This is a genomic window from Actinomadura sp. CNU-125 (assembly GCF_001942465.1).
GTDB lineage: Bacteria > Actinomycetota > Actinomycetes > Streptosporangiales > Streptosporangiaceae > Spirillospora.
Genome location: NZ_MKJY01000122.1, coordinates 1 through 54,483, shown reverse-complemented (window position 1 = coordinate 54,483; position 54,483 = coordinate 1). Strand labels below are relative to the sequence as shown.

Below are 54,483 nucleotides of genomic sequence, written 5' to 3'. Positions count from 1 at the left end.
TCTGGGAGATGCCCGGCGCGCCCGCCAAGCACGGCCGCGCCCAGATCGTCGCCGCCGGTGCCGGACGCCGCCTGGAATCGGTGGGCCACTACCGCGAAGCCTTCCGCTGCGGCCCGTCCGGCTGGCGCGTGGCCCATCGGCGCATCACCCTCGGCTGACGTCCGGAACCGGCCGGGCCGGGACCCCTCCCGCGCCCGGCCGGAAACAATGACGGCAACAAACGTCCGTTCCGTGCCGAAGGGACCAAATGGAAGAACCAACGCAGGCCGTGCCGGACGCGCCGCCGCCGCCTCGCAAGCACGATCGGCTCGCCGTCGCCGCCGCCAACGCATCACTGTTCAACGTCGGTTACCTGATGATGGGACGGCGCAGGCTCGCCGCCGCCACCGGACTGGTCACCCTCGTGCTCATCATCGTTCTCACCACCGCCGCCCGCTCGACGTGGTTCGAGATCGTGTTCCTCCTCTGGTGGCTGGGCCTCATCGGGCACGGGTGGCACCTCGCCCGGCCGCACGCCGCGCACGGCGGCTACCGCGTGGTGGCGCTCTGCGTCACGCTCCCGGTACTGGCCACCGTGGGCGTCCTGCGCGTCGACGCCGTCGCGATCGACGGCACCGCCGCGCAGGCCCGCCGCGACGGCGACTGCGCGAAGGCGCTGGACGCGCTGCGCGGGATCTGGTTCGGCCACCGCCTCACCGCCGCACCGCTCGCCGCCCGCGGCGACGACACCGTCCGGGCGTGCCGTCGGCTGGAGAAGGCCGCGGCCGAGCTCACCACCGCGCTGACCGGGGACACCACGGCGCTGAAGGCCGGCTTCGACGGCCTCGCCGCCGTCCTCGCCGACGTGCCCGGCCACGAGCGGATGGTCGGCGCGACCCTGGACCGCTTCCTCAAGGGCCTGCCCACCCAGGACGCCTGCGTGACGGCCCGGCTCACCGACTGGCTCCGCGCCAGGAAGCTGAGCAAGGACCTGCTCGCCCCCACCACCGCCGTCGTGGACCGCACCGCCCCGGCCGCGCTCGTCAAGTGCGGTGACGCCCTCATGTCCTCCGACTCCTGGAACTCGGCGCGCTCGCGTTACCAGCAGCTGGAACGCCTGTACCCGGGCAACGCGCTCATCACCGAGGCCAAGGCCGGGGCGAAGAAGGCGACCCTGGCCATCGAGCTCGCGAACGTCCGCGAGCTCCTGAAAACGGACGAGGGCTCACAACCGGAGTACTGCTCCAGCCCCGCGCAGTACAGCGGAGCCAAAGCCTACGGCGACGGCACCAACCGCGCGCTCTTCTACGGCGACGACGACTACGCGAGCCAGCTGCCGGGCAAGTGGCGCACCACCGACCCCACAGAAGCCGTCCTGGTCGTGTGCATGGACGAGCCGAAGTACGGCCCCGTCCAGCAGAGCTGCCCGTACAGCTACGACGGCGGCAAGCGCGTGACCGTGAAGTTCCACAGGATCGATATACCGCTGAAGGCGTACGAACTGCGGACCGGGAAGGTCGTGTCCGACACCAAGGTCCGGATCGGCGGCGGAAGCTGCCCCGCCGTCATCCCCTACACCACGTTCGGCGGCGTCGACACCGGCCCGCCCACGAAGGACTTCGTGGACCCGTCCGACTCGAACGTCCGCGCCGCCTTCGAGTCCCTGATCACCGGCGACTGACCCGGCACGAGCCCTCCTCCGCACCGCCTGAACGGCACGGGCGCCCACCCCGCCCGCCCGTGCCGCCCGTGGCGAACGGTCGGCCGCGCTGGCGACGTTCGTCGGGGCGGGCGGCGCGACGTTCCTGCAGGGACCGCCCGCCATGCACTCGGGCGCGCCCGGCCGAGCGCCCGTCCGGTCCGGTGCGCGTCGCGGTGACCGGGGCAGCGGACGTCCCGCCGGGTTTCGACGACCTGCGCGAGAAGCCGGGCGTCCGGACGGTGTTCATCACCGAGGCGGGCGGAGCGGGCACCATGACGCGGGAGGGCGGTCCCGTCGAGGCGGTGGCGCGCACGTCCTGCGTGCGGCTGCGCATCGCGGACGGGACGGGCGAGATCTTCGCGTGAGGACCCGGGCTCATGGCCGGATACCTGGACGATCCGGACGTCACCGCGACCGCGCTCCGCGACGGGTGGCTGCGCACCGGGGACGCGGCCGGCTGCGGGATCTCGTGGTCGTGGGCGGTCTCAACGTGTATCCGGCGGAGGTCGAGCGGGTGCCGTGCGAGCATCCGGGCGTGCGGGCCGCGGCGGTGATCGGGGTTCCGGACGAATCGCATGGGCGAGGTCCCGGCGGCGTTCGTCACCGGCGACGCGGTGCCGGACGACGGCGTACTGCAGGGAGCGCCTCGCGGGGTTCAAGGTGCCGCGCACGTTCCGCCGAAGCGCGGAGCTGCCGCTCAACGCGGCGGGAACGGTCGACAAGGCGGCGCCGCGGGACCGTTGATCGTCCACGCGGATCGAATCTAATATACGAAGCCGGAATCCAGGGAGGACAGCGTGGACATCGCGAAGAAGACGGCCGTCGTGGTGGGCGGGGGATCGGGCATGGGCCGCGCGACGGCCGAGCTGCTGGCCGAGCGCGGCGCCTCGGTCGCGGTCCTCGACCTGCCCACCGGCAAGGGCGAGCAGACGGTCGCCGAACTGGGCGGGGCCGCGACGTTCCACCCCTGCGACGTGACCGACGACGAGGGCGTCGAGCAGGCCCTCAAGGACGTGCTGGACGCGCACGGCGGCCTGCACATCGCCGTCAACACCGCGGGCGGCGGCGTCAGCAAGCGGACGATCGGCCGGGACGGCCCGCTCCCGCTCGCCGACTTCCGCCGCATCGTCGAGTGGAACCTCATCGGCACGTTCAACCTCAACCGCCTCCAGGCGTGGTGGATGAGCAAGAACGAACCGGACGACCAGGGCGAGCGCGGCGTCATCGTGAACACGTCGTCGATCGCCGCGTTCGAGGGGCAGATCGGGCAGGTCGGCTACACCGCCGCCAAGGCGGGCATCGCGGGCATGAGCCTGACGATGGCGCGCGACCTCGGCAGCCTCGGCATCCGGGTGATGGCGATCGCGCCGAGCCTCTTCGCGACGGGCCTGCTGGAGGGCGCCCCGGCGGACCTGGTCGCCGAGCTGACCAAGGACGCCGCGTTCCCGCGCCGCCCCGGGCAGCCGGTCGAGTACGCGTGGCTGGCCGAGTCGATCGTCCGGAACCCGATGCTGAACGGCCAGACGATCCGGCTCGACGGCGGCCAGCGCTTCGCCCCCAAGTGATCAGCCGAACAGTTCCCGTTCGGTGAACAGCGCGGCGGCGAGGTCGCCCTGCTCGCGCACCGCCGCCTCGTCGAGCGCCCCGATGAACGCGCCGCGATGGGGCCGGATCGTGACCCGGCCCTCGCGCTTCAGCGACAGCAGCGCCTCCCGGACGGGGATGCGGCTGACGCCGAGGGCGCGGGCGATATCGTCCTGCGGGACGCGGTCGCCCTGCCGCAACCCGCCGTCTAAGATCAGCCAGCGGATGTGAGGCGCCGCCCGCTCGCCTCAGCCGCGCCGCACGAGCGCGTCGTCCCCGCGTACATGTCGGCGAGCGGGACGCGCCGCCCGCTCGCCGCACGAGCGCGTCGTCCCCGCGTACATGTCGGCGAGCGGGACGCGCCGGTCCAGCAGCGCGTCCAGCGACCCGCACGTGCAGAAGACGAGCGGTGCGGTGGTCAGTACGATCACCCGTGCGCCGCCGTCCAGCGCCCGGCCGACGGCCGCCGCGAGCGCGTCGCTCAGCTCCTTGGACAGCGCGTTCCGGTGCGCCGGATCGTCGAGTCGGGGCACTGCGACGCCGTCGTCGATGGAGAACCGGACCGGTCCGTCCGCAGCGTGTCCACCGGATGCGTCGTGCCCGTTGCGGTCCTGTCCTGTGTGGCGAATATTATATACAAGTCGCCTGTGCCGAAGTGGCGGTGGTCGCCGTCCCGGGTCAGGCGACTGGAAGGCAGTGGTGTCTGAGCGGACGACGTCGAGCGCGCGCGGCGACGAGACGAGGGAACACGTCCTCGACGCCGCCGAGCGGCTGATTGCCGAGCGGGGCGTCACCGGGGTCTCCCTCAACGAGATCAACGGCGCGGCCGGGCAGCGGAACACCGCAGCCCTGCGCTACCACTTCGGCGGTCGCGACGGCCTGGTCCGCGCGATCATGCGGCGGTACGGCACCCGGCTGCGCGAGCGCCACGCCGTACCGTCGTTGAGCGTGGCGATCTCCCCGGCCGGCGGCTCGGCGAGGCCGCGTCGGGCGAGACCGGCGGCGGCCCGGCTCCGGAAGCCGTCCGCCACGAGCACCCGAGCGATGCGGACGTTCCGGATCGGGTCGGACACATGGCTGGCCGTCACCTGACCGACCTCCTGGGCATATACCTCGCGTAAGGGATCCCCTCGGGGAGCGGCCGGTGGAGTTCCGGCGGCGGCCGAGGTGCGGGGGAGCGCGGCGCGCGGCGTCCGGGCCGTCGCCTTCAGCGAACTGCCGCGTGCCTCGGCCTGCCGAGCCTGCGCTTTGCCCACGGCAACCCGATCCGGCTGCTCGGCCTCTCGACCTGCCGGACACGCCCTGACGGCTCCGGTCAAGAGGGTTCGGATAACGGCTATAGTATATTTCCGGCTGCCGAATGTGCCTGCCGACCGTCCGCCCGACGGCCGGGCCCCGCGGGGGCGGGGAGGGCCGCGGCATCGCCGCCAACAGCCGCCGCGGGGGCACGACGCCGCCGCCTCGACATAGGGGTGAGAACGATCCCGCCACGCCAGGAGCCCGTTCTGCGGGGGGCCGAGATCAAGGACTGGTCGGACGTCCTGCCGGGGGAGAACCTGTCCAGGATGACCAGCGGCGAGCAGGTGCGGCTCTACCTGCGCCGACTCATCTTCGACGGGGTGCTCCGGCAGGGGCAGAAGGTCCCCCAGGACGCGGTCGCCCGCACCCTCGGCGTGTCCCGGATCCCGGTGCGGGAGGCGCTGATCGCCCTCGAACGCGAGGGCTGGATGACGATCATCGCGCACCGCGGAGCGTTCGTGAACGCGCTCGACGAGGCGTCGGTCCGCGACCACTACGAGCTGTACGGGCTGTTCTACGGGTTCGCGGTCCGGCGCGCGGTCGAGCGGCAGGGCGCCGAGCTCGGCGCCCGCCTCGCACCGCTGCAGAAGGAGATCGCCCAGGTCGAGGACCCCGAGGAACTGCACGCGCTGACGCTGCGGTTCCACCGGCTCGTCGTGGACGCCGCCCAGTCGCCGCGGCTGCGCAGCATGCTCAAGCAGATGACCGGCATCGTGCCCGGCAACTTCTTCGAGCTGGTGCCGGGCACGAAGGCGGTCGAGCGGCGCGGCACCACCGCGATCGTCCGGGCGATCAAGAAGGCGGACGCCCAGGCCGCCGAGCACGAGTACGCCAAGATGCTGCGCGCCCAGGGCGACCTGGTGGTGAAGCTGTTCCGCACCCGCGGCATGTTCGAGGAGCCCGCCGAGGCGGACGCGGCGTCCCGCTGACCTCCGGTCGGGGTCGGGCCGTCGCCCGCTTCGGCGCGCAGCGCGCGGACGGTCGGGCCCTCCTTCGTGCGTCCGTTGACGAACGGGTCGCAGGATTACCGGCGCATCGCGTTCTCGAACGTGATCTTGTTGACGTCGGAGTCGGGGACGCCCCGGGGGACCGCGGCGAGTTCCTCGGCGGCTTGGGCCAGGACGAGTCGGAGTGCGGGTAGCTGCGCTCCCATGCGATGTTGTCGATGCCGATCCGGTGCCGCAGTTCGATGCCGACGGGGTCGGAGATGAAGTCGGTCAGGAAGTGCTCGCGGGACACTTCGCTCGGGAGTTCGCCGCCGAAGTCCTGGCCGGTCCACAGGTGGTGCATGCCGTAGGTGCGGTCGACGCGGTCCAGGGAGTAGGGGATCCAGCCGGTTCCGCCCTCCGACAGTGCGAACTTGATGTCGGGGTACTTCTTGATCACGCGTGACCACAGCGGGTCGGCGGCCTGGCAGACGTTCATCGACTGCGGGTAGATCTCGTCCTCGCCGGCGAAGAACCCGTAGACGGTGCCGACCGAGAACTCCGCCGACTCGGCGATCTCCCGGAGTTGCGCCCCGTGGAACCCGGCGCGGGCGAAGACGCGCTCCGCCGAGTCGAGGATCTGGTCCCGGTTCGGCGTCCGGCGCTGCTCACGCAGACTGCGCTCGGCCGGCGGCGGTCGAGTCCCCCTCGGACGGACCCGTAGATCGTAACCGTTGGCCCCGGCACCGCGGATCCGCGATGATCGACATCTGGGCGACCGAAACCGAAAGGCGTGACGGACATGTCAGCTGACACCAGTGTGCCGTATCCCGCACTCGCGGGCCGCGAACCCGAATCGCGAGAGCTCGCGGACGCCGTCCGCCGCCTCATCGCCGTGTGCACCTCGACGACGGCCCCCGCCGACACGACGCTGGCCGCGGCGCGCGAGCTGAACGCGGTCGCGGACCGGCTGGAACGCCACGTCCCGGACCCGCCGCACCCGATGACGATGCTGCTGGGGCCCGCGATCGACGCCGACGACGAGTCGCCCGACCTCGCGGCGCGGATGCCCTACGACGTCGTCGTCGGGCGGCACAGCCCGCTGGCGCTGCCCCTTTCCGTCTCCTTCGAACCGCCCAAGGCCCTCCTGCGCGGCACGTTCACCCGTCCGTACCAGGGCCCGCCCGGCTGCGTGCACGGCGCCGTGCTCGCCGCGTCCTTCGACCTGGTCTGCGCCGCCGCGAACGTCATCGCCGGACTGCCGGCCCGACCGCCCGGCTCGAGATCAAGTACCGCCGCCCCACCCTGCTGGACGTCCCGTGCCTGTTCGAGGGCGAGGTCGAGTCGCAGGAGGGCCGCCGGATCCGGACGGTCGGGCGGCTGCTCCAGGAGGACCGTGTGACGGTCGAGGCGACGGGCGACTTCGTCACGCTCGACCGCGCCGACATCGCCCGGATGAGCGGCCGTTCGTGATCACCGCGGCGGCTGCGCCGCGACGGCCTCGGCCGCCCGTCGTCGCAGCTCCGTCCGGTCGATCTCGTAGGTGGCGTTGACCGGCAGGTCGTCGGCCCGCACCACGATGTCGGGCGCCTCGTAGTCGGCGATCCGGCCCCGGCACCAGGCCCGCACGTCCGCGGTGGACGGGGCGGGCCCGCCGGGCGCCGGGACGGCGGACGCCACGCCGACCTCGCCGATCACCGGCGCCGGGGACCCGACGACCGCCGCCCGCTCGATCCCCGGATGCTCCAGCAGCACCCGCTCCACTTCGACGGCTGCACGTTGTACCCGCCGCGGATGTAGGCGTCGTCCGTCCGGCCGGTGATCGTGAGGTTGCCGGACGCGTCGAGCGAACCGTGGTCGCTCGTGGCGATCCACCCGTCCGGCGCCATCGTCCGCGCCGTCTGCTCCGGCCCGTCCCAGTAGCCCCGGCATCGACCCGCGCGACCGCACATGGACGCGTCCGGCCTCGCTCGTCGGGAACGGACGGACGCTCCGGCGCCGCGGTCATGGGTCGCCCCGGGAACCGGGGATCGTGGTTCAAATAAAGTATTCAAACTACAATCTACCCACACCCACCCGCGCGACAGCGAGACGCTCAAGGCGACCGGCATGTCCTGGCGGGCCGGGATCCACCCGGCCGCTGAGCACGCCCCCGTTGTGCGCCGGAGCGGGCCTCAGGAACCGGACGCCTCGGCGCGCAGCCGTCGGGCGGTACCGCCGTTGCGGCCCTGCCGGCGACGCGGCCCGCGTTCCTGCCCGCGCCGGTCGATGAGGATCCCGGCGGCCAGCAGCACGGCGCCGAGGACCGCCATGGCCAGCGGAACGATCGTCTCGACCAGCCGGACCCGCGCGGCGGCGTCGTTCGCGGTGTCGGCGGGCGAAGCCCCGGCGTCCGGCGCCATCCGCATCTCCAGATCGGCCACCACGAGGCTCCCGGGCCCGGACTTGGCCTTCAGCATCGAATGCACCTTCTGTCGCTGATCGACCGGCGCGCCCGTCCGGGGGTCGACCCAGATCACCGATTCCCCCTGGTAGTAGCGGTCGACGGGCACCGCCGCGTCGCCGTCCAGGCCCAGCAGTTTCGCGGGCACGTCCGGCGTCTCCACCGCGATCTTGGTCTGCGGGACGTGCACCTCGAACCGGTACGCCTCCACCCCGTGTACCTCTTCGACGCCCTTGAACTCGGCGGGCCACGCCCGGCGCGTCTGGACGTCGAACATCGGGTACGCGCGCCGCTCGACGTCCATCGGCCAGAACACACCGAGGCCCGACTGCCGCACCGACGTGTCGCCCTGGACGGCCGCGCCGCAGCAGTCGACGAGCTCGCCGGTCCGCCGGTCGAACGCGAGCCGCCGGGTCGCGATGTCGATCAGGTAGCCGCGGTCGAGGTCCTGGATCACCGTGGTCATGTCCCACACCGCGACGTCGTGGTCGCTCGCCGCCACGTCCCCGCGCACCGTCGCGGTCGCGGTGACGTTCGCGCCCGTCCGCACCTGCAGCTTCCCGGCGTCGAAGTACGAGGCGTTCTCGGCCCGCAGCCGCTGGACCTTGTAGATGTCGGTCGGCGCGCGGACCAGGGCCGGTGCCACGTACTCCCGCACGAGCACCCCCGTCACCAGCAGAAACACGCCGAATCCGGCCAGAATGACGACAGCCGCACTTCGCATCTCGGCCTCCTCGGCAGCCAGTGAGAAGCCTCGATTATGCGCTTCTCCTCTCCTGCGCACCAGCGTTTCGGGGCGGCACTGTGCCCGGCCACAGGCAAAGTGTGCTTCCGTGATGCCGGTGCCTTCCGGAACGTTCCTCTGGTCTACCGGCGGGCGATGAGCGCGAGGGCGACCACGGGAACGGACGGTGCGATCCGGCTTCATCGGTGCCGGGACGAGTAAAGCGGTGAAAGGCGAAAAGGGGATACTGGTCTTCTTGTGGCAGTGATGTAAGAACGTGCTCGGCTCGCGGGTTGTGAATATCTCGTCAGGGCCGCATCGGCGGCTTCGTGTGATGTCCGAAGGGCTCGTATGTCGGTCTGTCAAGATACGCGGCAGTGGAAATGTTTATACATAGCATTGCGTTAATGGTTAAAAGTGAAGACGTTGTGTTCGTTGGCCGATTTGTCTGTCCGTCGGCTCGCCCTTGTCTGGGGGCGGAACAGGCCGTGGTCTCGCTCGGTGTGCCGGTTGACCTCTGCCTTTGAGTTGCGCGGGCCGAGCCGGAGGCGGCCGTGGACCGGCCGGTCGATCGATTCTGCAGCGGCCCGAGCGGGTCGCCGCGGCGGCCGTCCAACGGTCCGGCAGACCCGTGTCCACCGTGTTCCGAGTGCGGGCGATGATGCGAAGTCCGCCGAACGGGCGTGGCCGGATTCGGCCATTGGACGGGGTTCCGCTCTCGTCGAGATGCTCCGGGGACGGTACGTGCACTGACGCGCCGTACCGGCGTTCGTCCGGCGGCGGGATCCGCTGCCGGTTCGGTTCCGCCCGCAACCCGAGCGTGCAATCGAGTGATCATCCAGTGTTCTGTCCGAGGCTGATCAGAAGATCGAAACCAGATCCCCAAACGTGGCTGACTTGTTCGGTAGGTGTCCATTGCCGAACGGTCATGCCGGACGTCTTTCCGTGCAGCCCGATCGTCGCCACAATCACTTCTCGTACCCGGCGAACGGGTGCGAGGTGCGGCGCCCGAAGAAGTGGGCGCCACGAAACCGACAGAATCGGGGTTCGCATGAACGGCTTCCGTGGAATCAACGACTACGCGCGGGCGGGACGGCGTACGGCGGCGGCCGCCGTCGGGCTCGCGCGGCGGTCGCGGCGGTGCGGCGGCGCCCGCCCACGCGGCCGGACCGGCGCGGAACGAGCCTCCGGTGACCGTAAAGCACGGCGCCGGCGGTGCCGTGACGATCACCGCGACGGGGGCGCCTGCCGCGGCGGGATCGACTGGAACCCCGTCTGGCGGGTCAGGCTGACCGCGGGCGGCTGCTGATCGCGGATGCCGCGGCTTCGCCGTCAGGGCCGCGCGGGGTCCTCCGGCTCCGGGCGGGTCACGCGGATCTTGGACTGGCCGTGGGGGAGCGCCTCCCAGTCGTCCATGAAGCGGGCGGTGAAGCCGTGGCGCTCCGCGAGCCGGGTCAGCGTCTCGGTCCGGTAGTAGAAGTCCTCGCGCAGGACGTGGTGTTCGGCGCCCTCGGTCCGGTCGAAGGTGAAGTCGAAGAAGCCGCCGGGCGCGAGGACGCGGCCGACGTTGGCCAGGCATTCGTCGATGACGCCGAGCGGGGAGTGGCTGAACACGCTGTGGGCGTGGACGACCGTGAAGTGCCCGGACGGGAGGAACCGCAGCTTCAGGTCCTCGACGAGGGCGAGGTGCGGCATCTTGTCCCGCAGCCCCTGGCGGACGAGCGTTTGCTGTGCGGCGAGCAGGATGTCGGGCGAGATGTCGATGCCGTAGTAGTTGCCGGTTTCGAGATGGTCGATGAAGCGCCAGCCGGCGCGCAGGTTGCCGCAGCCGATCTCGAGCATCCGGTCGTCCGGTTTGAGGCCGTGTTCGAGCAGGTAGTCGAACTGCATCCGGCCGAGGGCGAGCCAGCGTTCGTGGCTGCGGCTCCCGACGGCCGACTCCGGGTTCCGCGCGGTGTCGGACTTCATCACCGCCCGGTAGTAGGCGACGTGGTCCCGGCTGGCGACGCGGAACTTCAGGTCCCGCGACATCCTCGACAGGTGGGCCCGGATCTTGTCCGGGTTCTGCGCGGCGTACCGCAGCTTGTACGTCAGGCTCGCGCGGTTGCGGCGCGTCGGCGGCAGCGGATCGGTCATCGGCCTCGTCCTCGGTGCGTGGTTGCGGGAAGCCTGACCCGCCGGGGCACCGGCTAAACCCAGGGCCGCGCCGACCGCGGGCAAAGGCCGGACGGGCGGCGGCGTCAGTTCCCGAGCGCGGACTCGACCCGGCCCGCGGCGGCGGACAGGGCGCCGACCTGGCCGGGGAGCGCGTCGCGGTCGAAGCGGGCGGTGGGCAGCGCGATGGACAGGCCGGCCAGCGGCGTGCCGGTCCCGTCCTTGATCGGGACGCCGATGGCGGTGAGGCCCGTCTCGGTCTGCTGGTCGTTGATGGCGAATCCGCGGCGGCGGACGAGCGAGAGCTCGCGGCGCAGCCGGGGCAGATCGACGTCGGCGTCGTCGCCGTACAGGCCGGTCAGCTCGGCGGGGGAGAGGGCGGCGAGGATCGCCTTGCCGCCGGACGCCAGGTGCGCGGGGACGGTCCGGCCCTCGCGGTCGCCGACGCGCAGCACCCGATCGGATTCGACGGTCGCGATGAAGCGCACCTCGGTCCCCGCGCGGACGACGACGTTCGCCGTCTCCCGCGTCCGCTCGGTGAGCCACCGCAGGTGGGGTTCGCAGGTCGCGCGCAGGAGGGCGACCGGGGCGGGCGACGACTCGGCCGGGCGCAGCACCTTGCCGGGACGGTAGCGGCGGTCGGGCCCGCGCTCGGCGAAGTCCCGGTAGACCAGCATCGCCAGGAGCCGGTGGGCCGTGGACGCCGCCACGCCGAGCCGTTCGGCCGCGTCGGTCACCCGGAGCGGGCCCTCCTGCTGCAGCAGCGCCGCGAGCTGGAGGGCGTGGTCCACCGAGGTGATCGCGTAGGGCGGTTTGTTCTTCACAGCAGAAAAACCTTATCTGTTGTCCAGAACCATCGTCATCCTGAGCTTACGCGCCAGAACGAGGAGGGAGCCGTCATGACGGTGACGGATGGCTCGCCGGTGACGATCGTCGCCACCGATGCGCAGAACCAGCCCGCGCGGACGCCGGAGCTGGAGGGGCTGTACCGGGGGTTCGAATCGGAGCTGCTGGTCCCGCTGTGGACGGAGATCGGCGACCTGATGCCGCCGTCGCCGCGGTCGAAGGCCCTGCCGCACCTGTGGCGGTGGGGGAACCTGCTGCCGCTGGCCGAGCGGGCGGGCGAGCTCGTGCCGGTGGGCCGCGGCGGGGAGCGCCGCGCGATCGCGCTCGCCAACCCGGGGCTCGGCGGGCGGCCGTTCGCGACGCCGACGCTGTGGGCGGCGATCCAGTACCTGAACCCCGGTGAGGACGCGCCGGTCCACCGGCACACGCAGAACGCCTTCCGGTTCGTGGTGGAGGGCGAGGGCGTGTGGACGGTCGTGAACGGCGACCCCGTCGCGATGCGGCGCGGCGACTTCCTGCCGCAGGCGGGCTGGAACTGGCACGGCCACCACAACGTCACCGACCGGCCGATGGCCTGGATCGACGGGCTCGACATCCCGTTCCAGTACATGGCCGACTCGACGTTCTTCGAGTTCGGCCCGGACGAGGTCGAGACGCGCGAGGCGCCCGCGAAGTCCCGGTCCGAGCGGCTCTGGGGGCATCCGGGGCTGCGCCCGCTGACGCACCTGGAACCGGCCCCCGCGACGCCGCTGCTGGCCTACCGGTGGGAGCACACCGACCGGGCCCTCGCCGAGCAGCTCGCGCTGGAGGCCGAGGGGCACCGCGCGACGGTCGAGCCGGGGCACGCGGCCGTCCGGTACACCAACCCGACGACCGGCGGCGACATCATGCCGACGCTGCGCACCGAGTTCCACCGGCTCGCGCCGGGCACCGGGACGGCGCCGCGGCGGGAGGTCGGGTCGTCGGTCTTCCAGGTGTTCGAGGGCACCGGCCGGGTCACGGTGGCCGACTCCACCTGGACGGTCGAACGCGGCGACCTGTTCGCCGTCCCGTCCTGGCGGCCGCTGGCGCTGGGGACCGAGCACGGGCTGGACCTCTTCCGGTTCAGCGACACCCCCATTTTCGAGCGGCTGCACCAGCACCGCGTCCAGATCGAGGAGAACGCGTGAGACTTGCGACCATCCGCACCGAGGCGGGCACCCGCGCCGTCCGGCTGACCGACGGCGGCTACGTGGCGCTGGACGCCCCCGACGTCGGCGCGCTCCTGGCCGGTGCCGCCGACGCGTCCGCCGACGGCGACACGCGGCCCCTCGACGGCGTGGAGTTCGCGCCGGTCGTGCCGCGTCCGGGCAAGGTGCTGTGCGTCGGGCTGAACTACCGCAACCACATCCTCGAGATGGGCCGCGACCTGCCCGAGCACCCGACCCTGTTCGCGAAGTTCGCCGAGGCGCTCATCGGCCCGACCGACGACATCGCGCTCGCGCCCGAGTCGGACGCCGTCGACTGGGAGGCCGAGCTGGCGCTGGTGATCGGACGGACGGTCCGGCGCGCCTCCGCCGACGAGGCCGCCGCGGCCGTCGCCGGGTTCACGATCATGAACGACGTCACCATGCGCGACTGGCAGTTCCGCACCAAGGAGTGGCTGCAGGGCAAGACGTTCGAGGGCACGACGCCGCTCGGCCCGTCCCTGGTCACGCCGGACGAGCTGCCCGGCGGCGTCCGTCCCGCGCTGCCGATGACGTGCCGCGTGGACGGCGCGGTCGTGCAGAAGGCCGACACGTCCGACCTGGTCTTCGACCCGGTCGACCTGGTCCGCTACGCGTCGACGATCATGACGCTGCGGCCCGGCGACGTCATCGCGACCGGCACCCCCGGCGGCGTCGGGCACGCCCGCAAGCCGCCGCGCTACCTGGCCGACGGCATGACCGTGGTCACCGAGATCGACGGTATCGGCCGCCTGGAGAACACCGCGAGGACGGCGGCGTGAGCCCGCGTTCCTGGACCGAGACCGGCACGAAGCTGTTCCTCGGCGCCGTCGACGGGCTCTCCGACGCCGACCTCGACGCCCCGACCGCCCTCCCCGGCTGGACGCGGCGGCACCTCGTCGCGCACGTGCACGGCAACGCCGAGGCGCTGCGCAGGCTGCTGGGCTGGGCCGCGACCGGCGTCGAGGACCGCATGTACGCCGGTCCGGAGCAGCGCGCGGAGGAGATCGAGCGGTTCGCGAAGGTTCCGGCGGCCGAACTGCGGGAACTCGTCCATCGATCGGCGCGCGCGCTCGCCGGTGACATGGCCGCCCTGCCGGACGAGGCGTGGGCGAACCTCGTCGTCACCGCGCAGGGACGGACGGTCCCGGCCGAGGAGATCCCGTGGATGCGGGCCCGCGAGGTCAACGTCCACGCCGTCGACCTGGACGCCGGCGTCTCGTTCGCCGACCTGCCGGACGGCTTCAACGCCGCGCTCGCCGCCGACGCCGCCGCCCGGCACGCGGCGAAGGGGGCCGCCGCCGACCTCGCCGCCTGGCTGTCCGGCCGCACCGCGACCGCCCCGGCCCTCGGCCCCTGGCTCTGACCTGAAGACGACAAAGGACTGCAAGATGAACGCCGCACCAGGCTCAACCGACGTCGTGGTCGTCGGCGGGGGCATCGGGGGACTGGCCACCGCCTACGCGCTGGCCTCCTCGGGACACTCGGTCGCCGTGCTCGAACGCGCGCCCGAGTTCACCGAGGTCGGCGCGGGCCTGCAGATGGCCCCCAACGCCACCCGCATCCTCAAGGAGTGGGGCCTGCTCGACGAGGTCGTCCGGGCGGGCGTCACGCCCCGCCGCATGGTGTACCGGGACGCTCTCGACGGCAGCGAGCTCACCCACCTGGACCTCGACGACGGGTTCGTCCGGCGCTACGGCGCCCCGTACGTCGTGATGCACCGCAGCGACCTGCTGTCGATCCTCGCCCGCGCGTGCGAACGCGCCGGGGTGCGGATGGTGCCCGACTGCGAGGTCACCGACGTCGTGACCGACGGCGACGCCGCGATCGTGCGGAGCGCCCGCGGCGAATTCCGCGGGGGGCTCGCCGTCGGCGCGGACGGCCTGCGCTCGACGCTGCGCGGCAAGCTCAGCGACGACGAGCCGATCTGCTCCGGGTACGTCGCCTACCGGGGCGCGTTCCCCGTGGAGGAACTCGGCTCGCGCCTCGACAAGGCGGCCCTCGACGAGGTCGTCGCCTACATCGGCCCCGGCCGCCACCTGGTGCAGTACGCGCTGCGCGGCGGCGAGATGTTCAACACCGTCGCGGTCTTCAAGTCCCCCGCCTACGAGCGCGGCGAGCGGGACTGGGGCGGGCCGGACGAGCTGGACGCCGCGTTCGCCGGGTCCTGCGACGAGGTCCGGCAGGGCATCGGGTCGCTGTGGCGGGACCGCCGCTGGCCGATGTACGACCGGCTCCCGATCCCCGGCTGGACCGACGGACGGCTCGTCCTCACCGGCGACGCCGCCCATCCGATGCTGCAGTACCTCGCGCAGGGCGCCTGCCAGGCCATCGAGGACGCGCACGTCCTGGCGTCCGGGCTGGGCGGCGGCGAGACCGACTGGACGGGCGCGGTCGAGCGCTTCGAGGCCGAACGCACCGCCCGCACCGCCCGCGTGCAGAACACCGCCCGGGTCTGGGGCGACATCTGGCACGTCGACGAGGGCGCGGGCCGGATGATGCGCAACGAGCTGTTCCGGCTGCGCGACCCGCGCGACTACAAGTACGTCGACTGGCTCTACGCGAAGCGGGACGAGCCGCGGGTCTAGACGACGCGCCGCGCCGCGGGCATCGACGCCAGATCGGCCTCGATGCCCGCCGCCGCGTCCCGCAGCGGCGGCAGCAGGTCCCGCCGGACGGACGCGACGGGCGTGCGGCTCGCGTGCGTCGAGATGTTGATCGCCGCGACGACCCGCCCGTCCCGGTCGCGCAGCGGCGCCGCCACCGCGCGCAGCCCCTCCTCCAGCTCCTGGTCGACCATCGCCCAGCCGAGCCCGCGCACCCGCACGAGCTCGGCGCGCAGCTCGTCCCTCGACAGCAGCGTCCGCGGGGTGAGCGGCGCCGGATCCCACGCGTCCAGCAGCGCGTCGCGCTCCGCGTCGGGCAGGTGCGCCAGCAGCACCCGGCCCATTGAGGTGGCCGCCGCGGGGAACCGGGTGCCCACGTCGATGCCGACGGCCATGATCCGCGACACCGGGACGCGTGCCACGTAGACGACGTCGGCGCCGTCCAGCACCGACACCGACGTCGACTCGTGCACCCGCGCGGCGAGCCGCTCCAGGTGCGGCTGCGCGACCTCCGGCAGCGACACCCCGGACAGGAACGCGTACCCCAGCTCCAGCACCCGCGGGGTCAGCGAGAACAGCCGCCCGTCGGTGCGCACGTAGCCGAGGTCGGCCAGCGTCAGCAGGAACCGGCGGGCGGCCGCCCGGGTGAGGCCGGTGGCGCGCGCGACGTCGCTCAGCGTCAGCTCCGGCGCGTCCGCGCCGAACGCCCGGATCACGGCCAGGCCGCGCTCCAGCGACTGCACGAAGTGCGCGCCCCGCTCGTCATCGTCTCCGGTGGTCATCAGCGCCCCATTATGGCGGAGCCCGGGTCAGCCCGCCGCCTTCAGCGCGCGCAGCGCGTCCAGTTCCGCGTCCGTCGGCGCCTCGCCCGTCCGCAGGCCGGTCGAGATCCGCAGGTCCCAGCCGGTCGCGTCCTTCGCCTGCTCGACGGTCGACCCGGGGTGGAGCCGCGTCAGCGTCAGCTCGCACGTCTCCGGGTCGGGCTCCAGCACGCCGATGTCGGTGATGACGAACCTGGGCCCGGCTCCGCGCAGCCCGAACCGCTCCCGGTCGCCCGGACCCGAACCGAACCCGACCGATGTCACGAACTCGACGCGGTCCACGACGTCCGCGGCGACTGCCGGACGATCACGAACACCTCCCCGCAGTGCGCCGCGATCTCCGGGGCGCCCCCGGCTCCCGGCAGCCGCACCTTCGGGTCGTCGTAGCCGCCGATGACCGTGGTGTTGATGTTGCCGAACCGGTCGATCTGCGCGGCGCCGAGGAACCCGACGTCGATGCGTCCGGGCTGCACCCAGTAGTTGAACACCTCGGGGACGCTCACCACCGTGTCGGCCGTCTCCGCCAGCTCGCCGTCGCCGATCGACAGCGGCAGCCGCTGCGGCTTCGCGCCCAGCGTGCCCGACTCGTACACGAGGACCAGACCGGGCGCGTGCGTCCGGCGGGCCAGGTTCGCCGCCGTGCTCGGCAGCCCGATCCCCACGAAGCACGCGGTGCCGTCGCGCAGCTCGCGCGCGGCGGCGATCGTCATCATCTCGTCCGACGTGAAGTTCATGCGCGCACCCCGATCTCGGTCGTCAGCCAGGACTGGAACTTCTCCCGATCGCGCCCGATCGCGTCCCAGGCGCGGTACGCGTCGTTGTCGCGCTCGTAGTGGCCGTGCGCGTACGACGGGCGCGCCCCGCCGGGCGCCTCCGCCACCTTCGTGATCACCCACGACGGGATGGTGATCGCGCCGGGCCGCTCCGTCAGCTCGTCCACGACCTCCTCGACGGTCACCAGCGACCGCTTCGCGGCGAGCACGACCTCCTTCTGGATGCCGGGGATGCCCCACAGCTGGACGTTGCCGCGCCGATCCGCGCGCTGCGCGTGCACCACGCCGACGTCCGGGTTCAGCGCGGGCACGGCCGTGAGCTCCTCGCCGGTGAACGGGCACGTGATCGGCTTGATGTTCGGGGTGTGCGCGGGCAGGTCCGTGCCCCGGTAACCCCGCAGGACCGCGAACGGCAGCGCGGACGCGCCCGCGACGTACCGGTTCGCCATCCCCGCGTGGCTGTGCTCCTCGATCTCGAGCGGGACGGGCCACGCGTTCTGGACGGCGTCCCGGAACCGGTGCAGCGACCCGACGCCCGGGTTCCCGCCCCACGAGAACACCAGCTTGCGCGCGCACCCGGCGCCGATGAGCTGGTCGTACACGATGTCGGGGGTCATCCGGACGAGCGTCAGGCCGCGGCGCCCCTGCCGGATGATCTCGTGCCCGGCCGCCACCGGGATGAGGTGCGTGAACCCCTCCAGCGCGACCTCGTCCCCATCGTGGATCAGCTCCCCGACGGCCTCGTCCAACGAGACGATCTCCGCCATTCCGCCGCCCCTCCTGTCGCTCGATGTTCGCATTGCACACGCGTGTGCGCTATACGAACATATGACGCGCGCGTCGCCCAGTCAAGTCGGGACGAGAAGGACGCCTCGACCGTGCGGACGCGAAGAAGCGGGCGGCGCGGGCGCCGCGCGGCTTCGGCCACGAGGTCACCGTCGGCGAGGACCCGCAGCGCATCGTCGTGGCCGGGGACGGCGGGAGCGCCGGGACGGCGAGCCGCCTACGGGCGGCCGCCCATCTGGTCTTGCGGGGAGAGGTGTTCCACGGTGACGCCGGTGTCGGTGAACGTCCGGGTGACATGGCCCGACGTGTAAACCCAGAGAATTCGCAGCGGGGTGTCGCCGACGTTCCGGAACAGATGGGGAACGGGCGAAGGAATATAGGTCGTGTCGAAACGGCCGAGCCGGGTCGTCCCGCCTTCCACCCACACTTCCGCGTCGCCTTCTAGGACGGTGACGTGCTCGTCGCAGTTGTGCGAATGCATGGGGGCGCCCGTACCGACGGGGTAGACGCTCATCCCGCTGGTGATCCGGTTCTCGCCGGCCGCCGACGGCGTCGTGATCAGCGGGGTCGTGACGATCGCGCCGCCGCGGTCCAGCTTCGCGACCTCCGACGACTTGATGATCACTGTCATGGTGCCGGCCTCCAGAAAAGCTCGATGTGCTCCGAGAGTAGAGCCGGAAGGCAGCCCCGCACCTGCACGAGAAATGCACCCTTACCTTGCATCCGGCGATCTGTGGGGGTGCGGCGCCCGCGCTGTACGTTCTGGCGGCACAACCACGAGAGGCAAGGATTCGGTCGCTCATGAGACTTCCCGTCATCGCTCCGGAGGAGATGGACGAACGGCAGCGCGAGATCGGCGCGCGCATCGCCGGTCGCCGGGGCGCGGTCCGCGGGCCGTACCGGGTGTGGCTGCGGAGCCCGGAACTGTGCGAGCTCGTCGAGGCGCTCGGCGCCTACTGCCGGTTCGAGTCGAGCCTGCCGCTGCGGCTGCGCGAACTCTCCCTGCTGATGGCGGCCCGGCACCGCGACGCCCAGTACTCCTGGAACGCGCACGTCGACAAGGCCGTCGAGTCGGGGATCCCCCGCGCGGCGGTCGAGGCGATCGCCGCGCGCCGCGAGCCGGAGTTCGGCTCGGCGGCGGACGCGGCCTTCTACCGGTTCTGCCACGAGCTGCTGGAGGACCGCTTCGTCACCGAGGACACATTCCGGGCCGCGCTGGAGCACTTCGGGCCGCGGGGACTGGTGGACGCGGTGGGGGCGCTCGGCAACTTCACGATGCTCGGCATGCTGCTCAACGCATTCGAGGTCGATCTGCAGCCCGACCGGACGCCGCCCTTTCCGGACGTCCGCGGATACGGGCGCGTGGAGCCCGGCCGGGAGAACCCCGCCGAATCGGCCACCGAGGACGACGCCGGTGACGCACCGCAATACCGTCCGGACGAAACGTGAAGCCCTAAATCTTAAATCTGGACAGTTCGAAAACCCGGGTGAAGGATGGGAGCCCCCTTCACCCATTCCGCCCCGGAGGAGTCAATGGACCGCCTGCTCATCATGCGCAGCTTCGTCACGGTGGCCAAGGTCGGCAGCTTCAGCGGCGCCGCCAAGGTCCTGGGCTCCTCCGGGTCGCTCATCTCCCGCCATGTCGCCGACCTGGAGAAGCAGGTCGGCGTCCGGCTGGTCAACCGCACCGCGCGGTCGATCAGCCTCACCGAGCCGGGGCTGCGCTACAGCCGGTTCGCGCAGCGGATCCTGGACGAGATCGACGCCGAGGACGCGAGCATCGCCGATCTGCACGACCGTCCCGAGGGACCATTGTCGATCATCTGTCCGAAATGGATCGGCAGTCTCGATCTCGGGGACGCGATCTCGGCCTTCTCCGTCGCCCACCCGAAGATCAACGTGCGGTTCGAGCTGGGCGGCATGTCCGACCGGACGTACGATTTCCTGGACAGCGGATTCGACGTCGCGTTCCACACCCGCGACCTCCGCGACTCCAGCGTCCGGTTGAAGAAGATCGCGTCGCTGCCGTTCGTGCTGTGCGCGGCCGAGTCCTACATCGAGCGGCACGGCACGCTGAAGGACCCGAACGACATCGCGGTGCACCAGTGCCTCGTGCACGTCAACGACCCGGTGTGGCGGATCGGCCACGGCCACGAGAGCACCCTGCACAAGATCCGCAACGTGGCGTTCCAGTCGAACTCCTACATCGCGTTGCAGAAAGCCGCCGTGCACGGGCGCGGCATCGCCCTGCTCCCGTCCCGGCCGGCGTACGACGACCTGATGAGCGGCGCCCTGCGGGTGCTGCTGCCGGAGCTTCCGGTGCCCGCCCGGTCGCTGTACGCGATCTACGGGCCGTCCGCGCAGGCGCCCCGCAAGGTCGAGGTCTTCCTGGATTTCCTGACCACCTGGTTTTCGGAGAACCCCATCCCGGCGTTCGAGATCTGACCGCCCGGCCCTGACTCTCCCGGGGTCCGCTTTCTGCAACTAAGGCTTGCGGTATCCGCGCCGTTCGAGGTGTTGGGCGCGGGTTATCGGCTTTCTAGGATCAACGTGTGCCCGGAGGAACGGCGGCACGCGGCGGCGCATTAAGGAAGGTAATCCGGTGGGAATCCAGCGCATCGAGTCGGTCGTCTACGGCGTCGAGGATCTCGACGAGTGCGCCCGGTTCTTCGACGATTTCGGGCTGACGCCCGTGGCGCGCGACGAGACCCGCGCCGTGTTCGAGACGCTCGTCGGGCAGACCGTCGTCCTCGACACCGCCGCCGATCCCGGACTGCCGCCGCCCCCGGAGCCGGGACCGACCGTCCGCGAGGTCGTCTGGGGCGTCGACACCCCCGCGGAGCTGGACCGGCTGGTCGCCGCGGCCGGGGCCGACCGGGACGTGCGCCGCACCGCCGACGGCGTCCACCACACGGTCGACGAGACCGGCTTCGGCCTCGGGCTCGCGCTCGCCCGTCCGAACGGGCGGGCACCGGACGCCCCGCGCACCGGCAACACGATGGGCCGCGTCACCCGCTGGAACGCGTCGGTGACGTCCGTCGGGCGGGTCCGGCCGCTGCGGATGTGCCACGTCGCGCTGAACATCCCGAAGGCGGGCCGCGAGGCGGCGAACGCCTTCTACGTCGACCGGCTGGGCTTCGTCCCGACCGACGTCGTGAAGCCGATGGGCACGTTCATGCAGTGCGAGGGCGACGACGACCAGCACAACCTCCTGCTGTGCCACCGGCCCGACCGGGCCGGGATGAACCACACGTCGTTCGAGGTCCCCGGCTTCGACGACGTCATCGAGGGCGGCAACCACATGATCGAGCGGGGCTGGCGGGAGGCGCGGCGGCTCGGCCGGCACACGGTCGGCTCGAACGTCTTCCGGTTCGTGCACGCGCCGTGCGGCGGGCGGGTCGAACTCGCCGCCGACATGGACCGCGTGGACGCCTCCTACGGCACCCGGGTCCACGAGACCACCCCGCCGCACCACATCTGGACGCTGCGGACCTCCCGGGACGCGCCCGACGGCGCCGACCGCTAGCACCGCGAGACGACGAGAAGAGAGTCCATGACCGAGCAGTACCCCGACCCGCGGATGTACATCGCGGGCGAATGGTGTTCCGGCGCGACCGGACGGACCGAACCCGTCCTCGACCCCGCCACCGAGGAAGTCATCGGACGGGTCCCGCTGGCGCGCCCGGCGACCTCGACCGCGCGCTCGCCGCGGCCGGCACCGGCTTCGAGACCTGGCGGTCGACCCCGATCGCCGAGCGCACGGCCGTCCTGCACGCCGCCGCCGGTCTGCTCGCCGAGCGCGCCGACCGGGTCGGCCGCGTCATGACCCGGGAGCAGGGCAAGCCGCTCGCCGAGGCCGCGGGCGAGGCCCGGCGCGTCGCCGGCTCGCTGCGCTGGCACGCCTACGACGCGCGCCGCGCCTACGGGCGCGTCATTCCCTCGGCGGACGACACGGTGCTGTCGGTCCGCCGCGAGCCCGTCGGGCCCGTCGCCGCGTTCGTCCCGTGGAACTTCCCGGCCGGGTCCCCGATGCGCAAGATCTCCGCCGCGCTGGCCGCCGGATGCTCGATCGTCATCAAGGCGTCCGAGGAGACGCCCGGCACGGCGTGCGAGATCGTCCGCTGCTTCGCCGAGGCCGGGGTGCCCGCCGGGGCGCTGAACCTCGTGTTCGGCGAACCCGCCGAGGTGTCGGCGCACCTCATCGCGTCGCCCGCCGTCCGGCTGGTGGCGTTCACCGGCTCCATCCCGGTCGGCAAGCTGCTCGCCGCGCGGGCGGGAGCCGAGATGAAGCCGACGCTGATGGAGCTGGGCGGGCACGCCCCCGTGATCGTCTGCGCGGACGCCGACCCGGTGGACGCCGCGCGCCGCGCCGCCCGCGCCAAGTTCGCCAACGCCGGGCAGGTCTGCACCTCGCCCAGCCGCTTCCTCGTGCACGAGAGCCTCATCGGGGAGTTCACCGCCGAGTTCGCGCGGGCCGCCGACGCGGTCGTCGTCGGCAACGGCCTGGACGAGGGCGTGACCATGGGCCCGATGGCCAACGAGCGCCGCGTCAAGGCGATGGAGGAGCTGGTCGCCGACGCCGTGAGCCGCGGGGCCGCCGTGCTCCGCGGGGGCGCGCGCCTCGACCGTCCGGGTTACTTCTTCGCCCCGACCGTCCTCACCGACGTCCCGCCGGACGCCCGCGTCATGCGCGAGGAGCCGTTCGGGCCGATCGCGCCGATCGTCGCGTTCACCGACCTCGACGACGCCCTCGCCACCGCGAACTCCCTGCCCTACGGGCTCGCCGCCTACGGGTTCACGAAGTCGGCGGCGACCGCCGAGCGGCTCGTCCGCGGCTTCGAGGCGGGCATCCTGTCGATCAACCACTGCGGCGGCTCGGTGCACGAGGCCCCGTCGGGCGGGTTCAAGGAGAGCGGCCACGGCCGCGAGGGCGGCCCCGAGGGCCTGGAGGGCTACCTCGTCACCAAGCGCGTCTCCCACCTGCTGCGGGACTGAGGCGCCGATGCGATTCTGCCGGGTCGAGATCGGCGGCCGCGCCGTGTGGGGACGCGTCGAGGCGCGGGGTTCGCGGGCGGCGGCGCGTCGTGCCGCTGGGCGGGTCGCCGCTGGCGGACGTCCCGTCCGCCGCCGGGCGGCCGATCCCGCTGGCCACGGCCGTCCTGCTGCCGCCCGTCGTCCCGCCGGTGTTCTACGCGGTGGGCCTCAACTACACGGGCCACATCGAGCACGCCCTCGCGAAGGGCTACGGCGCGGCGATCGCGCCCGCCCGTCCCGAGGTCGCGTACCGGGCCAACAACGCCCTCACCGGGCACGGCTCGCCCATCGTCAAGCCCGCGGGCGTCGAGGGGCGGTTCGAGGCCGAGGGCGAGGTCGTCGCCGTCATCGGACGGACGCTGCGGCGCGCGACGTACGCGGAGGCACAGGAGTCGATCTTCGGCTGGACGATCGGCAACGACGTCAGCGCGCGCGCCTGGCAGCACGCCGACCGCTCGTTCTGGCGAAGCAAGAACAGCGACACGTTCAAGCCGATGGGCCCGTGGATCGAGACCGACGTCGACCCGCTCGTCCAGACGACGACGATGCGCGTCGACGGCGAGCCCCGCGCGTCCTTCGCCACCGGAGCGATGATCTTCGACCCGTACGAGTACGTCGTCGAGACCACGAAGTACATCACGATGCGCCCCGGCGACGTCCTGTGGATGGGCGCGGACGGCACCTGCCAGATCGAGCCGGGACAGACGATCGACATCGAGATCAGCGGGATCGGCGTCCTGTCCAATCCCGTGCACGCCGAAGAAGCCGACGAAGCAGAAGAAGCAGAAGAAGAGGAAAGGCGCCCGCGATGAGCAACAAGCCTCGCTACATCCATCACGTGAACTTCCCGACCACCGACGTCGAGCGGACCAAGGAGTGGTACTCCAAGGTCTTCGGGCTCAAGCACATTCCCGCCAAGAGCAACACGAAGGTCCTGCTGATGACGCGCGGGAACTTCGACCTGCACTTCACCCCGGTCGAGGAAATGGACCGGATGGCGCCCTACCACTTCGCCATCGAAGTGGACGACTGGGACGAGTTCCTCGCCCACCTCAAGGAGCTGGGCATCCGGCACACCCGGCCGATCGAGCGGCCGGAGAACCAGTCGAAGTTCTGCTACATCCACGACCCCGACCACACGATGATCGAGCTCGTGTACCACGGCAAGCGCCCCGAATGACGCGCCGTAAAGGCGATAAGGAGAAACGATATGGGCGTCGCCAAGTCTGACGGCACCTCCATTTATTACGAGCGGCACGGCGACGGCCCGGCGGTGCTGCTGGTGCACGGTTCCGGCGGCCACCACGCGGCCTGGTGGCAGCAGGTCGCCGCGCTGCGCGGCCGGTACACCGTCGTGACGGTCGACCTGCGCGGTTTCGGCAACTCCGACTCCTCGATGCCGGAGTTCGACGGCCGGGACTTCCCCGGCGACATCGTCGCCGTCCTGGAGAAGGAGAAGCTGACCGGTGCGCTGCTCGTCGGCCAGTCGATCGGCGCGGTCGCCGCGCTGAAGGCCGGGCTGAGCCGTCCCGACCGGGTCGGCGGCGTCGTCCTCGGCCACTCCCTCGGCGGCCTGGACCACCCGGAGCTGTCGAAGCTGGTCGCCGCCGACCGGGCCGAGGCGGTGAAGCTGCCCGTCATCGACCGGCTGCTCAGCAAGGGGTTCCAGCAGGACCGCCCCGACCTGACGTTCCTGTTCCAGCAGATGGGGACGTTCAACGCGGCCAAGATGGCCGACCTGCGGAACCTGTCGGTGAACGGGCCGAGCATCGGCGACATCGTCGCGTCCGGCCTGGAGATCACGTTCCTGGCGGGGGAGCGGGACGCGGTGCTGAGCACCGCGACCGTCCGGCGGGCCCACGAGCTCGTCGCGGGGTCCCGGCTCGACATCGTCCCCGGCGCCCCGCACTCCATGTACTGGGAGCGGCCGGACCTGTTCAACGCCGCCGTCGTCCGCGCCCGCGAATCCCTGACCCAGAAGTCCGCCACCGGGAAGGCCACCGTATGAAACTCACCCAGGCACAGGCCGAGGAGATCGTCTCCGGCGCGCTCGAACGCGGCGCGGCGATCGGCAAGGCGCTCAGCATCGCGATCGTGGACGCCGGCGGCTTCGCCGTGCTGATCAAGCGTTCGGACGGCGCCCGCCCGCTCACCCCGAGCATCGCGATGAGCAAGGCGTACACGGCCGCGGTGATGGAACGGCCCAGCAACATGCTGAAGAACTGGGCCGAGAGCAACCCGGGCTTCTTCGCCCAGCTGTCGACGATGGGCACGCACCCCATCGTCGCGACGGACGGCGGCGTCACCATCAAGCGCGACGGGGAGATCATCGGCGGGCTCGGCGTCTCCGGCGGCACCCCCGCCGAGGACCAGCAGATCTGCGACGAGGTCCTCGCCGAGCTGGGCTACGAGCTGGAGTTCCCCGCGTGGGGAACCGGCGCCCCCCGAAAGTAGGAGAGCGGCATGGCCGACACCTTCAAGTTCCGCATCGACCACCACGGCAGCCTGATCCGGCCCGCCGAGGTGCTGAACGCGCGCGCCCGGCACGCCGCCGCGACCTGGACGACGCGGGCCTGCGCGCCGTCGAGGACGAGGCGATCACCGAGTCCGCCCGGTACCAGCGCAAGCTGCGCATGTCCGTCGCCACCGACGGCGAGTTCCGCCGCGCGGACTTCCGCGGCGCGATCCTCGGCACCGTCGGCGGGCTCCGCCCGGCCACCGGCACCGACAAGTACGGCCGTCCCCGCTGGGTGGTCGACGGCGAGCTCAAGGCGGGCGGCCCGCTGATCGCCGACGGGTACGACGGGGTCAAGAAGACGGCCGGGACCGCCGCCCCGAAGGCCACCCTGCCGTCCCCGGCGTACCTCGCGGCCACCTGCTACGACTCGGCGGTGTCCACCGCGGCCTACCCGAGCGCGGTCGAGTTCGGCGAGGCCCTCGCCCGGATCGTCCGGGACGAGATCGAGCTGCTCATCGCGCGCGGCGTCCGGCTCGTCCAGCTGAACAACTTCCGGTACGCGTCGTACGTGTTCGACCGCGGCGGGCAGCCGCTGACCCTCGACGAGGCCGTCGCCATCGACTCGATCGCGGTGGACGTGCGCGACAAGCCCGAGGACGTCCGCATCGGCCTCTGCCCGACCCACCGGGCCGACCCGGTGAACCGGGACGCGGCCGAGCGGCTGTTCGGCGGCCTGCCCGTCGACCGCTGGGTGCTGCCCTACGACAAGGGCACCGACGCCGAACTCGACCTGCTGCGCGCCGTCCCCGCCGACCGCGACGCCGCCCTGGGCATCGTCGACCCCGCGGTGGCCGAACTGGAGGACGTCGAGACGATCATGCAGCGGATGGACGCCGCCGCCGAGCTGAAGGACATCGAGGACATCGCGGTGCTCCCCAGCGCCGGCTTCTCCGACGTCGCGGGCGGCGCGAAGATCTCCGCCGACGACCAGCGCCGCAAGCTCATCCACGTGGAGACCATCGCCCGCATGTGCTGGGGCAACGAACTCTGAGCCCCCTCCGCGAGCCGTAAGGGCCCGGTCCCACCGTTCGGTGGACCGGGCCCTTACTGCGTGCGGGCCGCGCCGCGTCAGGCGGACGAGGACGACCGGCCCCGGTGGATCTTCTGCCCCAGGTGCACCGCCCCGTCCTTCGACCCGCCCGCGCCCGTCGCCCCGTCGCCCTCGTACAGGTGGCAGGCGACGCGGCTGCCGTCGGCGAGCTCCCGCAGGACGGGCGTGGTCGTGGCGCACACGTCCATGACGCGGGCGCAGCGGCCCCGGAACGGGCATCCCGCCGAACCCCGGACGATCGGTTCCCCGGTCCGGTTCGGCTCGTAGTTCTCCCGCCGCGACCGGCGCCGCTCCCGCCCGTCCGGATGTGCCGACGGGCTCGCCGCGAGCAGGGCCCGCGTGTACGGGTGCTTCGGCGAGTCGAACAGGGTGCGGACGGGCGCGGCCTCCACGAGCCGTCCGGCGTGCAGGACGGCGACGCGGTGCGAGATGTGCCGCACCACGCGCAGGTCGTGCGCGATGAACAGGTAGCTCGTGCCCGTCGACTCCCGCAGGTCGGCGAGGAGATTGATGATCTGGCTCTGCGTCGACACGTCGAGCGCGCTGACCGCCTCGTCGCACACCACCAGCCGCGGTTCGAGGGCGAGCGCCCGCGCGATCGCGACCCGCTGCCGCTGCCCGCCCGACAGCTCGCCGGACGGCGGCCCAGGTGCGCCCGCGACAGCCCGACCCGCTCGAACGCCTCGGCCGCGCGGCGTCGCGCGCCGCCTCGTCGCCGATCCCGTGCCGGCGCAGCGGCACCGTCACCGCCCGCGCGACGGCGTGCCGCGGGTTGAGCGAGGACATCGGGTCCTGGAACACCGCCTGGACGGCGCGCCGGTACGTCAGCGGGGTGCGGCGGCCGAGGGCCGTCACGTCGAGCCCGTCGAAGTCGATCGTGCCGCTCGTGACGTCGACGAGCCGCAGCAGCGCCCGTCCGATGGTGCTCTTGCCCGACCCCGACTCGCCGACCAGGCCGAGCGTCTCGCCCGGCCGCAGGTCGAAGCTGACGGCGTCGACGGCCTTCACTTGCTCCTTGCGCAACTGCATCGCGCGGCCCGCCTCGTAGCCGACCGTGAGATCACGGACGTCCAGGAGCCGCTCTCCGGTGTCCTTCACCGTTCCGACACCTCCAGGGTGAGCTCTTCCGCGCGCAGGCAGCGCACGTCGCCGACGATCGGGACGGGACGCGTCCCGCAGTCCTCCCGCGCGAACGCGCAGCGGTTCGCGAAGCGGCATCCGGCCGGCCACTCGCCCGCGAGGGGGACGCCGCCGGGGATCGTCGGCAGCCGGTCGGCCTCGGCCTCGCCGGACGGGTCGGCGGCCAGCAGCGCCGCGGTGTAGGGGTGCCGCGGCCGGTCGAACAACTCCCGCACCGGGCCCGTCTCGACGATCTGGCCCGCGTACATCACCGCGGCCCGGTCGCAGCTCTCGGCGACGACGCCGAGGTCGTGGGTGATCAGCAGGACGGCCATGTCGAGCTCGTCGCGCAGGCCGAGCAGCAGGTCGATGACCTGGCTCTGCGTCGTCACGTCGAGGGCCGAGGTGGCCTCGTCGGCGATCAGCAGCCGCGGCCGCGCCGCCAGCGCGATGGCGATCGCCACCCGCTGCGCCATGCCGCCGGAGAACTGGTGCGGGTAGTCGTCGAGGCGCCCCTTCGGGTTCTCGACGCCGACGCGGTGCAGCAGCTCGGCGGCCCGGTCCCGGGCGGCGGCCTTCGACAGTCCGAAGTGGACGCGCAGCGGCTCGGTGACCTGCCGTCCGATCGTGTGCACGGGCGACAGGGCGGTCATCGGGTCCTGGAAGACGACGGACACGCCGCGCCCGCGCACGTCCCGCAGCGCCTTCTCGGGCAGGCCCGCGATCTCCCGGCCGTCCAGCCGCACCGAACCGGCGGCGAGCCGGGTCGCGGGCGGCAGGAGGCCGAGCACCGCGCGCGCGAGCATCGACTTCCCCGAGCCGGACTCGCCGACCAGCCCGACCATCTCGGCGCGGCCGACCGTGAGCCGCGCGTCCTGCACGAGCGGCACGGGTTCCTTCCCGGGCCGCTCCAGCTCGACCGTCACGTCCCGGACCTCCAGGACGGCCCCGCCCTCGGCACCGGCCTCGGCGGCGACATCCGCCGGGACGGCCTTCGGGACGGGCGCCTTCGCGAGGACGGCCTTGCGGCGGCGCGCGGGCTTCGTGCGGCCGCCCGCGAGCGCGTCGCCGATGCCGTCGCTGACGAAGTTGAACGCCAGCACGGTCACGACGATCGCGAGGCCGGGCGGGAACGGCAGGAAGGGCTGCCGCGCCTGCTCGGTCGCGGCGACGCTGAGCATCCCGCCCCAGCTCGGCTCGCTCGCCTCCAGCCCGAGGCCGAGGAAGCTCAGCGCCGACTCCACGCCGATCGCCGCGCCCATGTAGACGGCGGCCTGGACGACGAGCGGCCCGGCGAGGTTCGGCAGCACCTGCCGGAACATGATCTCCGGGGTGCCCAGCCCGGCGACGCGCGCCGCGTCCAGGTACACCTTCTCCCGTTCGGCGAGGGTCACCGCGCGGGTCATCCGGGCGAAGCTCATGCAGAAGATCAGCCCGATCGCCAGCATCAGCGTGCCCATGCCCCGCCCCAGGACGGCGATGACGGCGAAGCCGAGCAGCATCCCCGGCAGCGCGTCGGAGACGTCCATCGCCCGCGAGCCGATCCGGTCCCACCAGCCGCCGAGGTAGCCCAGCAGCAGCCCTAGCGGCACGCCGATCAGCATGGCGACGCCGACCGAGCCGAACGCGACCAGCAGCGCGACCCGCGCGCCGTAGAGCAGCCGGCTGAGCGTGTCGCGGCCCAGTTCGTCGGTGCCGAGCAGGTGTTCCGCCGACGGGCCCCGCAGGAGCGCGTCGTAGTTCTGCGCCAGCGGATCGTGCGGCGCGATCAGCGGCGCGGCGGCCGCCGCCGCGACCAGCAGCAGCAGGAACGCCCCGGCGCCGAACGCCAGGGGCCGCCGCGCGGCGCGCCGCATCAGCGAAGTTCTCATTGTGGACGCACCTTCGGATCGAGCAGGCCGTACCCGACGTCGATGAGCAGGTTCAGGGCGGTGATCAGCACGGCGATCACCAGGACCCCGCCCTGGACGACCGGGAAGTCCTTGGCGACGACGCTGGTCAGCAGCAGGTTCCCGGCGCCGGGGAACGCGAAGACGGCCTCGACGACGAAGCTGCTGCCGAACAGGATGCGGAAGGTGAGCCCGGCCGTAGCCAGCACCGGCACCATCGCGTTCTTGAGCGCGTAGCGCAGGACGATCGTCCGGCGCGGCACGCCCGCGGCGGTGAGGGTGTCGATGTAGGGGGAGGCGAGCGCCTGCACCATCGCGCCGCGCGTCTGCCGGGCGATCAGCGCCGCCGCCGGGATGCCCAGCGCGAGCGACGGCAGGATCAGCCCCCGCAGCCACGCGACCGGGTTCTCGGTCAACGGCGTGTAGGCGACGACGGGCACCCACCCCAGCTTGACGGCGAACAGCAGCGACAGGATCAGGCCGAACCAGAACTCCGGGACGGCCAGCCCGACGGACGTGCCCGCGCCGATCGCGCGGTCGGCGGGGCCGGGCCGCGTCCCGGCGATCGCGCCGAGGCCGATCCCGAGGACGAGCGCGACGACCATCCCGCCGAAGGCCAGCGAGAGCGTCGCGGGCATCCGCTGCACGATCAGGTCGGTGACCGGCAGCGACGACGTGTAGGACACGCCGAGGTCGCCGCCGAGCGCGTGCCCGAACCAGTCGCCGATCCGCTCGAAGACGGGCCGGTCGAGGCCGAGCCGCGCCTCGACCTCCCGGATCCGTTCGGGGGTCGCGGTCGCGCCGAGCATGGCCCCCGCGGGGCTGCCGGGCACGAGGTAGGTCAGTGCGAAGACCAGGAGCGAGACGGCCGCGAGCTGCGGCACCGCGAAGACGAGGCGGTACGCGATGAGCTTCCTCATCGGCGTCCCCGCCCCGCCGCCCGCGTGACCGTCGCTCGGGTGATCGTCGCCCGGAGCGTGATCACCACCGGCTACTCACCCGCCGGCCGCAGGTCACGGTAGTTGATCATGTTGGTCTCCCAGGGCTGGGACGGCGCGTCGACGCCCTCGACCTTTCCGGACTGCCACGCGATCGTCTCCTCGCCCGCGACGTGCCCGCAGGTCAGCGCCTCGTCGGAGACGATGCGGGCGACCTCGCCCCACAACCGGGCCGCCTCGGGGGACGTGCCCGCGGCGATCGCCTTGTCCGCGGCCTGCTTGAGCGCCTCGCTCTCGACGCCGGACGGGTTGCCCGGCGCGTCCTCCGCGAACCACGCCTTGTACCAGTCGTAGGCGGTGAGTTCGTCGTTGCTGCCGAGCCCGAGGGCTACTTGCCGCTGTTCCATGTCGAGAAGAACTGCGGCGGCGGCGCGACCTGCACCTTGATCTTCATGCCGAGCTTCGCGAGCTGCGACGCGTACACCTGGTTCTGCTTCTCGGTGAACGGCGCCGCGAGCACGGTCGCCTCGACGGGCGGGCTGCCCGCCTCCTCGTACAGCTTTTTCGCCTGCGCCAGGTCGTGCTCGTAACCCTGGATCTGCGCGTTGTACCCGGCCTCGCCTTCGGCGAAGTGCTGGTTGCGCGGCTTGAAGTCGGGCTCGACCTTGGCGAGCGCCGCGGTGTCGAGCGCGTAGCACGCGGCCCGGCGCACCTTGACGTCCTCGAACACACCGCCGGGGCCGCGGTCGAAGAACATCGGGTTGTTGCGGATCGCGGGGTAGGCCAGGGACTCGATGCCCGGGGTGCCCTTGAGCCGGCTCAGCTGCGACCGCTCGACGTCGGTGACGGCGACCTGCCCGCTGCTGAGGGCGCCCGCGGCGGCGTTGTCGTCGGGGATCGCGTAGAGCTCGATCGTCTCGAAGCCGACGCTGTCGGGGCCGCCCCAGTACTTGGGGAAGGACGTGAACGTCATCCGCGTGCCCCGGGTCGAGGCGTCCGGGTCGTACGCCCAGGGGCCGGTGCCGACGGGCTCCTGCGCGATGGTCCCGGCCGCGATCGCCTTCGGGCTCGCCATCGGCGTCGCCCGGGTGGACAGCGTCGTGAGCAGCGACGGGGTCGGCTCGGACAGGTTCAGCCGGACGGTGTGCTCGTCGACCGCGTCGATCGACTCGATGACCTTCAGCGGGCCCGCGTACGGGCCCTTGCTCTTCTGGACGGTCTCCAGGTTGACCTTGACGGCCTCGGCGTCGAACGCGGTGCCGTCGTGGAAGACGACGCCCTGGCGGAGCGTCAGCGTGAGCGCCTCGTCCGTCTGCTCCCACTTCGTGGCGAGCACCGGCGTGATCTCGCCCTGCCGGTCGAGCGCGACGAGGTTCTCGTACGGCACGCGCATGTAGCCGGCCTCCATCTCGGCGCCCGGCGCCCAGCTGTCGGGGAAGCCGCCCCAGTTCACCGCGAGGACGCCGGACGCCGCGCCGCCCGCACCGCCCCCGGAGCCGCCCGAGCATCCCGTGAGCGCCAGGGCGGCGGCGGCCATGACCGCGATGACCGGTCTCGCCGCTCTTCTCGTCTTCCCTCTTTGCGTTTTCATCGCGATGGGATTCCTCCTCGGCCGGAGCAGTCGGGGGTGGGTGCCCGCCGGGGGCTCGGCATTTCCGGCGGAAACCGGCGAACCCCCGGTGAACAGGGCCCTCATGCTCCAACCCGGGACCATCGCGATCCAGTCGGGGAGCCGCAAGTTTAGGATTCACGTTCCGCACGGGTGGCGGCCGGGCGGCCGAATGGCGGCGGCGGTGCGGGGCGGATCCGGGGAAGGACCGGGTTCAGGGAAGGGCCGGGTTCAGGGAAGGACTTCACCGAACCGCACAGTCCGCTCCGTCAGTTTCGGACGCACCGTGCCGAGGATGTGCTCCGCGAAGTGTTCCGACGCGGCGTGGGCGTCGAAGGCCGCCCGGTCGGTGTACTCCTCGTACAGGATGAACGCCGTGTCCTCGGTGTCGGCGTGCACGACGTACCGCAGGTTCCCCGGTTCGCGGCGGGTGTGCTCGCGCATCAGCAGCAGCGATTCCCGAATGAGATCGGCGTCCTGCGGCTCGCACCGGTAGCGGGCGATGACGGCGTACGACATGGTTTCCTCCCGTGCGTGGGGCGGGTCGACCGGCCGATTTCACCACGCGGACGCGCCCCGGCAGGGCACGGACCGTGCAAGCAATGCATGCCTCAAAGACCGTGGTCGGCGCGTGCCGCGCTTCTTATCGTTGGCCCTCGATGCTGGTCTCCCGCGAATTCCCGTAATGGCATTGAGGAGCAGAGATGGTCGTACAGCCGATGGAGACTCTCTCGGGAGGCCGCTGGATCGGCGCGGAGAACTGGGTCGACGTTTTCGACCCCACCGACGTCCGTGCGCCCGTGCTGCGGATCCCCGCGCTCACCGCCGGGGACGTCCGCGCCATGTACGACGCGGCGGAGACGGGCTTCGCGGCCTGGCGGCGGACGTCCCCGTTCGAGCGGGCCCGCGTCATGGTCGGCGCCGCCGGGCTGCTGCGCGAGCGGCTCGACGAGGTTGCCGCCGACATCGTCACAGAGAACGGCAAGACGCTCGCGGAGGCGCGCGGCGAGGCGGGCAAGGCCGCCGACTTCCTGGAGTACTACGCCGGAGCCGCCCGCGAGGGCCACGGCACGCTGCTGCACGACGCCCGTCCCGGTCACCGCGCGGGCTTCCAGCGGGAACCGCTCGGCGTGGTGCTGGCGATCACGCCGTGGAACGATCCGCTGCTGACCCCGGCCCGCAAGCTCGCGCCCGCCCTCGCGGCCGGGAACGCCGCAGTGCTGAAGCCGGCGACCGAGACGCCCATGTCGGGCATGCACCTCGCCCGGGCCCTGCACGACGCGGGCCTGCCCGCCGGGGTGCTGAACGTCGTCACCGGCCGCACGTCGCAGCTCTCGGACGCCCTGCTGGACGACCCGCGGATCGCCGCCGTCACGTTCACCGGCAGCAACGGCGTGGGGGAGGGGCTGCGGCTCCGGTTCGGCGCGCGCAGCGTCCGTTTCCAGGCGGAGATGGGCGGGAAGAACGCCACGGTCGTCCTCGCGGACGCCGACCTGGAGGCCGCGGCCGCCACCCTGATCCCCGCCGGGTTCGGGCAGGCGGGACAGCGCTGCACCGCCACCAGCCGCGTCCTGGTCGAGCGCGCCGTCTACGGGCGGTTCCTGGAGATCCTGCGGGCGGAGGTCGCCGTGCTCCGGCTCGGCCCGGGCAAGGACCCCCGGACGACGGTCGGTCCGCTGGTCAGCGCGTCGCACCGGGACGGCGTCCTCGCCGCCATCGCCAAGGCGGTCGTCCAGGGCGCCCGCGTCGAGACCGGCGGGTCCGCGCCGGAAGGCGACCTGTTCGACCACGGCTGCTACGTGTCGCCGACGATCCTCACCGAGGTCACCACGGAGATGGACGTGTGGCGCGACGAGGTGTTCGGCCCCGTCGTGATCGTGCGCCCGGTCGACGGCCTCGACCAGGCGATCGACGAGGTGAACGACTCGGTCTTCGGCCTGTCCGCCGCCGTGTTCACCCGCGACCTCGGCGCCGCGTACCGGTTCATCGACGAGGCCGACTGCGGGCAGGTCGCCGTGAACACCGCCACGTCCGGCTGGGACGTCCACCACCCGTTCGGCGGGTTCCGCGACTCCGGCTCCCCGTTCAAGGAGCAGGGTTCGGAGGCCCTCCGCTTCTACACGAGGGTCAAAACGTTCGCGATCAATTCCCGGAGCTGACGGGTATCGCCCCCAGAATGGATCGTGAACGAATGGAACACGCGCATGACTGACCAGGTCACCGGCATCGTCGGGGCGGGCATCATCGGGCTCGCCATCGGCCGGGAGATCACCCGGCGGCGCCCCGGGACACGGGTCGTCGTCATGGAGAAGGAAGACCGGGTCGCCGTCCATCAGACGGCGCACAACTCCGGCGTCGTGCACGCCGGGATCTACTACACGCCCGGCAGCCTCAAGGCCGAGCTGTGCACCCGCGGCCGGGGCATGATCCGCGACTACTGCGCGGAGAAGGGCCTGCCCTACGACGAGTGCGGCAAGCTCGTCGTCGCGGTCACCGGCGAGGACGTGACGCGCCTGGACGACCTCGAACGGCGCGCCGGCGTGAACGCGGTCCCGGGCATGCGGCGGATCGGGCCCGCGGAGATCCGCGAGATCGAACCGCACGGCACCGGGCTGGCGGCCCTGTACTCGCCGCACACCGCGATCACCGACTACGGGCTGATCGCGCGGGCGTTCGCGGACGAGATCGTCGCCGCGGGCGGCGAGGTCCGCACGTCCTTCCCGGTCACGGGCGTCACGAAGCTCGCGGGCGGCGGGCTGGAGGTCGCCTCCGGCGAGCGGACGGAACGGGTGGACGAGCTGATCGTCTGCGCGGGCATCCACGCCGACACCGTGTCCGGCCTGGTCGGCGACGAACCCGGTCCGCGCATCGTCCCGTTCCGCGGCGAGTACATGACGATCGTCCCGGCGAAGGCGCACATGGTGCGGGGCCTGATCTACCCGGTGCCCGACCCCCGCTATCCGTTCCTCGGCGTGCACTTCACCAAGCGCGTGTCGGGGGACGTCGAGGTCGGCCCGAACGCCGTCCTCGCCCTGGCCCGCGAGGGCTACCGGCGCTCGGACGTCTCGCTGCGGGACCTGCGCGGGATCGCCGGCTGGCCGGGCATGTGGCGGATGGCGGCGCGGCACTGGCGGACCGGCGCCCGCGAGATGTACGGCTCGTTCTCCAAGCGCGCGTACATGAAGGCCGCGCGGCGCTATGTGCCGGAGATCGGCGCGGGCGACGTCGTCCGGGCTGGGGCGGGCGTGCGCGCTCAGGCGCTCGACCGCGACGGCTCGCTGGTGGACGACTTCCGCGTCAACCGGCTCGGCCCCGTCACGACCGTCCGGAATGCGCCCTCGCCCGCGGCGACCTCCTCGATGGCGATCGCCGAACACGTTCTCGACGTCATCGAGGGCGTAAAGAAATCCTGAAAGCGGACGGTCGAATCATGCAACAACCGCTTGCGCGGCACAGGCTTCGCATCATTCCAATCCCGCTCTAACGTCGTAAATAACTCCCCCCGCAGAAAGCGGGAAGAGGAAAAGGAGCACAGCATGTTCGTCGTCGACTCCCAGGTGCACATCTGGAAGGAAGAGACCCCGGACCGTCCGTGGGTCCCCGGCGCCCGCGAGCGGATCCGCCTGAACGGCCACCGTGAGGAGCCGTTCAGCCACGAGGAGTGCCTCGCGCTGATGGACGAGGCCGGTGTCAACCGCGCGCTCATCCTGCCGCCGTCCTGGGAGGGCAACCGGATCGACTACTCGCTGGAGGCGTGCGAGGCGCATCCCGAACGCTTCGGGATCATGGCCCGCATCCCCCAGGACGACCCGGTCGAGGGCACGGCCATGCTGAAGGACTTCGCCCAGAACCCCCACATCAAGGGCACGCGGCTCACCTTCCACCGGCCCCAGGACCGCAACTGGATGATCGACGGCACCAACGACTGGTACTGGCCGGTCGCCGAGGAGCTCGGCATCCCCACGATGGTGCACGCCCCGATCTGGAAGGCCGAGCTCGGAGCCATCGCGGCGAAGCACCCCGGCCTCAAGATCATCATCGACCACATGGGCATCATGGCCCGCTGCGTGGACGACGCGATCGGGTACTGGGTGCAGGAGACCGCAGACCTGTACGAGCACCCGAACATCCACGTGAAGGTGTCGGCGCTCCCCGGATACTCCACCCGGCCGTTCCCGAACCTGAACATCGAGAAGTACGTCCGGCAGATGGTCGACGCGATGGGCCCGGAACGCTGCTTCTGGGGCACCGACATCACCCGCCTGCTCGGCCACGGCCTCAACTACACCGACACGATCGAGCAGTTCACCAAGCACTTCGACTTCACCGCCGAGGAGCTGGAATGGATCATGGGCCGGGGCATCTGCGAGGTCCTCGACTGGCCGATCGAGAACTGAGAAAGCGTCCATGACGGAAAGCGGCATGACGGAAAGCGGCATGACGGAAAACGGAATGACAGAAACCGGAATGACGGATACCGGCACCGCGGATACCGGCCCCGCGGGAACCGGCCCGACGCGCCGCGCCGACGGCGGCGACGCCGTCGTCGCCGCGTTCGACGCGATCGGCGCCGACTACGTTTTCTCCTCGCCGGGCTCGGAGTGGGCGCCGGTGTGGGAGTCGCTCGCCCGGCGCCGCCGCGACGGGCTGCCGGCCCCCGCTAACCTCGACCTGACGCACGAGACGGTCGCGGTCGGCATGGCCACCGGCTATGCCCTGGTCACCCGCCGCGCCCAGGGCGTGCTGCTGCACGCCGGGCCCGGCCTGCTGCAGGGCTCGATGGCCGTCCACGGCGCGCTGCTGGCCGGTGCGCCGATGGTCGTGGCGTCGTCGGAGTCCGCCACCTACGGCGACGGCGGCGGGCCCGACCCGGGCGCCCAGTGGTACCGCAACCTGTCGGTCGTCGGCGGCCCGCACCAGATGGCGCGGCCGTGGACCAAGTGGGCGAACCAGGCGGGCGACGTGTCCGTCCTGCCCGGAATGCTCATGCGCGCCGCCGAACTCGCCGAACGCGCCCCGGCCGGACCCGCCTACCTCAACGTCCCCCTGGAGGTCCTGCTCGATCCCTGGGACGGGCGCGACCTCAAACCCCTCGCCGCGAAGGGCACCACGGTCAGCGCGCCCGCCGAGATCGAGGCCGTCCTCGAACTCGTGGCGGCCGCGGAGAACCCGGTGATCGTCACCGAGAGCGCGGGCCGGGAGCCCGGCGGGCTGGAGGCGCTCGTCGGTTTCGCGGAGGCCCTGCAGATCCCGGTGGTCGAGCCGGAAGGCTCGTCCGTCTGCACGAACTTCCCCCGGACGCACCACCTGCACGCGGGCGGCGACCTCGGGCCCTTCATGGACACCGCGGACCTGATCCTGCCGGTGAACTGCCGGGCCCCGTTCTACCCGCCGAGCAGGCGCCCGGCGAAGGCGAAGATCGTCGTGCTCGACGAGGTGCCGCAGCGTCCGCACATGGCCTACCAGGTGCTCTACGCCGACCACTACCTCGAAGGGGGCGTCGCCGCGACCCTCCGCGACCTGACCCGCCGGGTCCGGGACGGGGGCGTGGCGGACGGCGCCCGCGTCGCGGCGCGGCGCGAGGCCCGGCGAGCTCGGCACGCGTCCGACACGGAGGAACTGGCCGACGGCGAGGCCCGCGCGGCCGACGGCGACGGGATCGACCCGATCCGGGCGGCCGTCGTGCTCCGCGAGCTGCTCGCCGACGACGATCCGATCATCGTGGACGAGACGATCACCCACAGCCGGTTCGTCAAGCGGCACCTGCGGCGCGGCACCCCCGACTCCTACTTCTACGTGCAGGGCGGCCTCGGCCAGGGCATCGCCGTCGCACTCGGGGTGAAGCTCGCCGCGCCGGACCGTCCGGTCGTCCTCACCGTGGGCGACGGATCGTTCATGTACAACCCGATCGTCCAGTCCCTCGACGCCGCGAAGACGCACGGGCTGCCGCTGCTGATCGTCGTCTTCAACAACCGCGAGTACCGGTCGATGAAGATGAACCACCTGCGGTTCTACCCGGACGGCGCGGCCGTGCGGACCGGGGACTTCCGCGGCGTCGACCTGTCCGGGCAGCCCGAGCTGTCGCGGTTCGCCGAACCGTTCGGGATGCACGCCGAGGCGGTCGAGAAGCCGGACGAACTCGCGCCCGCGCTGGACCGGGCGATGACAGCCGTCCGGGCCGGCACGACCGCCGTCGTGAACATCTCGGTCTCCCGCTGAACGAACGGAGCGAAACTACCCATGCCACCAGCGAAAGTCGTGGTCCCCGCCGACGACCTGAAGGGCTTCGTCGCCGATCTGTTCGCCCGCGCGGGCGTCCGGGCCGAGCACGCCGCCACCCTGGCCGACGTGCTGACCTGGGCGAGCCTGCGCGGCGTCGATTCCCACGGCGCCACCCGCGTTCCCCGCTACCTCGAGATGTTCGACTCCGGCGTCGCGAACCGCGACCCGGCGTCCGCATCGTGTCCGACGCCCCCGCGGCGGCCGTCCTGGACGCCGACCGCGCGCCCGGACCCGTCGCGCTGACCGCCGCCGCCGACGAGGCGGTGCGCGGGCCCGCACCAACGGGATCGGCGCGGTCGGCGTGCGCACCACCGTCCACACCGGCGCGATCGGCTACTACACGTCCCGGATCGCCGAGGCCGGGCTCGTCGGCGTCGCGTTCGTCGCCGGGATGCCGAACATGGGCTACACCGGCGTCAAGGGCGCCGCCGTGGCGACCAGCCCGCTGTCGATCGCCGTGCCCGCCGCCGGGCGCCCGCCCGCGCTGCTCGACATGGCGACCGCCCAGATCGCCCTCGGCAAGATCGCGCAGTACCGCAACGCGGGCAAGGAACTCCCCGAGGGGACGGCCGCGACCGCCGACGGCGTCCCCACCACCGACCCGAACGTCGCCGAGATGCCGCTCCCGCTGGGCGGCGCCAAGGGCGCGGGCATGTCGCTGATGTTCGAACTGATCACGAGCGTCCTGCTGGGCGCGCCCGTCCTGTCGTCCTTCCACGGCGAGACCCGGACGGCCGCAGGCACCGGCAGAACGCGCTGATCATCGCCCTCGACCCGGCGCACTTCGGCGGCGACGGCTTCGCCGCTGCGGCCGCCGCGACCCTCGGCACCGTCAAGGACCTGCCGCGCGCGGACGCCGGCACCGAGATCCTCTACCCGGGGGAGCGCGGCGCAGCCACCGCCGAGACCCGCGCCGCGAAGGGGATTCCGGTCTCGGCGAAGGTCTGGGGCGAGCTGCGGACGGCCGCCGACAGGCTCGGGGTCGCGCCCCCCGAACCGGTCGCCTGATGGCCGGGCCACCACGTCGCGGCGGGCCCCGCAATCCCGTCACCGCGGTCGGGCGGGTACCGGACGCGACGGCCACGCGGCCGCACCGCGGCGCCCCCCGCGTCCGCGTGTCGATCTCGGGCCACCGGCGGCCCGGCCACGACGAGGACCGCCGGCAGATCGCCGAACGCGCCCGGAACCGCGAGGTGGAACGGGAACGGGACGCCCGCTGACCCGCGTCCGGCCCCGGAACCCCAGAGCCCCGGGGCCGGACGCGACCGCCCCGGCCCGGCGGGTGAATGGGCGGCGGACGCGCGGGTAGCCCCGCGCTATGTACACCGCGAACGTCACACTCGAACTCGGAGACGCCGCGCTGCCGGGCGATCTGGCCCTGCCGGACCGTCCGGGCGGCGTGGTGCTCTTCGCGCACGGCAGCGGCAGCTCCCGGCACAGCCCCCGCAACCGGGCCGTCGCCGCGGGCCTCAACCGGGCGGGCATCGGGACCCTGCTCATCGACCTCCTCACCGCCCGCGAGGGCGAGGTGGACGACGTCACCCGGGAGCTGCGCTTCGACATCGGCCTGCTCACCGGACGGCTCATCGGCGCGATCGACTGGCTCGCCGCCGCGCCGCGGACGGCCGGAACCCCGATCGGGCTGTTCGGCGCGAGCACCGGCGCCGCCGCGGCCCTCGCCGCCGCCGCCGACCGCCGCGAGCACGTCGGCGCGGTCGTGTCGCGCGGCGGGCGTCCCGACATGGCGGGGACGGCGCTGGAACGGGTGAACGCGCCCGTGCTGCTGATCGTCGGCGCCCGCGACCCGGACGTGCTGCGGCTGAACGACGACGCCGCGGGCCGGATGCACCATGCGACGCACCGGCTGGAGGTCGTCCCCGGCGCGTCGCACCTGTTCGAGGAACCCGGCACCCTCGAACAGGCCACGGACATGGCCGTCCGGTGGTTCGGCCACTACCTGAAGCATCCCGTCACGGCATGACGACCCTGGACCTGGTGCGGGAGGCGCCGTTCCGGTTCCGGATCGAGCAGACCGGCGCGATGCGGGTGCCCGGCGTCGTTTTCGCCTCCAGGGAACTGCTGGACGCGGCCGACCGGGCGGTCGGGCAGGTCGCCGACGTCGCCGCGCTGCCGGGCGTGGTGGCGGCGTCCTACGCCATGCCGGACGTGCACTGGGGGTACGGGTTCGCGATCGGCGGCGTCGCCGCCACCGACCCGGGCGAGGGCGGCGTCGTGTCGCCCGGCGGCGTCGGGTTCGACATCTCGTGCGGCGTCCGGCTGCTCGCCGCCGACCTCGACGCGGCCGCGCTCGCGCCCGTCTGCCGGGACGTCATGGACGGGCTCGACCCGGCGATCCCGCGCGGCATGGGCCGGGGCGCGGTCTGGGACCTGCCCGGACGGTCCGCGCTGACCGGCATCCTGACCGGCGGGTCCAGGTACGCGGTCGAGCGCGGCCACGGCGACGAACGCGACCTGCTGCGCTGCGAGGACGCCGGGGCGGTCGCCGACGCCGATCCCGGACGGGTGAGCGAGCGGGCCGTCGAGCGCGGCGCCCGGCAGGTCGGCAGCCTCGGCTCGGGCAACCACTTCCTGGAGGTGCAGCGGGTCGCCGAGGTGTACGACCCCGCCGTCGCGGAGGCGTTCGGGATCCGCGCGGGGCAGATCTGCGTCATGATCCATTGCGGGTCGCGGGGGCTCGGCCACCAGATCTGCACCGACCACGTCCGGGAGATGGAACGGGCGATGCCGGGGCACGGCATCGAGGTGCCCGACCGGCAGCTCGCCTGCGCGCCCGTCGAGTCGCCCGAAGGCCGCGCCTACCTGGGCGCGATGGCCGCCGCCGCGAACTACGGCCGCGCCAACCGGCAGCTGCTCGCCCAGGCCGCCCGCGAGGTGTTCCGGCGCGTCGCCGGGGCCCGCCTCGACCTGGTCTACGACGTCTCGCACAACCTCGCGAAGATCGAGGACCATGTCGTCGACGGCCGCCGCCGGACCCTGTGCGTCCACCGCAAGGGCGCCACCCGGGCGCTGCCGCCCGGCCACCCCGACCTGCCCCCCGACCTGCGGAGCGCCGGCCAGCCGGTGCTGATCCCCGGGACGATGGGCACCGCGTCCTACGTGCTCGCCGGTGTACCCCGACGCGCCCGCGTTCGCGTCCGCCTGCCACGGCGCGGGCCGCGCGCAGAGCCGCCACCAAGCCGCCCGCGGCGTCGACGGGAAGAACCTGCGCACGACCATGGAGCGGGACGGCATCGCCGTGCGGGCCTCGTCGTGGCGCGGGCTCGCCGAGGAGCACCCGGGCGCCTACAAGGACGTGTCGTCCGTGGTCGAGGCCGCCGAGGGCGCGGGCCTGTGCCGCAAAATCGCCCGCCTCGTCCCGGTCGGCGTCGTGAAGGGCTAGCCGCCTTTTCCGTTGACCTGCGGCGTGTTGCCCTTATGGGCGCCCGGATAAGGGCAACACGCCGCAGGTCAACGAACTCGGCGGACTTAGACGTCGACCGTTACGGCGCAGGACCAGGCTCCGGACGCGGGGTCGGGGGCGAACCGCAGGCCGTGCAGGGAAACCGCCTTGGGCACCGCGCCGACCGCCGTCGCCTCGACCACGTCCCCGACCGTCAGCCGGGCGGTGAGACCGCCGCCGGACGGGACGAACGCGGCGTCCAGCACGATCTCGCCCTCGACCTCCAGCCGGAAGATCACCTCGTCGAGCACCGACACGAGGAGGTCCGCGTCGGGGCCGGGCGGCACGTCCAACTCGACGGTGCGCAGCCGCCGGACGCGCGAGACGTCCGCGAAGCCGTCGACCAGCCCGGTCACGGCCTCGGCGATGCAGAGCTCCCGGGTCGCGCCCACGCCTCGATCCGCAGGTCGGCCGTGTGCGGGACGCCCCGGTGCCCCCGCCCGGACGGGCCGCCGCGTGCCACGCGCAGCGCGTACCCGCGCCCGCGCGGGCGAAACCCGTCCCGCTGGGCGGGAACGCCGCACCCGTCCGGCGACCGGCGTGCCTAGCGTCCGGGGATGGAGATCACCGCCGCCGCCACGATCGAGGAACGCGTGGCCGCCCTTGAGGCCGTCGAACAGATCAAGACGCTCAAGTACCGGTACCTGCGGGCCTGCGACCACAAGGACGCCGACGCCTTCCGCGACTGCTTCGTCGCCGAGGGCGCGTCCATGGACTACGGCCCGACCGGCTCGTTCGACGACCGCGACGCCCTCACCGCCGTCTTCACGAACGTGGGCCTCGCCCGGGACGACGACGGGCGGTACGTCGTCCTGGACATGCACCACGCGATGCACCCGGTGATCGAGCTGCTCGGCGCCGGACGGGCGAAGGGCGCGTGGACGCTCCGGTTCCGGCAGGTCGACCGGGTCGCCGGCACCGAGGCCGTCAGCGCGATCGAGTACGACGACCGCTACGAGATCGAGGACGGCCGGTGGCTGATCCGCTCGTCCCGGGTGACCGTCCTGTGGCGCATCGCCCGCCCCCTGCCGGACGGCGTCACGTTCCAGGGCCGCTTCGCCTGACGCCCTGCGATCAGAGCCCGTCCAGGTAGCGGGCGACCGGGCCCAGCGTGAGCACGCCGCTGCCCGCGCCCGCCAGCTCGCCCGCCGCCGGGACGAGCGCGGCGCGGGCCCGCGCCAGCGCCGTCCCCGTCGCCCACCAGGGCCGCGGCCCGCGCCACCAGGCACCACATCGCCTCCTGCATCAGGTCGGGCGGCGGTTCGGGGACCCGCCGTCAGCGCGGCCGCCGCGTCGCCGTCCCGTCCCTCGGCCAGCAGGACGAGCGGCCGCGCCCACGGCTCGTAAGGGCCCCAATCCACCGGCCCGGTCGGCGCGGGCAGGCCGTGCGGGACGCGCACGCTCAGCAGCGCGAGGGGGAGCAGGCCCGCCTCCATCCCCGGCATCCCGGCGTCCGGCAGCAGCCCGGCGGCGTCCCGGTAGGCCGCCTCCGCCTCGTCCGGCGGAGCGCCGCCCGCGGCGAGCTTCAACGCCGCGTACCAGCGGGTGAACACCGTGACGAGCGGACGCTCGTGCCGTTCGGCCAGCCGGTCCGCGGCGTCCGCGTGCCCGTCGGCGGCCCCGAAGTCGCCCAGCGCGCTCCGCGCCTGCAGCCGCACCAGATGCCCGAGCACCTCGTACGTCGCCAGCCCGTTCCGCGCGGCGAGCCCGACGAGTTCCGCCCCGATGCGATCCCGTTCCGGGGCGAGGCCCGCCCGCCCGAACGTCTGCATGAACACCGCGTTGAGCGCGAAGCACAGCAGGGCGGGATCGTCCAGGCGCCGCGCGATCGCCTCCGCTTCCCGGGCCGCCAGCCCGCCGCGCCCGCCCCGGTCGCCGCGCCGCTCCAGCCCGACCGTCGCGAGGAGGCGCGCCCGCGTCGCGTCCCGTCCGTCCGGCAGCGCGGCCAGGGTCCGCTCGGCGGCCGCGACGACCTGGGCGGCCTGCCCCGGATCGTCCACCCGCGTCCAGATCGCCGGGACGTCGTAGAGGCCGATCACCCGCGCGGTCAGTTCGGGATCGCCCAGCTCCTCCGCCGCGTGCACCGCCTCGACCCGGTGCCGCCGCGCCGCGAGCAGCCCGTCGCCGCCGGTCACCGCGAGGTCCCGCAGCAGCCCCACCGTCGACTCCAGCCGCGACCGCGCCCGCACCGTCCGGTCGTAGGCGGCCGACGCCCGCGCCCACACCCGCTCCGCGCGCCCGCCGGGTCGAGCCGGTCCGCCTGCCGGAGGATGTCCTCCTCCAGCCCCCGCAGCCCCGGCCCGGGATCGATCCCGAGCTGCTCGACCAGCAGGCCCTTCGCCCGCCGCAGCACCGCGAGCGCGTCGCCCTGCCGTCCCGTCCGGTAGAGGGCCAGCGCCAAGAGGCGCCAGGCGTCCTCCCGCCGCGGGTGCGCGGCGGCGTGCGCGTCGAGGTCCGGAACCGCCTCCGCCGCCCGGCCCAGCTCCACCAGCGCCTCGGCGCGCCGCTCGACGGCGTGCAGCCGCAGCTCCGTCAGCCGGGACCGCTCGCCGCGCGCCCAGTCCTCGTCGGCGAAGTCGGCGTACGCGGGCCCGCGCCACAGCCCCAGCGCCTCGTCCAGCGCGGCGACCCGCTCCTCGTACGGCAGCGCGGCGGCGTCCCCGACCACGCGCTCCAGCCGCCACGCGTCCACCTCACCGGCCCGCAGCGCGTAACCGGGCCCCTCGGCGACAGCAGCGTCGCGGCGCGCGCGGCGGACGGTCCGGCTCCACGGCCCGCCGCAGCGCCGCCACGAACGTCCGGACGACGCCCACCGCGTCCGGCGGCGGATCGTCCCACAGGTCGTCGACCAGCACCCCGACCGGCACCACGCGCCGCCGCGCGACGATCAACCGCGCCAGCACCGCGCGGTGCCGCGGCCCCCGCAACCCGACCGCGTTCCCCTTGTCGTCCCAGGCCGCCACCGGCCCCAGCACCCCGAACCGCACCCCTCGGTTATAGCTGCTCATCCGATGCTCATTCACCCGGCCCAACCTGGAGGCACACCGAACGAAGGAGCTCACCGTGAAGATCGAAGGCTTCGACTACCACCGGATCCCCGTCGCCGACGCGTCCGTCTCAACACGGCCGTCGCGGGCACCGGCAGCCCCGTCGTCCTCCTGCACGGCTTCCCGCAGACGCACCTGATGTGGCGGCACGTCGCCGCCGACCTGGCCGCCGACCACACGGTCATCGTCCCCGACCTGCGCGGCTACGGCGACAGCGACAAGCCCGCCGAAACGTCCCCGGACACCTATTCCAAGCGGACGATGGCCGCCGACGTCGTCGCCGCCGCCCGCGCCCTCGGCCACGACCGCTTCGCGCTCGCCGGGCACGACCGCGGCGCCCTCGTCGCGTTCCGCGCGGGCCTCGACCACCCCGGCACCGTCACGCACCTCGCCACCCTCGACGTCCTGCCCACGCTCGACATGTGGGACGCGATGCACGGCGTCGGCGCCGCCGTCGGCTTCCACCTCTACCTGATGGCCCAGCCGCCCGGCCTCCCCGAGCGGCTGATCGCCGGTGCCCCCGACGCGTTCTTCGGCCACTTCCTCGACCTGTGGGCCGGTTCCCCGGACGCGATCCCCGCCGACGTCCGCGCCGCCTACCTGGCCGCGTGCCGCGACGCCGTCCCGTCGATCGTCGCCGACTACCGCGCGTCCGCGAACGCCGACGTCGCGCACGACCGGGCCGACCGCAACGCCGGGAACCGCCTCGCGATGCCCGTCACCGTCCTCCAGCAGGACTGGGGCGCCGCACTCGGCTACGACGCCGAGGCCCTGTGGCGTCCGTGGGCCTCCGACCTCGTGCACGCGACCGTCCCGTGGGGCCACTTCATGGCCGAGGAAGCGCCCGCGGAGGTCGTCGAGACCCTCCGCGACCTGCTCGCCCGCTGACCGACGGACCGTCCCGGGGCCGGCGACGTGGACGCCGCCGGCCCCGTCCGTCACCGAGTCAGGACTTCTGCGCGGAGGCGCCGACCGCCTCCTCATCGGTGGGCGGCTGCGCGTCTTCCGGCACGGCGTGCCGCTGCATCTCCCGGAACTGCAACGCGAACACCGCGTGCGACTCCTGCTTCAGCCCCTTGGCGAGACTGAACATCATGATGCAGGCCAGAATGAAGATCGGCAGCCCGATCACCGTGATGACCTGCTGCAAGGCCGCGATCGCCGCATCGCCCCCGAGGACGATCAGCGCCGCGGCCAGCATGCCCTCGGAGATCCCCCAGAACAGCCGCTGCCGCACCGGGCCGGGATCCTCGTCGCCGGAGCAGAGCATGTCCACGACCAGCGACGCCGAGTCCGACGACGTCGCGAAGAACAGCGCCACCACCACGACCGCGATGCCCTGGATCAGCGTCACCGCCGGGAAGTTCGAGAAGAACTCGAACATCGCCAGCGGAACCTGCTTCTCCTCGACGACCTTCTGCGTCAGTGCGCCTCCGCCGTCGCCGCCGATCCCGTCCAGCCGCATCGCCGACCAGCCGAAGATTGCGAACCACACCACGGTGAAGACCGACGGGGCCACGAGGACGCCGCCGACGAACTGCCGGATCGTCCGTCCCTTGGAGATGCGTGCGAGGAACACCCCCATGAACGGAGCCCACGTGACCGTCCAGGCCCAGTAGAAGACGGTCCAGCCGCCCTGCCATCCCCAGCCGCCGTCCTTGGTGTAGCCGGCCATCGAGTCGTTCCACAGGGACAACCCGACGATGCTCTCCAGGTACCGTCCGGTGCTCTCGAAGATCTGCCGCAGCAGGAAGACGGTGTCACCGAAGAAGAGCACGAACAGCATCAGCCCGACGGCCATCAGGATGTTGAGGTTCGACAGCCGCTTCACGCCCTTGTCCAGGCCCGCCACGATCGAGCTGACCGCGACGGCGGTGAGGACGGTGATCACAGCGACCCGGGTGCCGACATTGTCCGGCAGCGGAGTCAGGACCTCCAGGCCCGCCGTGATCTGCGACGTGCCCAGCCCGAGCGAGACCGCCAGCCCGAACAGGGTGCCCAGGACGGCGAAGATGTCGATCGTCTTCCCGATCGGTCCGTGGATCCGGTCCTTCAGGAACGGGTAGAACACCGAACTGACCCGCAGCGGCAGGTTGTACCGGTAGATGAAGAACCCGAACGCGAGGCCAGGCAGCGTGAAGATCGCCCACGTGTGAAGGCTCAGGTGGTACAGGGAGAAGTTCATCGCCTCCCTGGACGCCTCGACCGAGTGCGGCTCCACCCCGGCGTGCGGCGGCCCCGCGAAGTGCGAGATCGGCTCGGCGACGCCCCAGAACATCAGCACGGTCCCGATGCCACCGGCGAACAGCATCGCGAACCATGAGAGGTTCCCGTACTCGGGACGGCTGTCGTCCCCGCCGAGCCGCAGGTTGCCGTACCGGCTGAGCGCGACCCACACCAGGAAGATCAGCCAGACGGTCACCCCGAGGATGAAGAACCAGCCCAGATTGGTGACGATCCAGTCCCGTCCCGCGGTGAAGGCGTCGTTGATCTGCGTCGGCAGCAGCAGCACCAGGGCGAGGAACGTGACCATCAGCCCGGCCGAGACGAAGAAGATGGAGGGGGCCGTGTGCAACCCGAGCCTGCGGACCACCGCCGCGCCGCGCCCGCCCGCGGGGTCGCCCTTCGGATCACCTCTCGTTTCGGTACCGCCGTTCGGAGGGTTCGCCATACTTGACCTTTCGTGTGGAATTAACGGACAGTCGGCGATGATGACACCGATGGTTTGACGCGATCCATCCGAGGTCTCCACCCGAGCGACAGCGGAACCCGATCGTTACCACGAGGAAATGGTATCGAAATCGAAAATCACGTTTCGCGCTCCGACTACTGCAGTCGCAATGACCTTGTCAAATGCCGACGCCGCGGCCCCGTCGCAGGCGAGCCGGATGCCGCGCCGACCTCACGTCACGAGGAAAGGGCCGTGGTGTTGGAATTCCCCAATGAGAATTCGGGTTGCGGATCGAGGGTTCTAAGGTGCTCCCATATGGCGTTCCTTGCGCCGGGGGGAGCGGCAACCCTGCGGCGTCGCGGGTGTTCTAATGTCTTTTCCGGTGATCTCGGGGTGGGAGAGTGGGACGTGACGCAGTGGCTCATTGAGGTGGACCCGCCTTCTACGCGCGGTGCGGGGCCGACGTTCGGCTGGGACGACGGGTATGAGATATCGGTCGGGGTCGAGGCCGGAGAGGTGGTCGTGGCCGCCAACCGGGAGGGGCTGATCTCCCTGGCGCGCCATCTGCTGACCCTGGCGCAGGAGGGCGTTTCCCCCGGCGCGCACGTCCACCTGACCGCCGGGCAGGAGATCGACTCGTCCAGCGACCTGATACTCGAACGCCACTGACGACCCGTCGGGGTGCCGCATTCGCCTACGGCCCCGCCGCACCGGTCGGCTCTCGCCGAGGGCGCCGAGCCCCGTCACGCCCGCGGTCGGAACGCGGGAGCCCCGCCGGTTCCCGGCGGGGCTCCCGATCGTGCTGGGCGGCCGTTTCTGGGCGAGCCTCACCACCGTCGAGCGGGACGCCTTCCGCGCGGCGGCGACGGTCGCCCGCTTCTCCAGTGGAGAGATCCTCTGGCGCGAAGGCGAGATGGCCGACCACGTCTGGGCGTGTTCGGCGTACGGGACGTCGAGCTGCGGTCGCTCGCCGAGCGGCGGCCCCGGCACGGCAAGCTCCTGGAATGGTCCATCGGCGGTCGGTGGCACGCCCTCACCGGCAGCGCCGGCGCCGATCATGATGCGGGTCCTGCTCGCCCGCCGGTTCGTCCGGCTGCTCGCGCGGGGCGTCTGGGAGACCGGCGACGAGTCGTGGCGCGCGCCGATGGCGCGCCTCGCCCGCGGGCTGGTCCCCGAACCGGCCGACGAGCTTCCGGACGAGGCGGTGGAGCACGTGACGGCGCTGACCGCGGTCTGCATGGGGCTGCTGCGCGGCGGTGTGTCGCCGACCGGCGGCGGTCCGCACGACCTGCTCGCCGCCCGCACCTGGGACGCCGTCCGGGTGCGGATCGCGGGGGCGAGGCCCGAACCGGCCGGGAGCCTCCTCGTCCCGGCGCGCGTCGCCCGCGCGCGCGTCCTCGGCCGCGGGGAGTACGAACGCCTGGTGGACCTCGCCGCCGATCCGCTCGCTCCGGCCATCGACGAGTTGGCGGCGGAGAGACTGGACGTCGAGCACGACGCGGGGCTCTACCGGGTGACCGGGAGCTTCGGCAACCCGATCCCCGTGGCCGGTCGGGTCGCCACCCGGCTGGGACGGCACGTGGACACGGTGCTCGTCCACGCGGTCGGCGACCGCGGAGCCGCGTTCGTCGCCTGGCGCCGCCCCCACCTCGTCCTGGCCAGCACGCCGACCTGGCGCGGCTGGCGGGTGTACCGCCTGTCCGGGCTGGTCACCCCCGAGACGCGGCTGAGCGGCGACGGCGGCCCTCCGGCCATCGGGCTCGTCGGCAAGCCGGTGCGGCTGGAGGAGGTCCCGCCCGAGGAGGCGCGGGACGTCCTGACGACTGATCCATCGCGCGTCGACGACACGGACGGCTTCCGCTGGTGGACTCGGGCGAGCCTCCGGGCCGACGAGAAGCACCGTTTCGACGATGCCTGGGTTTGCCTGCGTCCCGCCCTCCGCCGCGGTTCTCCGGAAGATTCGCCACGGTGCCGCTCCGGTGCGATCTCGGCTGCGGCACCGAGGACGTGCTTCTCGTGCGGCAACGACCGCATGGGCGCCCGTCCCCGTCAGGCGTCTGGTCGCAGGCCCTTTTCGACGAGGTCGATCAGGTCGTGCACGGCCGGGCCGGCGAGGTCGTCGGGGAGTCCGCGCAGGGGGCCGTCGATGAGCAGGACCGCCAGGCCGTGCACGCACGACCAGACCAGGAACTCGGCCCCGGGGCGGCGTTCGGAGGGCATGAGGCCGCAGGCGAGCAGGTCGTCCAGGGCGGCGCCGAGCAGTTGGAACGGGGTCAGGCCGCCCTGTCCGGCGGAGGCGGCGGCCTGGGCTCGGGTCATGTCGTCGGGGACGTAGAAGGCGGCGCGGAAGAGACCGGGTTCGGTACGGGCGAAGCGCAGGTAGCCGGTGCCGACGGCGCGGAAGCGGGCGCGGGCGGCCCGGGCCGGATCGTCGGCCGGGGCGAGGGCGGCGAGGTCCTCTTCCATGGCATGGGCCAGTTCGGCCATGGCCTGGAGGGAGATCGCCTGTACGAGGGCGTCGCGGTTGGGGAAGTGCCGGTAGGCGGCGTTGGGGGCGACGCCGGCCCGCCGGGTGGCCTCGCGCAGGGCGATCGAGTCCGGGCCGCCCGCGCGGGCCAGTTCGGTGCCCGCCTCCAGGAGCGCCTGGTGCAGGTTGCCGTGGCGGTAGGTGTCGCGGGTGGGCTTGCCGGAGGGCTCGGGCATGACCGTGACCTTTCAAGTGGACAGCGTCCACATGAGTATGCCATGATCCTTCCACGCTCCGATGTGGACGGCATCCACATAGCGTTTTCCCTGTTCAGGAGGTATTGGCATGAGCCGGAAGATCGTGGCTGGGCTGTTCGTCTCGCTGGACGGAGTGGTGGAGGCGCCGGAGAGGTGGCACTTCCCCTACCTGAGCGAGGAGATGGGCGCGGCGGTGGGCGGGATGTACGCCGAGGCCGACACGCTGCTGCTGGGCCGGGTCACCTACGAGGCGTTCGCCGCGGTGTGGCCGCACCGGACCGGAGAGATGGCCGAGGCAATCAACGGCATCCGCAAGGTCGTGGCCTCCACGACCCTGGATCGGGTCGCATGGCACAACTCCACCCTGATCGAGGGCGACGCGACCGTGGCGGTCAAGGAGCTCAAGGACCGGCCCGGCGGGACGATCGCGGTGTCGGGCAGCGTCGGCCTGGTGCGCATGCTCCTGGCCGCCGGTCTGCTGGACGAGCTGCGGCTGCTGGTCCACCCGTTGGTGGTCGGCACCGGCATGCGCCTGTTCCCCGAAGGGACCGCGCCGGTCCCGCTGGAGCTGGCCCGCTCGGCGACCTTCGCCAACGGCGTCCTGGACCTGACCTACCGGCCCGCCTGATCCACCCCCCTTCGAGAGAGAACGGAACACACCATGAATGTTCAGATCAAGGTCGAGACCAAGACGCTTCAGGTGCCCGGCGCGCGCCTGCACTACGAGGTCCGGGGCGCCGGGCCGTTGCTGCTGATGATCCCGGGCGCGCCCGCCGACGCCGGCGCGCTGGCCGGACTGGCGTCCGTGCTGGCCGACCGCTACACCGTGGTCACCTACGACCAGCGCGGACTGTCCCGCAGCACCCTGACCGGGCCGCCCGCCGACACCGACGTCGCGGTCTTCGCCGACGACGCCCACCGGCTGCTCGCCGCCTTGGGGGACGAGCCCGCCCACGTGCTGGGCAACAGCGGCGGTGCCCTCACCGCCCTGGCCTTGGCCGCCCGCCACCCCGAACAGGTCCGTTCCTTGGTCGTGCACGAACCGCCGCTGCCCGAACTGCTGCCCGACCGCGACCGGTGGCGGGCCGCCTTCCAGGACGTGGGCGACACCTACCGCGACCACGGCGCCGGGGCGGCGATGGGCAAGTTCATCGCCACCGTCGACGGGGAGAACGCCGCGCCCCCGGCGATGCCCGACCCGTCCCAGATGCCGCCCGAGGCGCTGGAGATGATGGGCCGCATCCAGGGCAATCTCGACTTCTTCCTGTCCCACGTGCTGCTGCCGGTACTGCGCTTCACACCCGACCTCGACACGCTGCGCGAGGCGCGGGTGCCGGTCGTGGTGGGCGTCGGGGCGGCCTCGGGCGACGGTGTCCCCGCCCTGTCGGCCCGTGTTCTGGCCGACCGGCTCGGGGTCGAGCCGCTGGCCTTTCCCGGCGACCACCAGGGACTCGCCCTCGACGCGGCCGCCTGCGCCGACATCGTCCACACCGAACTCGTCCGCACGGCCTGACCTTCACCGGCAGAAACGGAGTCTGAACATGACCGCACCGGCCAAGGGCGACCCCGCCAGCTATTTTCCCTCGATCGAGACCAAATACGGGCGTCCCGTCCAGGAATGGATAGACCTCATCGACGCCTCGGCCCTGACCAGGCACATGGAACTGGTCTCCTGGCTCAAGTCCGAGCACGGCCTCGGGCACGGCCACGCCAACGCCCTGGTCGCCCACACCCTCGCCGGCCGGACGTAGGCCGGACGGCACGGGCGCGGCCCGGTACGCGCAGCAGGTCGCGCGAAGAACTGCAGGTCGCGGTGGCCGTCGCCGTTCTCGGCGGTCGCCGTGATCTGCTCGCGGAGTTCGACGGGAGTCCGCTGCATTAGCATCGCGGCATGAAGTCGTCGCGTGTGCAGTCGTTCTTCGCCGGGGTGCTGGTCGCCAACGGCGCCCCCCATTTCGCGAGCGCGGTCAGCGGTCGCGAGCATATGACGCCGCTGGCGGGAAGGGGGTCGGGCGCCGTGACCAACGGGGTTTGGGCGGGTCTCAACCTCGCCGGTGGCGTGGTGCTGCTGCGGCTGGCGCGGAAGGGGAAGGACGAGCCCCGCTGGGATCGCGATCTCGTGGCCTTCGAGACGGGTTATCTCGCGTTCGCTTCGTGGATGGCGCTCTCGGAGCGGTTCTTTCCGATGAATTCCGAATAAGGCGCCGCCGGAAAATCGTTTTGGAGTCGCCGGAGCGTCGGGTGATGATGACAGGCGATGACTATTCGGTTGGCGGGCGGCGTGGTGGCCGCGCAGCAGTGCGCGTGGGTTCCGGGGGCGGCGGGGCCGGAGCGGGTGACGAGCCCGGACGCGCGGCCCGGCGCCCGGTCGTGCTCGGCCCGGAGGGCGCGCCGGACGACGAGGTCGCGCGGGCCGTCGCCGCGCTGCGGCTGCTGTTGGCGGACGCGGCGCGTGGCGGCGGGCGCGGGCGTCGATCTCGGCGGGGGATTTCGGTCCGGACGCCTCGCGGTGAGCGCGGCGATCAGCGCGACGCGGTGCTGGCCGCGCTGCGGGCCGTCGGCGTGCGGGACGCGCGGCGCCTGGGGGACCGGGCCGCGGTCATGGTCGCGCTGTTCGGTCCGGCGGCCACCAAGCGGGTCGGGCCGCGGCGGCGCGGGCGGCCGAGGAGGGACGCTGGGACGCGCTGCATCTGGCGTCCGCCGCGAGCGACGTGCTCGGCCCCGAGCAGCTGGAACGGGTGCTGGAATTGGACGCGCCGGAACCGGTGATCCCCGGGACGCCGCCCTCCGCGCTGGGCGAGGATCTGCGGCGCGTGCTCGACGCGGTGCCGCGTCCTCGCAGGCTGGACCTCGTCCTCGACCTGTGGGGACGGGTGGTGGACGGGCGGATCGAGGAGGCGCGCCGGGCGCGCCGCCAGGCGACGCAGTCCCGCCGCGATCGCATGGCGGACCTGATCGCGCGGCGCAGCCATTTCGCGGACGAGCGGGTCCTGCGGCATCTCCGGAGCGAGCGGCCCCCGGACGTGTCGATGGGGGAAGTCGCGCGGTGGGTGCCGCCCGACTCGTACTGGCACACCGTGCTGTGCGGGCTCGTCGTCGACGCGCTCGCCGCGACGGCGCTGCTGCGCACGGCCGTCGCGGTCGCCGACCACGGAATCGAGGAGGGGCTGGCCCGGTCCGCGAAACTTTTGGACGCGGTCGTCCACGAGGCCGTCGACGACGCGACGGTGTACGACGCGCGGCGGGTGCCGGGGCTGACGGGGCTTCCGGCCCGGCCCGGCGCCTACGTGCGGGACCTGCTCCGGCAGGTCGGGAAACCGGAGGACAGCAGGCTCATCGGTTACGTCCGCCCGCGCCTTGCGAGCGCGCGGGATTACGCGCTGGTGACCGTCCGCGACATCGTGGAGATCCTCGACCGGGACGGCACGCGCGTGCCCGGGCCCGCGCTGCGGGGCTGGGCGGAGCTCGGGCTCGAAGACTGGCGGCGGCGCGCCGGGTACGGCGGCGTGCGCCCGCCGGAGGAGTGGGAGGGCATCGGGCCGTGGGCGGAGCGGATGCTCGACGGCGAACCGTTGTCGGCCCGGGTCGCCGCGGCCGGCGGGGACGCCGCGGCCGTCGAGGTCATCGGCGACTTCCTCTGGTACGTGGACCTGATCGACGCGCTCGCGCAGGTGCACGGCCACGACCGGGCGCAGGCCGAGCAGGGCACCGGCGAGCCCTGGTACACGCACGAGGTGGAGCCCGCGCCGGAGACGGGCCCCGGGTACGAGTCGGTCACGCGGGCGGTGTCGGGCACCGCCCGGCTCGTCGCGTTCGGCGGGGCCCCGCCCAAGGGCGTCCGGACGTGGCCCGAGCTCGTGGACGCGCTGCTCGCCGGGACGGCCGTGACCGAGGTCCTCACGGGCGGGTTCGCGATTCCGGCGCCGCTGGCCGCGCTGGACGGCGCCGAGGTGGGCGGCCACCGGGTCAGGTTCGCGCGCAACGCGCGGGACCTGTCCGATTGGGGCGACTACATGGGCAACTGCATCCTGGTGTACGCCGACGACGCCGAGTCCGGGACGTCGGTGCTGGCGGGCCTGTACGACTCCGGCGGGCGGATGGTCGCCAACGCGGAGCTGGTGCCGCTCAAGCCCGCGGCGCGCGGCTGGAGCGTCGCCCAGTTCGAGGGACGGTTCAACCAGAAGGGGCCGAGGGAGCTGGGCGAGGCCCTCCGCCGCCGGATCGCCGCGATCCCCGGCGCCGGGCGCGCGGAGCCCGAGCCGGGCGAGGCGCGCGGACGGCGGCGCGCCGCCC

60 protein-coding genes and 7 pseudogenes are annotated in these 54,483 nt (G+C 72.6%); 41 read left to right on the top strand and 26 right to left on the bottom strand.

The window, feature by feature from the left end; all coding sequences use genetic code 11:
* The first annotated feature begins 8 nt into the window (after positions 1-8).
* From BJF79_RS55490 to BJF79_RS16435, 4 genes are all read left to right on the top strand, one after another.
* On the top strand, positions 9-158 hold the full coding sequence (locus BJF79_RS55490) for a hypothetical protein (RefSeq protein ID WP_158079195.1): 150 nt from the start codon (positions 9-11) through the stop codon (positions 156-158).
* Positions 159-247: 89 nt separating this feature from the next.
* Complete coding sequence (locus tag BJF79_RS16445) at positions 248-1,660, top strand: tetratricopeptide repeat protein (RefSeq protein WP_075898467.1); 1,413 nt, start codon at positions 248-250, stop codon at positions 1,658-1,660.
* A gap of 194 nt (positions 1,661-1,854) precedes the next feature.
* Complete coding sequence (locus BJF79_RS16440) at positions 1,855-2,046, top strand: hypothetical protein (RefSeq protein ID WP_143219970.1); 192 nt, start codon at positions 1,855-1,857, stop codon at positions 2,044-2,046.
* A 432-nt stretch (positions 2,047-2,478) separates the two neighbouring features.
* Entirely contained in the window at positions 2,479-3,246 is a 768-nt protein-coding gene (locus tag BJF79_RS16435; RefSeq protein WP_075898463.1) for an SDR family NAD(P)-dependent oxidoreductase, read from the top strand.
* On the opposite strand, the pseudogene BJF79_RS50970 reads toward BJF79_RS16435, so the two are convergent.
* A pseudogene (locus tag BJF79_RS50970) lies at positions 3,247-3,498 on the bottom strand (GntR family transcriptional regulator); the annotation flags it as partial.
* A gap of 15 nt (positions 3,499-3,513) precedes the next feature.
* Positions 3,514-4,059: an enoyl-CoA hydratase-related protein gene (locus tag BJF79_RS60210; RefSeq protein WP_262402119.1), complete on the bottom strand. Its 546-nt coding sequence runs from the start codon at positions 4,057-4,059 to the stop codon at positions 3,514-3,516.
* Here BJF79_RS60210 and BJF79_RS16420 point away from each other — a divergent pair.
* Together BJF79_RS16420 and BJF79_RS16415 are read left to right on the top strand one after the other, a co-directional pair.
* The gene (locus BJF79_RS16420) at positions 3,965-4,357 is read left to right on the top strand and encodes a TetR/AcrR family transcriptional regulator (RefSeq protein WP_262402118.1); all 393 of its coding nucleotides are present in this window, start codon (positions 3,965-3,967) and stop codon (positions 4,355-4,357) included. The genes BJF79_RS60210 and BJF79_RS16420 overlap by 95 nt on opposite strands.
* A 380-nt stretch (positions 4,358-4,737) precedes the next feature.
* Positions 4,738-5,493, top strand: coding sequence for a GntR family transcriptional regulator (locus tag BJF79_RS16415; protein ID WP_262402117.1), 756 nt, complete (start codon positions 4,738-4,740; stop codon positions 5,491-5,493).
* 95 nt (positions 5,494-5,588) lie between these two features.
* On the opposite strand, the gene BJF79_RS60205 is transcribed toward BJF79_RS16415, so the two are convergent.
* The gene (locus BJF79_RS60205) at positions 5,589-5,717 is read right to left on the bottom strand and encodes a hypothetical protein (protein WP_262402116.1); all 129 of its coding nucleotides are present in this window, start codon (positions 5,715-5,717) and stop codon (positions 5,589-5,591) included.
* A 296-nt stretch (positions 5,718-6,013) separates the two neighbouring features.
* Positions 6,014-6,130: pseudogene (locus BJF79_RS66950) on the bottom strand (helix-turn-helix domain-containing protein); the annotation flags it as partial.
* A gap of 162 nt (positions 6,131-6,292) precedes the next feature.
* Between BJF79_RS66950 and BJF79_RS16400 the strand changes: the two are divergent.
* The gene (locus BJF79_RS16400; protein ID WP_143219968.1) at positions 6,293-6,892 is read left to right on the top strand and encodes a hypothetical protein; all 600 of its coding nucleotides are present in this window, start codon (positions 6,293-6,295) and stop codon (positions 6,890-6,892) included.
* A gap of 71 nt (positions 6,893-6,963) precedes the next feature.
* On the opposite strand, the gene BJF79_RS55485 is transcribed toward BJF79_RS16400, so the two are convergent.
* From BJF79_RS55485 to BJF79_RS16370, 5 genes are all read right to left on the bottom strand, one after another.
* The gene (locus BJF79_RS55485; protein ID WP_158079194.1) at positions 6,964-7,245 is read right to left on the bottom strand and encodes an AMP-binding enzyme; all 282 of its coding nucleotides are present in this window, start codon (positions 7,243-7,245) and stop codon (positions 6,964-6,966) included.
* The gene (locus tag BJF79_RS55480; RefSeq protein ID WP_075898451.1) at positions 7,185-7,442 is read right to left on the bottom strand and encodes an AMP-binding protein; all 258 of its coding nucleotides are present in this window, start codon (positions 7,440-7,442) and stop codon (positions 7,185-7,187) included. Before BJF79_RS55480 ends, BJF79_RS55485 begins: the two co-directional genes overlap by 61 nt.
* A 222-nt stretch (positions 7,443-7,664) precedes the next feature.
* Positions 7,665-8,657 (bottom strand): DUF3068 domain-containing protein, encoded by a 993-nt coding sequence (locus tag BJF79_RS16385; protein ID WP_075898449.1) that lies wholly within the window; start codon positions 8,655-8,657, stop codon positions 7,665-7,667.
* A 1,332-nt stretch (positions 8,658-9,989) separates the two neighbouring features.
* Positions 9,990-10,793 carry a class I SAM-dependent methyltransferase gene (locus tag BJF79_RS16375; RefSeq protein ID WP_075898445.1) on the bottom strand — a complete coding sequence of 268 codons (804 nt, stop codon included), beginning with the start codon at positions 10,791-10,793 and terminating at the stop codon, positions 9,990-9,992.
* Between the two features lie 104 nt (positions 10,794-10,897).
* Positions 10,898-11,635, bottom strand: coding sequence for an IclR family transcriptional regulator (locus BJF79_RS16370; RefSeq protein WP_075898443.1), 738 nt, complete (start codon positions 11,633-11,635; stop codon positions 10,898-10,900).
* 75 nt (positions 11,636-11,710) lie between these two features.
* Between BJF79_RS16370 and BJF79_RS16365 the strand changes: the two genes are divergently transcribed.
* Genes BJF79_RS16365 through BJF79_RS16350 form a run of 4 tightly spaced genes read left to right on the top strand, consistent with a single transcriptional unit; the run spans position 11,711 to position 15,450 of the window.
* Positions 11,711-12,826: a cupin domain-containing protein gene (locus BJF79_RS16365; protein ID WP_075898441.1), complete on the top strand. Its 1,116-nt coding sequence runs from the start codon at positions 11,711-11,713 to the stop codon at positions 12,824-12,826.
* Positions 12,823-13,644, top strand: a complete 822-nt coding sequence (locus BJF79_RS16360; RefSeq protein WP_075898439.1) for a fumarylacetoacetate hydrolase family protein — start codon at positions 12,823-12,825, stop codon at positions 13,642-13,644. Before BJF79_RS16365 ends, BJF79_RS16360 begins: the two co-directional genes overlap by 4 nt.
* On the top strand, positions 13,641-14,228 hold the full coding sequence (locus BJF79_RS16355) for a maleylpyruvate isomerase N-terminal domain-containing protein (protein WP_075898437.1): 588 nt from the start codon (positions 13,641-13,643) through the stop codon (positions 14,226-14,228). Before BJF79_RS16360 ends, BJF79_RS16355 begins: the two co-directional genes overlap by 4 nt.
* Before the next feature lie 25 nt (positions 14,229-14,253).
* On the top strand, positions 14,254-15,450 hold the full coding sequence (locus BJF79_RS16350) for an FAD-dependent oxidoreductase (RefSeq protein ID WP_075898435.1): 1,197 nt from the start codon (positions 14,254-14,256) through the stop codon (positions 15,448-15,450).
* On the opposite strand, the gene BJF79_RS16345 is transcribed toward BJF79_RS16350, so the two are convergent.
* The 4 genes and pseudogenes from BJF79_RS16345 to BJF79_RS16330 form a co-directional block, all read right to left on the bottom strand.
* Complete coding sequence (locus BJF79_RS16345) at positions 15,447-16,250, bottom strand: IclR family transcriptional regulator C-terminal domain-containing protein (protein WP_075898433.1); 804 nt, start codon at positions 16,248-16,250, stop codon at positions 15,447-15,449. The two genes, BJF79_RS16350 and BJF79_RS16345, sit on opposite strands and share 4 nt — an antisense overlap.
* A gap of 27 nt (positions 16,251-16,277) precedes the next feature.
* Positions 16,278-17,023: pseudogene (locus tag BJF79_RS16340) on the bottom strand (CoA-transferase subunit beta).
* Positions 17,020-17,829, bottom strand: coding sequence for a CoA transferase subunit A (locus BJF79_RS16335; protein WP_075898431.1), 810 nt, complete (start codon positions 17,827-17,829; stop codon positions 17,020-17,022). The pseudogene BJF79_RS16340 and the gene BJF79_RS16335 overlap by 4 nt, the downstream one beginning before the upstream one ends.
* 236 nt (positions 17,830-18,065) lie before the next feature.
* Entirely contained in the window at positions 18,066-18,479 is a 414-nt protein-coding gene (locus BJF79_RS16330) for a cupin domain-containing protein (RefSeq protein WP_075898429.1), read from the bottom strand.
* 170 nt (positions 18,480-18,649) lie between these two features.
* Here BJF79_RS16330 and BJF79_RS16325 point away from each other — a divergent pair, with 170 nt between their 5' ends.
* The 9 genes from BJF79_RS16325 to BJF79_RS16285 all read left to right on the top strand — a co-directional run bounded on the left by BJF79_RS16325 (position 18,650) and on the right by BJF79_RS16285 (position 26,391).
* On the top strand, positions 18,650-19,297 hold the full coding sequence (locus tag BJF79_RS16325) for a carboxymuconolactone decarboxylase family protein (protein ID WP_083733495.1): 648 nt from the start codon (positions 18,650-18,652) through the stop codon (positions 19,295-19,297).
* Positions 19,298-19,381: 84 nt separating this feature from the next.
* The gene (locus tag BJF79_RS16320; RefSeq protein ID WP_075898427.1) at positions 19,382-20,293 is read left to right on the top strand and encodes a LysR family transcriptional regulator; all 912 of its coding nucleotides are present in this window, start codon (positions 19,382-19,384) and stop codon (positions 20,291-20,293) included.
* Between the two features lie 157 nt (positions 20,294-20,450).
* Positions 20,451-21,374, top strand: coding sequence for a VOC family protein (locus BJF79_RS16315; RefSeq protein WP_075898425.1), 924 nt, complete (start codon positions 20,451-20,453; stop codon positions 21,372-21,374).
* A gap of 71 nt (positions 21,375-21,445) precedes the next feature.
* Positions 21,446-22,843, top strand: a complete 1,398-nt coding sequence (locus BJF79_RS16310; RefSeq protein ID WP_262402115.1) for an NAD-dependent succinate-semialdehyde dehydrogenase — start codon at positions 21,446-21,448, stop codon at positions 22,841-22,843.
* A gap of 89 nt (positions 22,844-22,932) precedes the next feature.
* Entirely contained in the window at positions 22,933-23,694 is a 762-nt protein-coding gene (locus BJF79_RS16305) for a fumarylacetoacetate hydrolase family protein (RefSeq protein WP_143219965.1), read from the top strand.
* The gene (locus BJF79_RS16300) at positions 23,691-24,062 is read left to right on the top strand and encodes a VOC family protein (RefSeq protein ID WP_075898423.1); all 372 of its coding nucleotides are present in this window, start codon (positions 23,691-23,693) and stop codon (positions 24,060-24,062) included. Before BJF79_RS16305 ends, BJF79_RS16300 begins: the two co-directional genes overlap by 4 nt.
* A gap of 30 nt (positions 24,063-24,092) precedes the next feature.
* Positions 24,093-24,890: an alpha/beta fold hydrolase gene (locus BJF79_RS16295; protein ID WP_075898421.1), complete on the top strand. Its 798-nt coding sequence runs from the start codon at positions 24,093-24,095 to the stop codon at positions 24,888-24,890.
* Positions 24,887-25,336 (top strand): GlcG/HbpS family heme-binding protein, encoded by a 450-nt coding sequence (locus BJF79_RS16290; RefSeq protein WP_075898419.1) that lies wholly within the window; start codon positions 24,887-24,889, stop codon positions 25,334-25,336. Before BJF79_RS16295 ends, BJF79_RS16290 begins: the two co-directional genes overlap by 4 nt.
* Positions 25,309-26,391, top strand: coding sequence for a hypothetical protein (locus BJF79_RS16285; protein WP_262402114.1), 1,083 nt, complete (start codon positions 25,309-25,311; stop codon positions 26,389-26,391). The genes BJF79_RS16290 and BJF79_RS16285 overlap by 28 nt, the downstream gene beginning before the upstream one ends.
* Before the next feature lie 77 nt (positions 26,392-26,468).
* Here the strand turns inward: BJF79_RS16285 and BJF79_RS60200 are convergent, their stop codons facing one another.
* The 7 genes and pseudogenes from BJF79_RS60200 to BJF79_RS16250 form a co-directional block, all read right to left on the bottom strand.
* Positions 26,469-27,017: an ABC transporter ATP-binding protein gene (locus BJF79_RS60200; RefSeq protein ID WP_075898417.1), complete on the bottom strand. Its 549-nt coding sequence runs from the start codon at positions 27,015-27,017 to the stop codon at positions 26,469-26,471.
* Positions 27,018-27,219: 202 nt separating this feature from the next.
* Positions 27,220-27,480 (bottom strand): annotated as a pseudogene (locus BJF79_RS60195) (ATP-binding cassette domain-containing protein); the annotation flags it as partial.
* Between the two features lie 65 nt (positions 27,481-27,545).
* Complete coding sequence (locus tag BJF79_RS16270; protein WP_083733494.1) at positions 27,546-29,441, bottom strand: dipeptide/oligopeptide/nickel ABC transporter permease/ATP-binding protein; 1,896 nt, start codon at positions 29,439-29,441, stop codon at positions 27,546-27,548.
* A complete protein-coding gene (locus BJF79_RS16265) occupies positions 29,438-30,379 on the bottom strand; it encodes an ABC transporter permease (protein WP_075898413.1) in 942 nt (313 codons plus the stop codon). Before BJF79_RS16265 ends, BJF79_RS16270 begins: the two co-directional genes overlap by 4 nt.
* 71 nt (positions 30,380-30,450) lie before the next feature.
* Positions 30,451-30,804 carry a hypothetical protein gene (locus tag BJF79_RS16260; protein ID WP_075898411.1) on the bottom strand — a complete coding sequence of 118 codons (354 nt, stop codon included), beginning with the start codon at positions 30,802-30,804 and terminating at the stop codon, positions 30,451-30,453.
* The gene (locus tag BJF79_RS16255; protein ID WP_262402113.1) at positions 30,786-31,988 is read right to left on the bottom strand and encodes an ABC transporter substrate-binding protein; all 1,203 of its coding nucleotides are present in this window, start codon (positions 31,986-31,988) and stop codon (positions 30,786-30,788) included. The genes BJF79_RS16260 and BJF79_RS16255 overlap by 19 nt, the downstream gene beginning before the upstream one ends.
* A 249-nt stretch (positions 31,989-32,237) precedes the next feature.
* Positions 32,238-32,525, bottom strand: a complete 288-nt coding sequence (locus BJF79_RS16250) for a putative quinol monooxygenase (RefSeq protein ID WP_075898407.1) — start codon at positions 32,523-32,525, stop codon at positions 32,238-32,240.
* Between the two features lie 185 nt (positions 32,526-32,710).
* Here BJF79_RS16250 and BJF79_RS16245 point away from each other — a divergent pair, with 185 nt between their 5' ends.
* The 11 genes and pseudogenes from BJF79_RS16245 (at position 32,711) to BJF79_RS65585 (ending at position 41,688) form a co-directional block, all read left to right on the top strand.
* Positions 32,711-34,165, top strand: a complete 1,455-nt coding sequence (locus BJF79_RS16245; RefSeq protein WP_075898405.1) for an aldehyde dehydrogenase family protein — start codon at positions 32,711-32,713, stop codon at positions 34,163-34,165.
* A gap of 45 nt (positions 34,166-34,210) precedes the next feature.
* Positions 34,211-35,419: an L-2-hydroxyglutarate oxidase gene (gene lhgO / locus BJF79_RS16240; protein ID WP_075898403.1), complete on the top strand. Its 1,209-nt coding sequence runs from the start codon at positions 34,211-34,213 to the stop codon at positions 35,417-35,419.
* A 123-nt stretch (positions 35,420-35,542) separates the two neighbouring features.
* Complete coding sequence (locus BJF79_RS16235; RefSeq protein ID WP_075898401.1) at positions 35,543-36,403, top strand: amidohydrolase family protein; 861 nt, start codon at positions 35,543-35,545, stop codon at positions 36,401-36,403.
* 70 nt (positions 36,404-36,473) lie between these two features.
* Positions 36,474-38,225, top strand: coding sequence for a thiamine pyrophosphate-dependent enzyme (locus BJF79_RS16230; RefSeq protein WP_075898399.1), 1,752 nt, complete (start codon positions 36,474-36,476; stop codon positions 38,223-38,225).
* A 21-nt stretch (positions 38,226-38,246) separates the two neighbouring features.
* Positions 38,247-38,531, top strand: a complete 285-nt coding sequence (locus BJF79_RS60190; protein WP_262402112.1) for an Ldh family oxidoreductase — start codon at positions 38,247-38,249, stop codon at positions 38,529-38,531.
* Positions 38,532-38,562: 31 nt separating this feature from the next.
* Positions 38,563-39,048: pseudogene (locus tag BJF79_RS60185) on the top strand (Ldh family oxidoreductase); the annotation flags it as partial.
* Complete coding sequence (locus BJF79_RS66945) at positions 39,045-39,296, top strand: Ldh family oxidoreductase (protein WP_410050096.1); 252 nt, start codon at positions 39,045-39,047, stop codon at positions 39,294-39,296. The pseudogene BJF79_RS60185 and the gene BJF79_RS66945, both read left to right, overlap by 4 nt.
* The gene (locus BJF79_RS16220) at positions 39,296-39,508 is read left to right on the top strand and encodes a hypothetical protein (RefSeq protein WP_075898397.1); all 213 of its coding nucleotides are present in this window, start codon (positions 39,296-39,298) and stop codon (positions 39,506-39,508) included. Before BJF79_RS66945 ends, BJF79_RS16220 begins: the two co-directional genes overlap by 1 nt.
* Positions 39,509-39,606: 98 nt before the next feature.
* On the top strand, positions 39,607-40,269 hold the full coding sequence (locus BJF79_RS16215; protein ID WP_075898395.1) for a dienelactone hydrolase family protein: 663 nt from the start codon (positions 39,607-39,609) through the stop codon (positions 40,267-40,269).
* Positions 40,266-41,366: pseudogene (locus BJF79_RS16210) on the top strand (RtcB family protein); the annotation flags it as partial. The gene BJF79_RS16215 and the pseudogene BJF79_RS16210, both read left to right, overlap by 4 nt.
* A gap of 49 nt (positions 41,367-41,415) precedes the next feature.
* Positions 41,416-41,688: an RtcB family protein gene (locus tag BJF79_RS65585; protein WP_316043358.1), complete on the top strand. Its 273-nt coding sequence runs from the start codon at positions 41,416-41,418 to the stop codon at positions 41,686-41,688.
* Between the two features lie 86 nt (positions 41,689-41,774).
* On the opposite strand, the gene BJF79_RS66940 is transcribed toward BJF79_RS65585, so the two are convergent.
* Positions 41,775-42,104, bottom strand: a complete 330-nt coding sequence (locus BJF79_RS66940; protein WP_410050095.1) for an archease — start codon at positions 42,102-42,104, stop codon at positions 41,775-41,777.
* Between the two features lie 201 nt (positions 42,105-42,305).
* Between BJF79_RS66940 and BJF79_RS16200 the strand changes: the two genes are divergently transcribed.
* Positions 42,306-42,812, top strand: a complete 507-nt coding sequence (locus BJF79_RS16200) for a nuclear transport factor 2 family protein (RefSeq protein ID WP_075898391.1) — start codon at positions 42,306-42,308, stop codon at positions 42,810-42,812.
* Positions 42,813-43,518: 706 nt separating this feature from the next.
* A complete protein-coding gene (locus BJF79_RS66935) occupies positions 43,519-43,776 on the top strand; it encodes a hypothetical protein (RefSeq protein WP_410050094.1) in 258 nt (85 codons plus the stop codon).
* 103 nt (positions 43,777-43,879) lie between these two features.
* Here BJF79_RS66935 and BJF79_RS66930 read toward each other — a convergent pair whose 3' ends face one another.
* Together BJF79_RS66930 and BJF79_RS66925 are read right to left on the bottom strand one after the other, a co-directional pair.
* Complete coding sequence (locus BJF79_RS66930) at positions 43,880-44,440, bottom strand: BTAD domain-containing putative transcriptional regulator (protein ID WP_410050093.1); 561 nt, start codon at positions 44,438-44,440, stop codon at positions 43,880-43,882.
* A 1-nt stretch (position 44,441) separates the two neighbouring features.
* Complete coding sequence (locus tag BJF79_RS66925) at positions 44,442-44,756, bottom strand: hypothetical protein (protein WP_410050092.1); 315 nt, start codon at positions 44,754-44,756, stop codon at positions 44,442-44,444.
* 55 nt (positions 44,757-44,811) lie between these two features.
* Between BJF79_RS66925 and BJF79_RS16190 the strand changes: the two are divergent.
* A pseudogene (locus tag BJF79_RS16190) lies at positions 44,812-45,683 on the top strand (alpha/beta fold hydrolase).
* Between the two features lie 58 nt (positions 45,684-45,741).
* On the opposite strand, the gene BJF79_RS16185 reads toward BJF79_RS16190, so the two are convergent.
* Positions 45,742-47,466: a BCCT family transporter gene (locus tag BJF79_RS16185; protein WP_083733493.1), complete on the bottom strand. Its 1,725-nt coding sequence runs from the start codon at positions 47,464-47,466 to the stop codon at positions 45,742-45,744.
* A gap of 408 nt (positions 47,467-47,874) precedes the next feature.
* Here BJF79_RS16185 and BJF79_RS16180 point away from each other — a divergent pair, with 408 nt between their 5' ends.
* Complete coding sequence (locus tag BJF79_RS16180; protein WP_262402111.1) at positions 47,875-48,135, top strand: hypothetical protein; 261 nt, start codon at positions 47,875-47,877, stop codon at positions 48,133-48,135.
* 364 nt (positions 48,136-48,499) lie between these two features.
* On the opposite strand, the gene BJF79_RS16175 is transcribed toward BJF79_RS16180, so the two are convergent.
* Positions 48,500-48,961 carry a hypothetical protein gene (locus BJF79_RS16175; RefSeq protein ID WP_143219963.1) on the bottom strand — a complete coding sequence of 154 codons (462 nt, stop codon included), beginning with the start codon at positions 48,959-48,961 and terminating at the stop codon, positions 48,500-48,502.
* 554 nt (positions 48,962-49,515) lie between these two features.
* Positions 49,516-50,169: a TetR/AcrR family transcriptional regulator gene (locus BJF79_RS16170; protein WP_075898387.1), complete on the bottom strand. Its 654-nt coding sequence runs from the start codon at positions 50,167-50,169 to the stop codon at positions 49,516-49,518.
* A gap of 109 nt (positions 50,170-50,278) precedes the next feature.
* On the opposite strand from BJF79_RS16170, the gene BJF79_RS16165 reads away from it, so the two are divergent.
* The 6 genes from BJF79_RS16165 to BJF79_RS16140 form a co-directional block, all read left to right on the top strand.
* The gene (locus tag BJF79_RS16165; RefSeq protein ID WP_075898385.1) at positions 50,279-50,818 is read left to right on the top strand and encodes a dihydrofolate reductase family protein; all 540 of its coding nucleotides are present in this window, start codon (positions 50,279-50,281) and stop codon (positions 50,816-50,818) included.
* Positions 50,819-50,851: 33 nt separating this feature from the next.
* Positions 50,852-51,703 carry an alpha/beta fold hydrolase gene (locus tag BJF79_RS16160; protein ID WP_075898383.1) on the top strand — a complete coding sequence of 284 codons (852 nt, stop codon included), beginning with the start codon at positions 50,852-50,854 and terminating at the stop codon, positions 51,701-51,703.
* Between the two features lie 28 nt (positions 51,704-51,731).
* Positions 51,732-51,941, top strand: coding sequence for a DUF4287 domain-containing protein (locus tag BJF79_RS16155; protein WP_075898381.1), 210 nt, complete (start codon positions 51,732-51,734; stop codon positions 51,939-51,941).
* Positions 51,942-52,081: 140 nt separating this feature from the next.
* Entirely contained in the window at positions 52,082-52,390 is a 309-nt protein-coding gene (locus tag BJF79_RS16150) for a hypothetical protein (protein WP_143219962.1), read from the top strand.
* 104 nt (positions 52,391-52,494) lie between these two features.
* On the top strand, positions 52,495-52,959 hold the full coding sequence (locus BJF79_RS16145; protein WP_143219961.1) for a hypothetical protein: 465 nt from the start codon (positions 52,495-52,497) through the stop codon (positions 52,957-52,959).
* On the top strand, positions 52,902-54,483 hold a 1,582-nt coding region (locus BJF79_RS16140; RefSeq protein WP_158079193.1), incomplete at its 3' end, for a hypothetical protein. The genes BJF79_RS16145 and BJF79_RS16140, both read left to right, overlap by 58 nt.

Coding starts and splice junctions, on each gene's coding strand:
- BJF79_RS55490 (WP_158079195.1), top strand. CDS start 9: ATGCCCGGCGCGCCCGCCAAGCACGGCCGCGCCCAGATCGTCGCCGCC.
- BJF79_RS16445 (WP_075898467.1), top strand. CDS start 248: ATGGAAGAACCAACGCAGGCCGTGCCGGACGCGCCGCCGCCGCCTCGC.
- BJF79_RS60205 (WP_262402116.1), bottom strand. CDS start 5,717: ATGGGAGCGCAGCTACCCGCACTCCGACTCGTCCTGGCCCAAGCCGCC.
- BJF79_RS16400 (WP_143219968.1), top strand. CDS start 6,293: ATGTCAGCTGACACCAGTGTGCCGTATCCCGCACTCGCGGGCCGCGAA.
- BJF79_RS55480 (WP_075898451.1), bottom strand. CDS start 7,442: ATGTGCGGTCGCGCGGGTCGATGCCGGGGCTACTGGGACGGGCCGGAG.
- BJF79_RS16385 (WP_075898449.1), bottom strand. CDS start 8,657: ATGCGAAGTGCGGCTGTCGTCATTCTGGCCGGATTCGGCGTGTTTCTG.
- BJF79_RS16375 (WP_075898445.1), bottom strand. CDS start 10,793: ATGACCGATCCGCTGCCGCCGACGCGCCGCAACCGCGCGAGCCTGACG.
- BJF79_RS16365 (WP_075898441.1), top strand. CDS start 11,711: ATGACGGTGACGGATGGCTCGCCGGTGACGATCGTCGCCACCGATGCG.
- BJF79_RS16350 (WP_075898435.1), top strand. CDS start 14,254: ATGAACGCCGCACCAGGCTCAACCGACGTCGTGGTCGTCGGCGGGGGC.
- BJF79_RS16345 (WP_075898433.1), bottom strand. CDS start 16,250: ATGACCACCGGAGACGATGACGAGCGGGGCGCGCACTTCGTGCAGTCG.
- BJF79_RS16335 (WP_075898431.1), bottom strand. CDS start 17,829: ATGGCGGAGATCGTCTCGTTGGACGAGGCCGTCGGGGAGCTGATCCAC.
- BJF79_RS16330 (WP_075898429.1), bottom strand. CDS start 18,479: ATGACAGTGATCATCAAGTCGTCGGAGGTCGCGAAGCTGGACCGCGGC.
- BJF79_RS16325 (WP_083733495.1), top strand. CDS start 18,650: ATGAGACTTCCCGTCATCGCTCCGGAGGAGATGGACGAACGGCAGCGC.
- BJF79_RS16320 (WP_075898427.1), top strand. CDS start 19,382: ATGGACCGCCTGCTCATCATGCGCAGCTTCGTCACGGTGGCCAAGGTC.
- BJF79_RS16310 (WP_262402115.1), top strand. CDS start 21,446: ATGGTGTTCCGGCGCGACCGGACGGACCGAACCCGTCCTCGACCCCGC.
- BJF79_RS16300 (WP_075898423.1), top strand. CDS start 23,691: ATGAGCAACAAGCCTCGCTACATCCATCACGTGAACTTCCCGACCACC.
- BJF79_RS16295 (WP_075898421.1), top strand. CDS start 24,093: ATGGGCGTCGCCAAGTCTGACGGCACCTCCATTTATTACGAGCGGCAC.
- BJF79_RS16290 (WP_075898419.1), top strand. CDS start 24,887: ATGAAACTCACCCAGGCACAGGCCGAGGAGATCGTCTCCGGCGCGCTC.
- BJF79_RS16270 (WP_083733494.1), bottom strand. CDS start 29,441: ATGAGAACTTCGCTGATGCGGCGCGCCGCGCGGCGGCCCCTGGCGTTC.
- BJF79_RS16265 (WP_075898413.1), bottom strand. CDS start 30,379: ATGAGGAAGCTCATCGCGTACCGCCTCGTCTTCGCGGTGCCGCAGCTC.
- BJF79_RS16260 (WP_075898411.1), bottom strand. CDS start 30,804: ATGGAACAGCGGCAAGTAGCCCTCGGGCTCGGCAGCAACGACGAACTC.
- BJF79_RS16255 (WP_262402113.1), bottom strand. CDS start 31,988: ATGAAAACGCAAAGAGGGAAGACGAGAAGAGCGGCGAGACCGGTCATC.
- BJF79_RS16250 (WP_075898407.1), bottom strand. CDS start 32,525: ATGTCGTACGCCGTCATCGCCCGCTACCGGTGCGAGCCGCAGGACGCC.
- BJF79_RS16245 (WP_075898405.1), top strand. CDS start 32,711: ATGGTCGTACAGCCGATGGAGACTCTCTCGGGAGGCCGCTGGATCGGC.
- lhgO (WP_075898403.1), top strand. CDS start 34,211: ATGACTGACCAGGTCACCGGCATCGTCGGGGCGGGCATCATCGGGCTC.
- BJF79_RS16235 (WP_075898401.1), top strand. CDS start 35,543: ATGTTCGTCGTCGACTCCCAGGTGCACATCTGGAAGGAAGAGACCCCG.
- BJF79_RS16230 (WP_075898399.1), top strand. CDS start 36,474: ATGACGGATACCGGCACCGCGGATACCGGCCCCGCGGGAACCGGCCCG.
- BJF79_RS60190 (WP_262402112.1), top strand. CDS start 38,247: ATGCCACCAGCGAAAGTCGTGGTCCCCGCCGACGACCTGAAGGGCTTC.
- BJF79_RS16220 (WP_075898397.1), top strand. CDS start 39,296: ATGGCCGGGCCACCACGTCGCGGCGGGCCCCGCAATCCCGTCACCGCG.
- BJF79_RS16215 (WP_075898395.1), top strand. CDS start 39,607: ATGTACACCGCGAACGTCACACTCGAACTCGGAGACGCCGCGCTGCCG.
- BJF79_RS16200 (WP_075898391.1), top strand. CDS start 42,306: ATGGAGATCACCGCCGCCGCCACGATCGAGGAACGCGTGGCCGCCCTT.
- BJF79_RS66935 (WP_410050094.1), top strand. CDS start 43,519: ATGAACACCGCGTTGAGCGCGAAGCACAGCAGGGCGGGATCGTCCAGG.
- BJF79_RS66925 (WP_410050092.1), bottom strand. CDS start 44,756: ATGAGCAGCTATAACCGAGGGGTGCGGTTCGGGGTGCTGGGGCCGGTG.
- BJF79_RS16185 (WP_083733493.1), bottom strand. CDS start 47,466: ATGGCGAACCCTCCGAACGGCGGTACCGAAACGAGAGGTGATCCGAAG.
- BJF79_RS16170 (WP_075898387.1), bottom strand. CDS start 50,169: ATGCCCGAGCCCTCCGGCAAGCCCACCCGCGACACCTACCGCCACGGC.
- BJF79_RS16165 (WP_075898385.1), top strand. CDS start 50,279: ATGAGCCGGAAGATCGTGGCTGGGCTGTTCGTCTCGCTGGACGGAGTG.
- BJF79_RS16160 (WP_075898383.1), top strand. CDS start 50,852: ATGAATGTTCAGATCAAGGTCGAGACCAAGACGCTTCAGGTGCCCGGC.
- BJF79_RS16155 (WP_075898381.1), top strand. CDS start 51,732: ATGACCGCACCGGCCAAGGGCGACCCCGCCAGCTATTTTCCCTCGATC.
- BJF79_RS16150 (WP_143219962.1), top strand. CDS start 52,082: ATGAAGTCGTCGCGTGTGCAGTCGTTCTTCGCCGGGGTGCTGGTCGCC.